This window comes from Petralouisia sp. (genome assembly GCF_056822245.1).
The window spans coordinates 1-57,671 of record NZ_JBQIOP010000018.1; the positions used below are offsets into that span (position 1 = coordinate 1).

53 protein-coding genes and 1 pseudogene (1 of these 54 running past the window's edge) are annotated in these 57,671 nt (G+C 46.7%); 40 read left to right on the plus strand and 14 right to left on the minus strand.

Going from position 1 to position 57,671, the window contains the following annotated elements:
• The first annotated feature begins 111 nt into the window (after nucleotides 1-111).
• The 13 genes from ACTO17_RS08730 to ACTO17_RS08790 all read left to right on the plus strand — a co-directional run bounded on the left by ACTO17_RS08730 (nucleotide 112) and on the right by ACTO17_RS08790 (nucleotide 13,950).
• On the plus strand, nucleotides 112-381 hold the full coding sequence (locus ACTO17_RS08730) for a carbon storage regulator (protein ID WP_172537782.1): 270 nt from the start codon (nucleotides 112-114) through the stop codon (nucleotides 379-381).
• Nucleotides 382-538: 157 nt separating this feature from the next.
• Nucleotides 539-1,645: a flagellin N-terminal helical domain-containing protein gene (locus tag ACTO17_RS08735; RefSeq protein ID WP_482557723.1), complete on the plus strand. Its 1,107-nt coding sequence runs from the start codon at nucleotides 539-541 to the stop codon at nucleotides 1,643-1,645.
• A gap of 115 nt (nucleotides 1,646-1,760) precedes the next feature.
• Nucleotides 1,761-3,656 carry a motility associated factor glycosyltransferase family protein gene (locus tag ACTO17_RS08740; RefSeq protein WP_482557653.1) on the plus strand — a complete coding sequence of 632 codons (1,896 nt, stop codon included), beginning with the start codon at nucleotides 1,761-1,763 and terminating at the stop codon, nucleotides 3,654-3,656.
• 15 nt (nucleotides 3,657-3,671) lie between these two features.
• Nucleotides 3,672-5,135: a D-alanyl-lipoteichoic acid biosynthesis protein DltD gene (locus ACTO17_RS08745; protein WP_482557654.1), complete on the plus strand. Its 1,464-nt coding sequence runs from the start codon at nucleotides 3,672-3,674 to the stop codon at nucleotides 5,133-5,135.
• A gap of 5 nt (nucleotides 5,136-5,140) precedes the next feature.
• On the plus strand, nucleotides 5,141-6,097 hold the full coding sequence (locus tag ACTO17_RS08750; protein WP_482557655.1) for a Gfo/Idh/MocA family protein: 957 nt from the start codon (nucleotides 5,141-5,143) through the stop codon (nucleotides 6,095-6,097).
• 11 nt (nucleotides 6,098-6,108) lie between these two features.
• On the plus strand, nucleotides 6,109-7,146 hold the full coding sequence (locus ACTO17_RS08755; protein ID WP_482557656.1) for a Gfo/Idh/MocA family oxidoreductase: 1,038 nt from the start codon (nucleotides 6,109-6,111) through the stop codon (nucleotides 7,144-7,146).
• Nucleotides 7,147-7,260: 114 nt separating this feature from the next.
• Complete coding sequence (locus ACTO17_RS08760; protein ID WP_482557657.1) at nucleotides 7,261-7,764, plus strand: GNAT family N-acetyltransferase; 504 nt, start codon at nucleotides 7,261-7,263, stop codon at nucleotides 7,762-7,764.
• Complete coding sequence (locus ACTO17_RS08765) at nucleotides 7,764-8,867, plus strand: PLP-dependent aminotransferase family protein (RefSeq protein WP_482557658.1); 1,104 nt, start codon at nucleotides 7,764-7,766, stop codon at nucleotides 8,865-8,867. Before ACTO17_RS08760 ends, ACTO17_RS08765 begins: the two co-directional genes overlap by 1 nt.
• Before the next feature lie 14 nt (nucleotides 8,868-8,881).
• Nucleotides 8,882-9,928: a lipid II:glycine glycyltransferase FemX gene (locus tag ACTO17_RS08770; RefSeq protein WP_482557659.1), complete on the plus strand. Its 1,047-nt coding sequence runs from the start codon at nucleotides 8,882-8,884 to the stop codon at nucleotides 9,926-9,928.
• A gap of 12 nt (nucleotides 9,929-9,940) precedes the next feature.
• On the plus strand, nucleotides 9,941-11,167 hold the full coding sequence (gene neuC / locus ACTO17_RS08775; RefSeq protein ID WP_482557660.1) for a UDP-N-acetylglucosamine 2-epimerase: 1,227 nt from the start codon (nucleotides 9,941-9,943) through the stop codon (nucleotides 11,165-11,167).
• Nucleotides 11,109-11,825, plus strand: coding sequence for an acylneuraminate cytidylyltransferase family protein (locus tag ACTO17_RS08780; RefSeq protein ID WP_482557661.1), 717 nt, complete (start codon nucleotides 11,109-11,111; stop codon nucleotides 11,823-11,825). The genes neuC and ACTO17_RS08780 overlap by 59 nt, the downstream gene beginning before the upstream one ends.
• A 30-nt stretch (nucleotides 11,826-11,855) precedes the next feature.
• Nucleotides 11,856-12,854, plus strand: coding sequence for an N-acetylneuraminate synthase (gene neuB / locus ACTO17_RS08785; protein ID WP_482557662.1), 999 nt, complete (start codon nucleotides 11,856-11,858; stop codon nucleotides 12,852-12,854).
• A 22-nt stretch (nucleotides 12,855-12,876) separates the two neighbouring features.
• Entirely contained in the window at nucleotides 12,877-13,950 is a 1,074-nt protein-coding gene (locus tag ACTO17_RS08790) for a nucleotidyltransferase family protein (protein ID WP_482557663.1), read from the plus strand.
• Between the two features lie 2 nt (nucleotides 13,951-13,952).
• On the opposite strand, the gene ACTO17_RS08795 is transcribed toward ACTO17_RS08790, so the two are convergent.
• From ACTO17_RS08795 to ACTO17_RS08805, 3 genes are read right to left on the minus strand one after another with little or no spacing between them, the layout of a single operon-like run.
• Nucleotides 13,953-14,615 (minus strand): hypothetical protein, encoded by a 663-nt coding sequence (locus ACTO17_RS08795; protein ID WP_482557664.1) that lies wholly within the window; start codon nucleotides 14,613-14,615, stop codon nucleotides 13,953-13,955.
• A 38-nt stretch (nucleotides 14,616-14,653) separates the two neighbouring features.
• Nucleotides 14,654-15,094: a hypothetical protein gene (locus tag ACTO17_RS08800; protein ID WP_482557665.1), complete on the minus strand. Its 441-nt coding sequence runs from the start codon at nucleotides 15,092-15,094 to the stop codon at nucleotides 14,654-14,656.
• A 1-nt stretch (nucleotide 15,095) separates the two neighbouring features.
• Complete coding sequence (locus ACTO17_RS08805) at nucleotides 15,096-15,683, minus strand: hypothetical protein (RefSeq protein ID WP_172538959.1); 588 nt, start codon at nucleotides 15,681-15,683, stop codon at nucleotides 15,096-15,098.
• 213 nt (nucleotides 15,684-15,896) lie between these two features.
• Between ACTO17_RS08805 and ACTO17_RS08810 the strand changes: the two genes are divergently transcribed.
• The 3 genes from ACTO17_RS08810 to cdd all read left to right on the plus strand — a co-directional run bounded on the left by ACTO17_RS08810 (nucleotide 15,897) and on the right by cdd (nucleotide 18,470).
• Nucleotides 15,897-17,093: a phosphopentomutase gene (locus ACTO17_RS08810; RefSeq protein ID WP_482557666.1), complete on the plus strand. Its 1,197-nt coding sequence runs from the start codon at nucleotides 15,897-15,899 to the stop codon at nucleotides 17,091-17,093.
• Between the two features lie 307 nt (nucleotides 17,094-17,400).
• Nucleotides 17,401-18,060 (plus strand): deoxyribose-phosphate aldolase, encoded by a 660-nt coding sequence (deoC, locus tag ACTO17_RS08815; RefSeq protein ID WP_482557667.1) that lies wholly within the window; start codon nucleotides 17,401-17,403, stop codon nucleotides 18,058-18,060.
• Entirely contained in the window at nucleotides 18,057-18,470 is a 414-nt protein-coding gene (gene cdd, locus ACTO17_RS08820; RefSeq protein WP_482557668.1) for a cytidine deaminase, read from the plus strand. Before deoC ends, cdd begins: the two co-directional genes overlap by 4 nt.
• A gap of 189 nt (nucleotides 18,471-18,659) precedes the next feature.
• Here cdd and ACTO17_RS08825 read toward each other — a convergent pair whose 3' ends face one another.
• The 3 genes from ACTO17_RS08825 to ACTO17_RS08835 are packed head-to-tail and all read right to left on the minus strand — an operon-like array spanning nucleotide 18,660 to nucleotide 20,988.
• The gene (locus ACTO17_RS08825) at nucleotides 18,660-19,445 is read right to left on the minus strand and encodes an ABC transporter permease subunit (RefSeq protein ID WP_482557669.1); all 786 of its coding nucleotides are present in this window, start codon (nucleotides 19,443-19,445) and stop codon (nucleotides 18,660-18,662) included.
• Nucleotides 19,442-20,323: an ABC transporter ATP-binding protein gene (locus ACTO17_RS08830; RefSeq protein ID WP_482557670.1), complete on the minus strand. Its 882-nt coding sequence runs from the start codon at nucleotides 20,321-20,323 to the stop codon at nucleotides 19,442-19,444. Before ACTO17_RS08830 ends, ACTO17_RS08825 begins: the two co-directional genes overlap by 4 nt.
• 53 nt (nucleotides 20,324-20,376) lie before the next feature.
• Nucleotides 20,377-20,988, minus strand: coding sequence for a TetR/AcrR family transcriptional regulator (locus ACTO17_RS08835; RefSeq protein WP_172538663.1), 612 nt, complete (start codon nucleotides 20,986-20,988; stop codon nucleotides 20,377-20,379).
• A gap of 231 nt (nucleotides 20,989-21,219) precedes the next feature.
• On the opposite strand from ACTO17_RS08835, the gene ACTO17_RS08840 reads away from it, so the two are divergent.
• The 3 genes from ACTO17_RS08840 to ACTO17_RS08850 all read left to right on the plus strand — a co-directional run bounded on the left by ACTO17_RS08840 (nucleotide 21,220) and on the right by ACTO17_RS08850 (nucleotide 26,704).
• Nucleotides 21,220-24,078, plus strand: coding sequence for a transglutaminase domain-containing protein (locus tag ACTO17_RS08840; protein WP_482557671.1), 2,859 nt, complete (start codon nucleotides 21,220-21,222; stop codon nucleotides 24,076-24,078).
• Nucleotides 24,079-24,215: 137 nt separating this feature from the next.
• Nucleotides 24,216-25,997, plus strand: a complete 1,782-nt coding sequence (locus ACTO17_RS08845) for a transglutaminase domain-containing protein (RefSeq protein WP_482557672.1) — start codon at nucleotides 24,216-24,218, stop codon at nucleotides 25,995-25,997.
• 32 nt (nucleotides 25,998-26,029) lie between these two features.
• Nucleotides 26,030-26,704 (plus strand): fibronectin type III domain-containing protein, encoded by a 675-nt coding sequence (locus ACTO17_RS08850; protein ID WP_482557673.1) that lies wholly within the window; start codon nucleotides 26,030-26,032, stop codon nucleotides 26,702-26,704.
• 134 nt (nucleotides 26,705-26,838) lie between these two features.
• Here the strand turns inward: ACTO17_RS08850 and ACTO17_RS08855 are convergent, their stop codons facing one another.
• From ACTO17_RS08855 to ACTO17_RS08865, 3 genes are read right to left on the minus strand one after another with little or no spacing between them, the layout of a single operon-like run.
• Nucleotides 26,839-28,761: an oxidoreductase gene (locus tag ACTO17_RS08855; RefSeq protein WP_482557674.1), complete on the minus strand. Its 1,923-nt coding sequence runs from the start codon at nucleotides 28,759-28,761 to the stop codon at nucleotides 26,839-26,841.
• A gap of 12 nt (nucleotides 28,762-28,773) precedes the next feature.
• Nucleotides 28,774-30,738, minus strand: a complete 1,965-nt coding sequence (baiCD, locus tag ACTO17_RS08860) for a bile acid Fe-S flavoenzyme BaiCD (protein ID WP_482557675.1) — start codon at nucleotides 30,736-30,738, stop codon at nucleotides 28,774-28,776.
• A gap of 23 nt (nucleotides 30,739-30,761) precedes the next feature.
• Complete coding sequence (locus ACTO17_RS08865; protein ID WP_482557676.1) at nucleotides 30,762-31,352, minus strand: TetR/AcrR family transcriptional regulator; 591 nt, start codon at nucleotides 31,350-31,352, stop codon at nucleotides 30,762-30,764.
• A 176-nt stretch (nucleotides 31,353-31,528) separates the two neighbouring features.
• Between ACTO17_RS08865 and trpS the strand changes: the two genes are divergently transcribed.
• The 16 genes from trpS to ACTO17_RS08945 all read left to right on the plus strand — a co-directional run bounded on the left by trpS (nucleotide 31,529) and on the right by ACTO17_RS08945 (nucleotide 47,181).
• Nucleotides 31,529-32,611, plus strand: a complete 1,083-nt coding sequence (trpS, locus tag ACTO17_RS08870) for a tryptophan--tRNA ligase (protein ID WP_482557677.1) — start codon at nucleotides 31,529-31,531, stop codon at nucleotides 32,609-32,611.
• A gap of 283 nt (nucleotides 32,612-32,894) precedes the next feature.
• Nucleotides 32,895-33,374, plus strand: a complete 480-nt coding sequence (locus tag ACTO17_RS08875; RefSeq protein WP_172537997.1) for a hypothetical protein — start codon at nucleotides 32,895-32,897, stop codon at nucleotides 33,372-33,374.
• Complete coding sequence (locus ACTO17_RS08880; protein WP_482557678.1) at nucleotides 33,371-34,090, plus strand: hypothetical protein; 720 nt, start codon at nucleotides 33,371-33,373, stop codon at nucleotides 34,088-34,090. Before ACTO17_RS08875 ends, ACTO17_RS08880 begins: the two co-directional genes overlap by 4 nt.
• 10 nt (nucleotides 34,091-34,100) lie before the next feature.
• Nucleotides 34,101-34,484, plus strand: coding sequence for a protein-export chaperone SecB (locus tag ACTO17_RS08885; RefSeq protein WP_482557679.1), 384 nt, complete (start codon nucleotides 34,101-34,103; stop codon nucleotides 34,482-34,484).
• A gap of 130 nt (nucleotides 34,485-34,614) precedes the next feature.
• On the plus strand, nucleotides 34,615-36,021 hold the full coding sequence (locus tag ACTO17_RS08890; protein ID WP_482557680.1) for a D-alanyl-D-alanine carboxypeptidase family protein: 1,407 nt from the start codon (nucleotides 34,615-34,617) through the stop codon (nucleotides 36,019-36,021).
• A 132-nt stretch (nucleotides 36,022-36,153) separates the two neighbouring features.
• Nucleotides 36,154-37,587, plus strand: a complete 1,434-nt coding sequence (locus ACTO17_RS08895; RefSeq protein ID WP_482557681.1) for an acyl-CoA carboxylase subunit beta — start codon at nucleotides 36,154-36,156, stop codon at nucleotides 37,585-37,587.
• Nucleotides 37,588-37,600: 13 nt separating this feature from the next.
• Complete coding sequence (locus ACTO17_RS08900; RefSeq protein ID WP_482557682.1) at nucleotides 37,601-38,317, plus strand: OadG family protein; 717 nt, start codon at nucleotides 37,601-37,603, stop codon at nucleotides 38,315-38,317.
• Between the two features lie 24 nt (nucleotides 38,318-38,341).
• Nucleotides 38,342-38,716: a biotin/lipoyl-containing protein gene (locus ACTO17_RS08905; RefSeq protein ID WP_482557683.1), complete on the plus strand. Its 375-nt coding sequence runs from the start codon at nucleotides 38,342-38,344 to the stop codon at nucleotides 38,714-38,716.
• Between the two features lie 16 nt (nucleotides 38,717-38,732).
• Entirely contained in the window at nucleotides 38,733-39,881 is a 1,149-nt protein-coding gene (locus tag ACTO17_RS08910; RefSeq protein WP_482557684.1) for a sodium ion-translocating decarboxylase subunit beta, read from the plus strand.
• Nucleotides 39,882-39,938: 57 nt separating this feature from the next.
• The gene (locus ACTO17_RS08915; RefSeq protein WP_482557685.1) at nucleotides 39,939-41,354 is read left to right on the plus strand and encodes an oxaloacetate decarboxylase subunit alpha; all 1,416 of its coding nucleotides are present in this window, start codon (nucleotides 39,939-39,941) and stop codon (nucleotides 41,352-41,354) included.
• Nucleotides 41,355-41,440: 86 nt separating this feature from the next.
• A complete protein-coding gene (locus tag ACTO17_RS08920; protein ID WP_482557686.1) occupies nucleotides 41,441-42,328 on the plus strand; it encodes a MurR/RpiR family transcriptional regulator in 888 nt (295 codons plus the stop codon).
• Nucleotides 42,325-43,563: a BaiN/RdsA family NAD(P)/FAD-dependent oxidoreductase gene (locus tag ACTO17_RS08925; protein WP_482557687.1), complete on the plus strand. Its 1,239-nt coding sequence runs from the start codon at nucleotides 42,325-42,327 to the stop codon at nucleotides 43,561-43,563. Before ACTO17_RS08920 ends, ACTO17_RS08925 begins: the two co-directional genes overlap by 4 nt.
• A 29-nt stretch (nucleotides 43,564-43,592) precedes the next feature.
• Entirely contained in the window at nucleotides 43,593-44,294 is a 702-nt protein-coding gene (gene cmk, locus ACTO17_RS08930; protein WP_482557688.1) for a (d)CMP kinase, read from the plus strand.
• Between the two features lie 45 nt (nucleotides 44,295-44,339).
• The gene (ispH, locus tag ACTO17_RS08935) at nucleotides 44,340-45,197 is read left to right on the plus strand and encodes a 4-hydroxy-3-methylbut-2-enyl diphosphate reductase (RefSeq protein ID WP_482557689.1); all 858 of its coding nucleotides are present in this window, start codon (nucleotides 44,340-44,342) and stop codon (nucleotides 45,195-45,197) included.
• Nucleotides 45,178-46,275, plus strand: a complete 1,098-nt coding sequence (gene rpsA / locus ACTO17_RS08940) for a 30S ribosomal protein S1 (protein ID WP_482557690.1) — start codon at nucleotides 45,178-45,180, stop codon at nucleotides 46,273-46,275. Before ispH ends, rpsA begins: the two co-directional genes overlap by 20 nt.
• A 132-nt stretch (nucleotides 46,276-46,407) precedes the next feature.
• Nucleotides 46,408-47,181 (plus strand): CheR family methyltransferase, encoded by a 774-nt coding sequence (locus ACTO17_RS08945; protein ID WP_482557691.1) that lies wholly within the window; start codon nucleotides 46,408-46,410, stop codon nucleotides 47,179-47,181.
• A 177-nt stretch (nucleotides 47,182-47,358) separates the two neighbouring features.
• Here the strand turns inward: ACTO17_RS08945 and treR are convergent, their stop codons facing one another.
• Nucleotides 47,359-48,084 carry a trehalose operon repressor gene (treR, locus tag ACTO17_RS08950; protein WP_482557692.1) on the minus strand — a complete coding sequence of 242 codons (726 nt, stop codon included), beginning with the start codon at nucleotides 48,082-48,084 and terminating at the stop codon, nucleotides 47,359-47,361.
• A 211-nt stretch (nucleotides 48,085-48,295) separates the two neighbouring features.
• Here treR and treP point away from each other — a divergent pair, with 211 nt between their 5' ends.
• Nucleotides 48,296-50,347 carry a PTS system trehalose-specific EIIBC component gene (treP, locus tag ACTO17_RS08955; protein ID WP_482557693.1) on the plus strand — a complete coding sequence of 684 codons (2,052 nt, stop codon included), beginning with the start codon at nucleotides 48,296-48,298 and terminating at the stop codon, nucleotides 50,345-50,347.
• A 77-nt stretch (nucleotides 50,348-50,424) separates the two neighbouring features.
• Entirely contained in the window at nucleotides 50,425-52,065 is a 1,641-nt protein-coding gene (treC, locus tag ACTO17_RS08960; protein ID WP_482557694.1) for an alpha,alpha-phosphotrehalase, read from the plus strand.
• 68 nt (nucleotides 52,066-52,133) lie between these two features.
• On the opposite strand, the gene ACTO17_RS08965 is transcribed toward treC, so the two are convergent.
• The 4 genes and pseudogenes from ACTO17_RS08965 to ACTO17_RS08980 form a co-directional block, all read right to left on the minus strand.
• Complete coding sequence (locus ACTO17_RS08965) at nucleotides 52,134-53,258, minus strand: ribonuclease H-like domain-containing protein (RefSeq protein ID WP_482557695.1); 1,125 nt, start codon at nucleotides 53,256-53,258, stop codon at nucleotides 52,134-52,136.
• A gap of 235 nt (nucleotides 53,259-53,493) precedes the next feature.
• Nucleotides 53,494-53,763, minus strand: a complete 270-nt coding sequence (locus ACTO17_RS08970) for an Ig-like domain-containing protein (RefSeq protein WP_172539492.1) — start codon at nucleotides 53,761-53,763, stop codon at nucleotides 53,494-53,496.
• A gap of 63 nt (nucleotides 53,764-53,826) precedes the next feature.
• A pseudogene (locus ACTO17_RS08975) lies at nucleotides 53,827-53,949 on the minus strand (Ig-like domain-containing protein); the annotation flags it as partial.
• Nucleotides 53,937-54,266, minus strand: coding sequence for a hypothetical protein (locus ACTO17_RS08980; protein WP_482557696.1), 330 nt, complete (start codon nucleotides 54,264-54,266; stop codon nucleotides 53,937-53,939). The pseudogene ACTO17_RS08975 and the gene ACTO17_RS08980, both read right to left, overlap by 13 nt.
• Before the next feature lie 465 nt (nucleotides 54,267-54,731).
• Between ACTO17_RS08980 and rsxC the strand changes: the two genes are divergently transcribed.
• The 3 genes from rsxC to ACTO17_RS08995 all read left to right on the plus strand — a co-directional run.
• Nucleotides 54,732-56,051: an electron transport complex subunit RsxC gene (gene rsxC, locus ACTO17_RS08985; RefSeq protein ID WP_482557697.1), complete on the plus strand. Its 1,320-nt coding sequence runs from the start codon at nucleotides 54,732-54,734 to the stop codon at nucleotides 56,049-56,051.
• A gap of 128 nt (nucleotides 56,052-56,179) precedes the next feature.
• Nucleotides 56,180-57,112, plus strand: coding sequence for an RnfABCDGE type electron transport complex subunit D (locus ACTO17_RS08990; RefSeq protein ID WP_482557698.1), 933 nt, complete (start codon nucleotides 56,180-56,182; stop codon nucleotides 57,110-57,112).
• Nucleotide 57,113: 1 nt separating this feature from the next.
• Nucleotides 57,114-57,671: the 5' portion of an RnfABCDGE type electron transport complex subunit G gene (locus ACTO17_RS08995; protein WP_482557699.1), read on the plus strand. 54 nt of this gene lie beyond the right edge of the window; 558 of the gene's 612 nt are visible here — the first part of the coding sequence; its start codon is at nucleotides 57,114-57,116; its stop codon lies beyond the right edge, outside the window.

A 57,671-nucleotide genomic window follows, 5' to 3' on the forward strand; every position in this document is an offset into this window, starting at 1 on the left:
TTATACCAAACTGTTGCATTTTCCAGATAATAGGAGATGCAGAACGAAACGCCCGCCTTGATACAGAAAGCTGCGGCGACAGAGAAATTGCAGGAAACATGGAGGTTTGAAATGTTAAAACTGACCATTAAAGCAGGAGAGTACCTGTTAATCGGAGATGAAGTCAAGGTAGTCTATACAGGAGGAAGCGGGGAAAATGCCCATATTCTGATAGACGCGCCCCGCTCCATGAACATTGCAAGGAGCAGCGCGCTGGAAAAGTATGGAAGAGCCCCGGAACCGGGAAATGAAGTGAAGCATTACCGGGACAGGAAATTGTCTCCGGAAGCCAAAGAGAAGATCAAAGCAATCCTTATGGAAGAGCGGAAGAAAGCCAGGTAATTTGCCTGTCTAACCTAGGGGGCAGGCTTATTATAGAGGGACAAAACTGTCCCGGATTTCCCGGTTATGAACGGGAAGGAAGCAAAACAATCAGGAATCCCCCCGGAAAAGGATTTTAGGGGGAAAGATTTATCACAAGGAGGTAACTATTATGGCAATGGTAGTACAGCACAATTTACAGGCAATGAACTCTAACAGAATGTTGGGAGTTACAACAAGTTCTCAGTCAAAATCAACAGAGAAACTCTCATCCGGCTACAGAATTAACCGTGCAGCAGACGATGCGGCAGGACTTACCATTTCAGAGAAAATGAGAAGCCAGGTTCGCGGCCTGAAACGTGCTTCCACAAACGCGCAGGACGGCGTTTCCTTAATTCAGACGGCTGAAGGCGCGTTAAATGAAGCTCATTCTATTTTACAGAGAATGAATGAACTGGCAGTACAGGGTGCAAATGACACCAATCAGGCAATCGACCGCGATGCCATTAATCAGGAGCTGGCTGCTTTGACAGAAGAGTTAGACAGAATTTCTGAGACAACTCAGTTCAACAAGCAGGAACTGTTAGACGGTTCTTTCCAGGGCAAGAAACTGCATGTTGGAGCAAACACCAATCAGTATATCGCTATTTCCATTAAAGCCATGAACGCACAGGCTATCGGTGTAAAAGACTCTACTTTTACAGCAAGTGGTTTGACAAAGGTTTCTAAGACGGCAGGAACAACCAGCGCTACTGTAACGAGTGGTCTGACCAGCAAATTAACATTTGCTACAGGCGGAGTTATTCTGTGTGCAGCTCCCTATTCTAAGCTGTTAAGTATGCCGGGATTATCAGGAGTAACAACATCAACATTTAATGGTACAATAAGTTTTACGATAAGCGGACTGAAGAGCACTTTCACTGCATCCGGCATCGGAGCTGTCTGCACAACTTTAAGCGGCCAGACATCTACTACCGGCGGCGCGCTGAAAGTAGACAGCTATGATATTGCAAACGCATCCCTCAGCAGAATCCAGAACGCAATCAACGAGGTTTCCAAACAGCGTTCCGCTCTTGGAGCAATCCAGAACAGATTAGAGCATACCATTGCAAACCTTGACAATGTACAGGAGAATACACAGGCTGCAGAATCCCGTATCCGTGATACAGATATGGCTTCTGAAATGGTTGAGTACAGCAAGAACAATATTCTTGCTCAGGCAGGTCAGTCTATGCTCGCTCAGGCAAATCAGTCTACACAGGGCGTATTGTCTCTCTTACAGTAGTTAAGTAACTGATGTATCAGAAGCATTTCGGGTGAAACCCGGTCCGGGAGGGGGCAGGTGAGTGAATCATCTGCCCCTTACTTAATTCACAATGGAAAAGGAAGTACACAAAAACATGGACAGAGCAATCTACGAAAAGAACATGAAAGCGTTTCATGCAAGGTATGACTATGTGGCAAAGCAGATAGAAGGAAAAGATTATGAGCTGACCGAAGATCTGACAATTTCAATGGAAGAGAAGGATCTGATCAAAGCAGAAAAAAATGGCGTGAGCGCTGTACTGGGCGTTCATTACAATGAGAAGGAGCGTGCAGAGCATTGGATCAGAGACATCAAATCCCTGCCGGAGTATTCGACCGTGCTGATTGTAGGGATTGGAAATGCTTTCTATCTTCAGGAACTTCTGCGGGCCACATCAGAAAATTTTAATATTCTGATTTATGAGCCGTGTATAGAGGTTCTGCTGAAGATTTTAGAGGAAATTGACATTACAGAAGTGTTTGAGAACAGACCGGTAGCTTTGCTTGTAAAAAGCGTCAATGAGGAAGAACTGATTCCTGTTATGTCCAAATGGCTGACCAATGAAACGCTGCCCTTTTTCCGGACGAAAATTTTGCCGGGATATGACAAGATCTTTTTTGATGAAATCAAAGAATTTCTGGGGATTGTTAAAAGGACTGTGGTGAAAATGAAGGTAGATCAGAATACGATTGCCTTCTTTGGAAACTATTATGCCCGCAATGTCATTGGCAACGGGAAACAGATTTTGAAAAGCCATACCATTAATCAGCTTTCAGGTTTGATTCCAAACGATCGTCCTGCCGTCATTATTGCGGCTGGGCCGTCATTGAAGAAAAATATCAATGATTTGAAAGAAGCAAAAGGCCGCGCATTTTTGATTGCAGTGGATACTGCCCTGAAACCCCTGATTGCAGCGGGGATTCTTCCGGATCTGTTTGTGACGGTAGACGGGAACAAGCCGGTAGAGCTTTTTGATCAGGAAGAAATATGGAAGATTCCGGTGCTGCTTTCCGCAGATGTCAACAGTGAAATGGTGCGCCGGCATACCGGGAAAAAGATTTTTTATTACAACGGAGAAGAGTTTATCCAGAATTTATATCTGGCCCACGGCATTCCCTGCAGCGGGCTTCCTTCCGGCGGCTCTGTTTCCAATTCTGCTTTTTCTTTGGCGGAAATGCTGGGATTTCAGACAATTATTCTGGTGGGTCAGGATTTGGCGTACACCGGAAACCGCTCTCATATGGAAGGCACGTTTTCAGAAGAGGATATTCAGAAAAAACGTGTGAACGCCACAGCCACAGTGGAGGATCTGAATGGAACTATGGTGCCTACACAGCCCAATATGCTGATGTTTCTCAAATGGTTTGAAGATCGGATGAAGGAACGGCCGGAACTTAAAGTGATCGACGCTACAGAAGGCGGAGCAAAGAAAAAAGGCGCGGTAATTATGACTCTGAAAGACGCAATTCAAACGGAATGTCCAAAGGAACCAGTGGATTATCAGGCGATAATTGACGGGCTTCCCTATGTGTTTGATGAAGAGATGGACAAAAAAAACAGGGAATACCTTTTCGGAACTATGGATGTGATGCAGGAGGGCTTGAAAAAAGCCAATCAGGGTCTGAAGCTGTACAGACAGCTGGAACGGCTGTTTCAAAAAGAATATGTGGATGCCAGGAAAGTAAAAAAACTCAGTAAAAAGCTGGATAAACTGACTCATTATTTTGAACAGAATCCGGTTATGACAGTGGTAATGCGTTCTATGGCTTCCATCAGTCTTGCCATCTCTCAGGGAATGTATGACTACGAGGAAGATATTCATGAGGAAGGAATTATGATCGCCCGACAGGGAATCGTGATGATGACCTGTATTAAAATTTCTTTGCGGAATGTGATTCCCATGCTGGAGGATATGCTGTCGGAGCTTCGGGAAGAAACGGAGCAGATTTTGCCCGGAGCGGAACTTTCTGCCGGAACGGAACAGGGATAAATAAAAGGAGAAAACATGGACTGGGAAGAAATAGAACAGATTGTGATGTCTGTGATGGAAGATTTGAATCTGCTGCTGCAGAGAAAAGAAACAGACCGTGCGTTTCTGATGCTTTTGCAGGATACGTACCGCAAATTTGCTGAAACAGGTCAGATTTTGCTGTCGTGGAACCATCCGGTTCTGACAGAGAATCTTTTGTCCGGGCAGGATGCATTTGAAAAAGTCATGGATGCTGTGGAACGCTGCAGGCCGGTTTCTGAGGTTTTGGATCGGCTTTATGAATTTGGCCAGACGCTTTTGACACTGAAACGCTGCCTGTCCATGGAAGAAAAATATTTTATTATAGTTTATGGAATCAACCCCAAAACTCCGGATTATATTTACTGCCTGGATTTAACAAAAACATTTGTTATGGCTTTTGCAGTGAAGAATAAGCCGCCGGAACTGACAGAGTATATGGGAATTCCCGTAATAGATATGGATGAGGCGGGGAATCTGGAATATAATTATCTGCTTTGTACGGAAGAACCGGAGGAAGCGGATCAATATCCTTATGAAAAAATATTAAATATCCATTCTCATATCAAAACCTTTGTAACCGGAGGATATGAGATTGCATATGAAAGAATGAATTTTTATCGGGACAGAGGCCCCTATGACGGCATTGTTACAGGGTTGTCCTATATCCGTCAGGGAATAGATTTAAATTCCATCCATGGCCGTTTTTTGAACTTTGCAATCGGCGGGCAGGATTTATTTTACAGTTATCAGATGTTCCGTTATGCCTATGAACATGCAAAGGAACCCCAGAGCATTCAGTATGCCCTGATAGGGCTGTCGCCTTATATTTTTCAGTATGATATGTCAGCTGCGCCCTATAATGCTGTTGTAGCAGAGCGTTATTATTCTTTTCTCAGGCGGATGAATCATTTTGCCGGGGCATGGATTTATAAAGGAGCGTATCATTATGCCAAAGACCGTTTAGACCAGATCATGAAAGAGGATTTCGAAGAAATTTATACCACCACAGAGGAGGAGTATTTCCTGAATTATGAAAGAGATCTGAAAAGCGTTGTTTATGACAGCGGCAAGTTAGATGAAAAGGGCATTCAGGCAGAAAAAGAAAGCATTGAGCGGGAATACCATAAGAATTATCCCAAGACAGAGGCATTTAATATCCGCATTCTGAGGGAATATCTGGAGTATCTGAAACAGCGTCAGGTGAAGGCAATTCTTGTAATGCCGCCTATGACCAAGCTGTATCAGAAATATATGTCATGGGATATGTATCAGGATACCATGGGAATTCTGGAGAAACTGCAGACAGAATATGCATTTACCTTTGTAAATCTTCTGACAGATTTAGAACTGGAAGATAAATATTTCCGCAATTCCTCCCACTTAAACGGCGCAGGAGCAGTGAAAGTGACAGAAGTCCTGAATCAATATCTTCTGTTGGATGAAACAGAAAGCAGGTGAAAAGAATGAATCGGAAAACGGCAGCCATTATCGGCGCAGGATATATGGCAAAAGAATATTATAAGGTTCTGCGGGCCATGGGGCATTCCGTCCTGGTGCTGGGACGGGGAGAAGAGAAAGCAAGAGCCTTCGAAGAAGAATTCGGACAAAAGGTGTTTACCGGAGATTACCGGGCTGTGCTGCAGGAACAGGAAACAATGCCGGAATATGCCGTAATTGCTGTCAATGTGGGCGGGCTCTGTACAGTGACGCAGGAATTGATACGGCTCGGCATCCCCAATATCCTGGTGGAAAAACCGGTAGCTTACCGTTCCTGGGAGCTTGCGCCCCTGATTCAGGAGCAGGAACAGGCAGGAGCAAACGTCTATGTCGCCTATAACCGCCGTTTTTTTGCTTCGGTGCAGGAGGCGGAAAGGAGAATCCGAGAGGACGGCGGCGTCACTTCTTTTCACTTTGAATTTACAGAATGGGCCCATACCATTGGCCCGGCCAAACGGCCGGAGGGTGAGAAAGAAGGATGGATTTTCGCTAATTCTACCCATGTAATGGATCTGGCATTTTTCCTGGGAGGGTTTCCGAAGGAAATGAAATCCTATGCGGCGGGAGGCCTGGACTGGCATCCTTCAGGCAGTAATTATGCCGGAGCCGGAATCTCGGAAAAAGGCGCGTTATTTTCTTATCAGGCCAACTGGGAGGCGCCGGGAAGATGGGCGGTGGAGGTTCTTACGGCAAAGCGCCGCTATTATCTGAAGCCTGTGGAAACCCTTCAGATACAGGAGCTTGGCTCTGTGAATCTGAAGCCGGCAGAGCTTGCAGCTCCCTGGGAGGAAGCGTATAAACCGGGATTGTATGAGATGGCAGACGCTTTTTTGAATCATCCCCAGGATAAAAGACTGCTGACGTTAAAGGAGCATGCAGAGCATTTTCCAGTGTATGAACAAATTGCCGGCCGGCGCGGTTAAGGAGCGGACAAATGAAAAAACGACAGATAGGGATCATAGGAACAGGAAATCTGGGCATCAGGCATCTGCAGGCTGTGGCCCTTTTGAAAGAATCCTGTCGGATTAATGTGATGGACATAAGCAAAGAAGCGTTGCAGAACGCAAAAGCAGTTTGTCAGGAAACAGAAGGGGCCAAAAACCATGAGATTTCTTTTGTGACAGAGATGACCTCCATGCCGGAGGAGCTGGACGCTGTAATTGTGGCCACCGTTTCCCATGTAAGAAAAAAAGTAATAGAAGAGCTGTTGTCTCATGCCCGGGTAAGGTATCTGATTCTGGAAAAAGTGCTGTTTCAGCGGCTTGAGGATTACGGCGCAGTCAGAGAATTGATGGAAAAAAATCAGGTGCAGGCTTTCGTCAACTGCCCCAGAAGGATGTATCCGGTTTATGAGAAAATCAAAAAGAAGCTGGAAGGAGCCCATACAATGGAAATTATGGTTTCCGGTTCAGACTGGCATTTGGGCTGCAACGGAATCCATATGCTGGATCTGATTGGATACCTGGCAGGGACAGAACAGATAACGGCGGGCGTTTCCGAATCAGGACAGATGACGGCGGACGTTTCCGAATCAGAACAGATGACGGTGGATATCTCAGGATTAGAACCGGAATGTCTGCCCGGCACTCGGAAAGGTTTTTCAGAGATTGCCGGAACGATTCGGGGAAGCCTGGGCCGGTGCCGGGCTTTTTCCCTGGCATCTTATCCCCAAAAGGGTATTCCGGCCTCTACGGTGATTTTAAGCGACGTCTGCTGGTGCCGTATCCTGGAAGGAAAAAGGGAACTGGACTTTGCGGACGCTTCTACGGGATGGGAGTGGAAGAAAGAAACATTTGAAATGCCGTATCAGAGCAGACTGACCAATCTTGCCCTGGAGGAGCTTTTTGCAGGCGGAAGCTGCCGTTTGACGGCTTTTGAAGAATCCTGCCGGCTGCATATGGCTTTGGAGGAGCAGTTAATTCCCTGGTTTGAAAAACGGGGAAAAGAGAAAGGGCTGTGCCCCATTACCTGATCCGCATGTCAGAAATGGCCAGACGGGGCATGTCAGGAATGGCCAAACGGGCTGAACCGGGCTTTGCCGGGAAATTTAGTTTCTGCACAGTAAGAGATGGGAGGCGTAAGAAGGATGTATTTGGAAAAAGCCAAATTGGAAGAATTTGAAATCTATTACCAGATGAAATGTGAAAAGTATATTGCTTATTGGAGTCAGGGAAATTATGAGATCCCGCCCAGGGAAAATCTTTACCGTTTTTATACAGGCTGCCTGCAGTCCGCAGAAGGAGAAAAATGCAAAGAAATTTATTTAATAAAAACAGATGAGGGAGAAACTGCGGGATACCTGTATATGGATTACCTGGAAAACAGTGTGGACATTCCCATTGCCCTCTGCGAGCGTTTTACGAAAAAAGGGCTTGCAAAACAGGCGATTTCAGAAGGGCTTCGGATGGCCAGGGAAAAGGGATACCGCCAATCGGAAGTTGAAATCAGGGCGGATAATGCGGCTTCTATCCGGTTATACACTTCCTGCGGTTATCACAGAGGAAAGAAAACACGGGAGATATATTCCTCCGCCCTCAAACAGTCCGTCGCCATGTATGCGTATCAGAAGAAAATCGAGGATGCGGGATAATGGAACTGGGAAGTGAATTCGCTCTGGATGTTTTGCAGCTTAGGGAAACTTCAGACACGGTGTTTGCATATCTGAAAGAATTCCATGCCCTTTATACGGACAGCGGCCGCAGCGCCCTGCGGCTTTTGTCGGACGCTTTGGCCGGGGCGAAGATTCTGGTTCCGGATTATATCTGCAGAAACGTTACGGATGTGCTGTCAGAAACATGTACGGTGATCGATTATCCAGTCAGCCGCAGGTTTTCAGCAGAGCTGGATCAATTAGAAGAACTGATTCAGAAACATTCAGCCCATGTTCTGTATTTCATGCATTATTTTGGGACGCTGCAGCCGGAGGAGACAAGGAGGCGCATTGCAGAATGGAAAGAAACATACGGACTGACGGTGATTGAGGACACCACCCATTCGCTGTTTACGGCAAAGAAAACGGTTGGGGATTACTGCATTGCCAGCCTGCGCAAATGGTTTCCGATTCCGGACGGAGGCGTGCTGTATATGGATATGGAGCAAAGGGCGGTTTTTATGGGCGGGAACGCAGGGCAAAAGCCAAAAGAGGGACTGAAACAAAAACCTGTTTCCAGGAAGGTTCAGGCAATGATGCTGAAACATCTGTTTTTGACGGAGGGCCTTGACTGCAATGCCAGATACCGGGAAATGTTTGCAAAAGAAGAGGAGGCCCTGAACGTCCAGAAAGGCGTCTATGGAATGTCCGTATTGTCCCGGCTTCTGCTTTCTCATTTTCCGGTGGCTTCCATGTGCGAAAGGCGCAGAGACAACGCCGCGCTGCTGAGGGCCGGGCTGAAGCGTCTGGGGTATCAGGAAGCTGTGGAAACAGAGTCCTCGGAGGTATTACTGGCTCTGCCGGTTTACGTTCCAAAGAGGAACGCTCTCCGGCAACGGCTGGCAGAGCAGAAGGTGTACTGCGCCGTGCACTGGCCCCTGGAGCGGCCGTCGGCTGCAGGAGAGGACGGGTGGATGGAAAATCATATCATTTCCCTTCCCATCGATCAGAGATACGGAGAAAAAGAAATGGGATATTTACTTAAATGTCTGGAGGAATCCCAAAAGTACGGGACAGGGATTGAGAGATTTGGAAGTCTGTAAAAAGGAGGACGGTTATGAAGCTTGTAAGGGACAGGGAGGAATGGAACCGGCTGGTAAAGAGTTTTCCAAACTGGGATATTTATTACCTGTATGAATATGTCCGGTCACTGGAACTGCACGGGGACGGCAGCCCGGCGCTTCTTTACTGGAAAGGAACGAAGATGGAAATCTGCTACGCTGTGATGCTGCAGGATATCGCTGCTTTTGAAGGGTTTTACGGAAGTCTGAAAAGAGGCAGATTTTTTGATATGACAACGCCCTACGGCTATGGCGGGCCCCTGATAAAAGGAGAGGCGGACAAAGAGGACGTGGGGCGGTTTGTCCGGGATTTGGAAGAGGAATGCAGAAGGCAGAACATTGTGTCCCAGTTTTTCCGTTTTGATCCTTTAGTGGCGGGGCAGAATGCTTTTTTCAAGCTGTTTGAAGCCAGAAGCTTCAAGGATACGGTTTATATGGATCTGGAAAGCGAAGCGGTCATTGTGAAAAATATGGACCCCAAAAACAGGAACATGGTGCGTAAGGCAAGGAAAAACAACGTACAGATTTTTTCCGATTCCGGGGAGCATCTGGAAGATTTTATCCGGATTTACAATGTGACCATGGAACGGAACCAGGCGGAGGAGTACTATTATTTCAAACAGGATTATTTTGAATATTTACAGCGGGAATTAAAGGATCATATGGTCTATTTCTATGCTGTCTGGGAAGGGAAGATTATCAGTGCGGCCATGTTTTTTTACAATGAGAATTTTATGCATTACCATCTTTCAGGGACGCTGTGGGAATACCGGAAGCTGGCTTCTGTGAACCTGCTGCTGTATGAAGCCGCTCTCTGGGGCAGCCGCAGGGGAATAAAGAAGCTGCATTTGGGCGGGGGAATGGAAAAGGACGACAGTCTGTACGGCTTTAAAAAGCAGTTTAACCGCAACGGCGCAGTGCCTTTTACCATCGGAAGATATATATTTGATCCGGAAGCCTTCCGGGAACTGGTGAAAAAACGGGCTGAGGCAGACCGCAGCTTCGACGCGTCAAGGCCGTTTTTGATCCAGTACCGGGGATAGGAGAGGGGTTTTATGAAAAAAATCTGTGTTGTAACAGCCACCCGTGCGGAATTCGGACTGCTTTTGAATGTGATGAAACGGATTGAGGAAGATCCGGAGCTGAAGCTGTGCCTTGTGGTGACGGGAACCCATCTTTTGGCTTCCCAGGGGAATACCGTCCGGGAAATTGAGGCAAGCGGCATTCCCATAGCCGAAAAAATCCCGATTCTGGAGGAGAATGACAGCCCGGAAGAAATCTGCCGGGCCATGGGCAGGATATGTGCCCGGTTCGGGGAACTGTATGCCAGACAAAAGCCGGATCTGCTTGTTGTGCTGGGCGACCGCTACGAATTGATTCCCATCTGCAGCTGCGCTTTACAGTTTCGGATTCCCATTGCCCATATTTCCGGAGGAGAAGTAACGGCGGGGGCTTTAGACGAGCTGTACCGTCATGCCGTTACCAAGATGAGCCATCTGCATTTTCCCGGCTGCGGGGCGTACAGAAAACGCATCATCCAGATGGGAGAAGCTCCCGGCCAGGTGTTTGATTACGGCGATGTCGGCGTGGAAAACATCCGAACTATGGATTTCATGGGAAAAAAAGAACTGGAAGAAAGTATAGAATTTTCCCTTGACCGCCCCTATGCCTGTGTGACGTTTCATCCGCCTACCATGGAAGGGACAGAAGCGGCTTCCCAGATCCGGGAAGTGCTGATGGCATTGGAGGCGTTTCCTGAAATGAAATTTATTCTGACAAAAGCCAACGCAGATTCCGGAGGACAGGAAATCAATGAAATCATGGACAGATATGCAGAGGAGCATGAAAACTGGAAGTGCTTTCCCTCTCTGGGCGTCCGCAGGTATTTAAGCGCATTGAAATACTGTGAGATGGTAATTGGAAATTCCTCCAGCGGAATTGTGGAAGCGCCCTGTTTTCACATTCCCACCGTGAATATCGGAAGCCGGCAGGAGGGAAGGCTGCAGGCAGAAAGCATTATCAACTGCCCGCCGGCAAAAAAAGAGATTATTTCTGCCATAAAGCGGGCAAAAAGCCGGGAATTTCAGGATATTGCGAAACAGGCGGTTAACCCTTACGGGAACGGAGACACCTCTTACCGCATTGCGGCGGAGCTGAAGAAGTATCTGAAATCCCCTGATGTGAGAAAAAACTTTTATGATGTGGAATGGAGGGAAACAGCGGATGAATCAGAAACCGGTTTTAAAGAATCTGGCCGTCATTCCCGCCCGCAGCGGTTCTAAGGGACTGAAGCATAAAAATATAAAAAAGCTGGGCGGCATTCCCCTGATGGGACACACCATTGCGGCAGCGAAGGAATCCGGGCAGTTTGCCTGCGTGCATCTTTCTACAGATTCCTCAGAATATGCCCAAATCGGAAAAGAACTGGGGGCGGATGTTTCTTTTCTCAGGGAACCGGAGCTTTCATCGGATCACGCCGGAAGCTGGGAGGTGGTGCGGTGGGTGGTGAAACAGTTTCAGGAACGGGGCATGTATTTTGACACTGCCGCGCTGCTGCAGCCCACGTCTCCGCTGCGCACTGCCGATGATATTACAGCGGCGTACCGCCTGTTTCGGGAGAAAAAAGCAAACATGGTAGTTTCAGTATGTGAGATGGAGCATTCGCCTCTGTGGAGCAATACCCTGCCGGCGGATCTGTCCATGGAGAACTTTGAAGATCCGGCGCTGTCTGATACGCCCAGGCAGGAGCTTCCGGTTTATTACCGGATGAACGGGGCGGTTTATATTGCGGATACGGAGTTCCTTTTTTCCGGGAAGCCCATTTATGGGAAACGTTCCTTTGCCTATCTTATGGATCAGAAACGTTCCATGGATATTGACAGTGAATGGGATTTTCTGATGGCGGAGACCGTTTTGAAAGCAGGCGCAGAACTCAAATGATGAAACAGGAAGCGGAAAGGAAGGGCAGCTATGGGACATATTTTTATTATTGCAGAGGCGGGAGACAATCATAACGGAAATTTGGAAAACGCTCTGAAGCTGGTGGACAAAGCGGCGGAAGCGGGAGCCGACTGTGTGAAATTCCAGACCTTTGTGACGGAGGAGGTAATTTCCCGCCATGCCGAAATGGCCGAGTATCAGAAGCAGAACACAGGAGTTGAGGAATCTCAGTTTGATATGGTGAAAAAGCTGGAGCTGTCTTTTGAAGATTTCAGGCAGATTCAGGCTTACTGCCGAACAAAGGGGATTCTGTTTCTTTCCACTCCCTTTGATCTGCCGAGCATTGCGTTTTTAAATGATATCGGAGTACCCTTTTTCAAAATTCCATCCGGCGAGATTACCAATTATCCTTACCTTGCGGCAATCGGCAGAACCCACAAAGATGTGGTTCTTTCCACCGGGATGTGCACTGTGGAGGAGATCCGGGAAGCCATAGCGGTTCTGGAAGAAAATGGTGCGGGGCGCATGACGCTTCTGCACTGCAATACGGAATATCCTACCCCCTATGAGGACGTGAATTTAAATGCCATGGAAACCATGCGGGCCGTGTTTGGCAAAGAAGTGGGCTACTCGGATCACACGCTGGGAATCGAAGTGCCTGTGGCCGCCGCTGCTCTGGGGGCTGTGATCATTGAAAAGCATTTTACGCTGGATAAGGATATGGAGGGGCCGGATCATAAGGCCAGTCTGGAGCCGGAGGAGCTTGCGGCAATGATAAAGGCAGTTCGGAACATTGAAACGGCATTGGGCAGCAGTGAAAAGAAACCCAGTCCTTCCGAACTGAAAAATCTTGCGGCTGCCCGAAAAAGTATCGTTGCCCGCAGGAATATCCGACAGGGAGAATTACTGACAGAGGAAAATCTGGCGGTAAAACGTCCCGGCGCAGGAATCAGCCCCATGCGTTATCCTGATGTCCTGGGAACACGGGCCGTCAGGGATTTTAAAGCGGATCAGTTCATTGAACTTTGATGGAAAGGAATAAGTGATTTTCATGAAAACCGAGAAATTGATGGAGTTTCTGATTTCACCGGACAGTACAGTGGCGGATGCGCTGCAGAGAATTGACGGCAACGGGAAAGGAATCCTTTTTGTGGTGAATTCATACCGGAAACTTCTTGGGGTGGTCACCGATGGGGATATCCGGCGCTGGCTGTTAAAGAACGGGGAACTGAAAGGAGCGGTCAAGCGGGTGATGAATCAGAAGCCCAAGGTGGCATACCGGAAAGAGCTTCCCCAGGGCATGGAGCTTATGTGCCGGTATAAGATTGCAGCTCTGCCGGTGGTGAATGCAAAGGGGGTAATTCTGGACATTGTATTCCGGGAAGAGCCCAAAAGCCCTGACGCGGAACAGAATTGTTCGTTGCAGGAAACTCCGGTGATTATTATGGCCGGCGGAAAAGGAACCCGGCTGTATCCTTATACAAAAATACTGCCGAAGCCTTTAATACCCATCGGCGATATTCCGATTATGGAACGTATTATCGCCCGGTTTCGGGACTTTGGAGCCAGAAATTTTTTTGTGACAGTCAATTACAGGAAAAGCATGATCAAAGCATACTTTACAGAAAATGTTTCGGATTATGAATTGTCATATGTGGAAGAGGAAAAACCATTGGGAACAGCCGGGAGCCTGGGGCTGCTTCCGGCAGAATTTACCCGGCCTCTGATTGTGACAAACTGCGACATACTGATTCATGCGGATTACGGCGATATCCTGCAATGCCACAAAGACTCGGGAAATGAGATGACGATTGTAACTGCCCTGAAAAATATCGTGGTGCCTTACGGCGTCATACACTCCAGTGAAAACGGAGCCATATGCGCTATGGAGGAAAAACCCAGATTATCTTACTTTGTGAATACCGGCATGTATATATTAAATCCGGAAATACTGAAAGAAATTCCCAAAGACACGTTTTTCCATATGACAGATTTAGCGGCGAAACTGATGGGGGAAAAACGGAAAGTGGGAATGTATCCCATCAGCGAGGATTCTTTTTTGGATATGGGAGAACTGGAAGAGATGCGCCGCATGGAACAGAAATTAAATTTAAAATCGGAATGAGATTAATCCCATTCCGAAGGCTTTTTCTTTTTACTTACCCAAAATGGCGGGAATATCCCGAATTTTGCCCCCAGGGCATGAAACAGCGGAAAGAAAATAAGGACGGTTATTACCCGCACAAGCATAATTGCAGGCAGGGCATAATCCTCCTGGCTGACTTTCTGCCCGTTGCCCATCATGTCAACGTAGAAGTCTTTCCGGCTCAACGGCTCACTGTATTCTATCTGGCTGATAAATTCTTGTTCCGCCGTCAAATCCTCCCGGATCATCTGTCCCACCGGCAGCGTGGCCTCCCCGGTATAGTAGTCTCCGTCTGTCTGGACATTTTCCATATTGATGGCGGCGGCTACCCGTTCGCCGGAGGGAAGCGTAAGGGCATAAAGATAGTAGTTCTTGTAGTATCCTGCGCCCAGGTTGCGGTACTCAATGCCCGGGGAGAGTACCGTGAATTTTTCATGGGTTTCTAAATCCTCCACAGACTGGGCCCGGAAAATATCCTCTCCTGCAATTCCGCCGATTTCTCCTTCTGCCGCAGTATGTTCTTCTGCGTAGTTTTTGTATTGTTCTTTCATGATGCGTTCTGCCAGGCCCGCAGGAAAAATACTGACAAACAATGCAAAAAGCAGGCACAGCCAGATGTCAAAACGCAGATGATGGCAGCGCATGAAAATCACCTCCAAAAGTTACAAAGCATAATTAGTTCTCATTCATAATCATAAAACCCGCCCAGCCTGCTTTCATAAGAATCCTGCCGGCGGCGGTTTCCCTGATTCAGATCAGCCCCGGCACAGTCCCGGGGGTAAATCAGATCATCCAGCTCTCCGTGATCAAAGAATAATATCTCTTCTGTTTTTTCCTCCTCCCGCACCGGAAGGAAAACTGTAAGCTGCACCCGTCGGTGGCCGCACTGGGGACACCGGTAGGCATGAAGCCCGCAGGCATAGATTCCGGCGGGAATTTCAGCTTTTTTCGTTACCGGAACCAGATGTTTTCGATAATATTCCGGGCTTTCATGGGAGCTGTAGTGCCCAACCGTCAAATCCGGCAGGGCATATAATTGCCTGTGCATGACGTCCATTTCACTCTGGCAGAGATTGCACCAGTTTTCATGAAAGACAGCGCGTATTTTCCGTAAAAATCCCATATCATACAGACCTTTCTTTTGCTTCTGTCAGCACTCCGGCCATCATGTCTGCCTTGGAGATTCCGGTCAGGATGTAGTCGCTGTCCATCCGCCAGCGTTTATTGGAGGTAAAGGTGTTGACCCGGATGCGGATGCCGTCTACCGTAAAGAGGAAGCTGACCCGGCTGCTTCCGGTTAAGGGGCCCATGCCGGTTTTCCCGTCGTCTGTCCAGATTTTGCTGATCCGGCTGGCAGGAAGCACGTAGTTCTGAAATGGGTTCCAGAAAAAAATCAGGGCAATTTTGCCATGCTCAACGTCCACAACCACCGTGCAGATATCACTGTCAAAGGTATGGTTTGGCAGAAACCCGCTGCGTTCCAGTTCGTTCATCAGTTTCTTCCGTTTTCCTTTAAAAATCATCTTGCCGCCCAACGCCCACCACAGAACAGACAAAGCAGGCGGAACCATAAACAAAATGGCAGCTCCCGCGCCGCCGTCATGGAAAAAGGTATAGCCCAGGAAGAAGCAGAGGGCAGTGACTGCAGCAGGAGCCAGTATGTAGGATAAAAGGTATGGGACATTCAATTTTTTTACAGTTTCAGAGTTCATAGCGTGTATCATCCTTTCTTTTTTATACATGATAGCACATTGGGGCGGATTGGTCTATAGAAGAAGTTTGACAGAAGGAGGAAACTTTGTTATGTTAATTTTATCAGAAATTCTCATTATGCTCAGCCTGTCGTTTGGCGGGCCGCATGGCCATCCATGCTATGGAAGCATAATGTTCAGCGAAATAACAGATTTTTCAGGAGGCATACGAATATGGCAGGAAAAAAATACCGGCGGATATTTACAATTGTGATAGATTCCCTGGGAGTGGGAGCATTAAGTGATGCGTCTGCATATGGGGATGAAGGGACGGACACTCTGGGCCATATTTCCCAGAGCGTCAGCGAGCTCCGTATCCCGAATCTGCAGAAGCTTGGCATTGCAAACCTGCATCCCTTAAAGCAGGTTTCGGCAGTGGAACGGCCCATGGGCTATTTTATGAAGATGCAGGAAGCCAGTGTGGGAAAAGATACCATGACCGGCCATTGGGAAATGATGGGGCTTCATATTACAAAGCCATTCCGGACGTTTACCGAAACAGGTTTCCCCCGGGAGCTGATAGAGGAATTGTCCCGGCGGACTGGCCGGGTGATTATCGGGAATAAAAGCGCCAGCGGCACGGAAATTCTGGAGGAGCTGGCAGAAGAGGAAATTGCCCGGGGCCATATGATCGTCTATACCTCTGCAGATTCCGTTCTGCAGATTTGCGGAAATGAGGAGACCTTTGGTTTGGAGGAATTGTACCGCTGCTGCGAAATTGCCAGAGAGCTGACCATGAACGATGAGTGGAAAGTGGGCCGGGTCATTGCAAGACCTTATGTGGGCAGGAAAAAGGGAGAATTCAAGCGAACCAGCAACCGCCACGACTATGCCTTGAAGCCCTATGGGCGGACTGTGTTAAATGCCCTGAAGGATGCGGGACTGGATGTGATCTCTGTTGGTAAAATCTTTGATATTTTTGACGGGGAGGGACTGACGGAATCCAATAAATCCAAAAGCTCCGTGCATGGCATGGAACAGACCATTGAGCTTGCAGGCAGAGCGTTTGAGGGGCTTTGCTTTGTGAACCTGGTGGATTTTGACGCTTTGTGGGGGCACCGCCGGAATGTGCAGGGATATGCGAGGGAACTGGAAAAATTTGACGTGAAGCTGGGAGAATTGCTGCCCCTTCTGAAAGAAGATGATTTGCTGATTCTGACGGCAGACCATGGAAACGACCCAACCCACACAGGCACAGATCACACAAGGGAGAAAGTTCCGTTTCTTGCCTATTCTCCCTCCATGCAGGGCAGCGGAAAACTGGAAGAGGTACAGACCTTTGCGGCAGTGGGGGCCACCATTGCAGAGAATTTCGGCGTAAAAATGCCGGAGGGGACAATTGGAAGTTCTATTTTGTCAGAATTGAGGTAAGGCCCAAAAAACATTTACCCAACGCGCTTTCGCGCTGCAGCGAACAATTTATATTTCGATACACAGGAACTGCAGGATTGCCCTTTGGCTAAGCAAACGGTTCATGGGCGCACTGTGTGGAGGCGAAATCCACTGCTTACGGAGACTTAGGAAGGAAGGCTTTCCTGACTTCCTTAGCCGCAGTTGGCAGTTAGTTCGCCAAAACGCTGCCCAGTTTGTGTGTCAAAGGGCAATCCTGCAGTTCTGTCCGTATCCAAATATAAAAAGTTCGCGGCAGCAATGGGCGGCAGCCCGGAAAGGAATATTTATGGAGTATACAGAGATTTTAAAAACAGTGGATCACACATTGCTCACCCAGACAGCCACCTGGGAGGAGATTCAGAAAATTTTGGACGAGGGGATAAAATACCAGACGGCTTCTGCCTGTATCCCGGCAGCCTATGTGAAACAGGCTGCGGAATATGTCAATGGGGAGCTTCCCATTTGCACCGTAATCGGATTTCCCAATGGATACAGCACCACAGCGGTAAAAGTATTTGAAACAGAGGACGCTGTTGCAAACGGCGCGGATGAAATTGATATGGTTATCAACATCGGATGGCTGAAGGACAGGAAATATCAGGAGTTGGAGGAGGAGATCCGCCGGGTTCACGATGCCTGCAAAGGGAGAATCTTAAAGGTAATTATTGAAACCTGCCTGCTCACCCGGGAAGAAATGATTAAGATGTGTGAAATCGTCACAACGGCAGGGGCGGAATACATCAAGACGTCCACAGGCTTCTCTGCAGCCGGCGCGGTATTTGAGGATGTGGAGCTGATGAAAAAGCATATTGGCGCAGAAGTGAAGGTGAAAGCTGCCGGGGGCATTACTTCTCTGGCGGACGCTGAAAAATTCCTCCGCCTGGGGGCTGACAGGCTTGGCACCAGCAGAATCGTAAAGCTGACAGAACAGGAAGAAAGAAAATGACAAACGAACAATTAATGATGGAAGCAAAAAAAGCCAGAGAACATGCCTACGCGCCGTACTCCCATTTTCTGGTGGGGGCTGCCCTTCTGACAAAAAGCGGGAAAATATACCATGGCTGCAATATCGAAAACGCAGCCTATTCTCCCGGAAACTGCGCGGAACGAACCGCATTTTTTCGGGCTGTTTATCAGGGAGAGCGGGAATTTGAAAAGATTGCAGTTGCAGGAGGCCCAAAGGGAAGGGAGGCAGACAAACTCTGCGCCCCCTGCGGAGTCTGCCGTCAGGTGATGATGGAATTCTGCGATCCGAAGACTTTTCAGATCATTCTGGCAGACGGAAAGGGCGGCTGTCTGCAGCATTCTCTGAAAGAGCTTCTGCCCCTTGGATTCGGGCCGGAAAATTTGAATTAAAATCTGAGGATTTTTTGTAAAGTTAAGGACTGCCGGATTGCCCTGTTCATGTGGGAAAGGGCAGTCCGGCAGCGGTTTTTGTGTTTTAATATATTACCCCGGCGGTTAAATATCACAGAATCTTACTTGCCCAAATCTCCATCTGCAGCGATATTTAACCGCTGGAGTAATACAATATTCACAGCAGTACTAATGGATATCTTTTTTCATGTATTTCAGATAGGCTGCAATGACTCCGGCAATGCCGAAAGCTGCGCCGATGGAGACCATAGTTTTATCCAGACTTCCGCTGGTGATTAGCTCGGCGCCGTCACAGTATCCGAACGGCGTAATGTATTTGAGGAATTCTGCCGTTTCTGTGATGTTTGCAATCAGATTCAGAAAATACATGACAGCAGCCAGTCCAAGGCCCATGCCGACGCTTCCTTTTCTCACAAAGGCGGAAATGCAAAAACAGATGGCTGCAAGTTCAATCTGAAGGATACAGTATGCCAGGTGGAGCAGGTTCAGCTCTTTCCAGGGAACGGTTTCACCGACGGCGGCTATGGCGCCAGCGGAAAGGCCGTAGAGAATCAGATTCATTGCAATAATCTGAATCAGGACAGCAGCCAGTTTTTCTGTGATAATGCGGGCCCGGCTGACAGGGTGCGTAAGCAGAAATTCCGCTGTTTTGTCCCGCTCTTCTTTACTGAGAATGTTTACTGCGCACAGGGCGGCGAAAAATGCCCCGCCAAGTCCCAGAACATTGCCGCATTCCACACTGTAAAATCCCATCAGCGTGCCGAAATTCAGTTTATCCATACCGAATGCGGCTGTAAAAGATCCCATGGAAGAAAACATATCATTAATGCCTTCCATTTCCCCCTTCATTTCCGGATACAGAAAAATGCAGACCATCAGCAGAAATCCAATGGCCGCTGTCCAGATGAAAAAAGAAGTTTTGCTCTGCCGGAGTTCGTGTTTTACTATGGTCATGCTCTGCCACCATCCTTTTCATAAAAATGCAGGAAAATCTCTTCCAGGTCGGGTTCGGAAACCGAAAGGTCGGTAAGATTCCCTGCTGCAAGTGTCTGAAGGAGAAGATTCATGTCTCCGTTGTAAAGGAAGCTTACAAATCCATCCCCTTCTGTTTGATTGCGGATTCCCTCAAGGCCCTTTAGCGCAACGCTGCCGTGGACGGTGACGCGTCTTGCATTGGTTTTTGAAAGCGCGGTTACCTTGTCGCAGGCAATGATTCTGCCTTCCCGGATAATTGCCGCCCGGCTGCAGTTTCTCTGGATTTCAGACAATACATGGCTGGACAGAAATATGGTTGTGCCTTTGCGGTTCTGTTCCCTGAGAATATCGAAAAACTCCCGCTGTATCAGTGGATCAAGCCCTCCGGTGGGCTCGTCCAGAATCAAAAGCCTGGGGTTGCTTTGGAGCGCGCAGACAATGGCGGCTTTCTTACGGTTGCCGAAAGAAAGCTCATCCACCCTGCGGGATACATCCAGCTGCAGGCGTTCACAGAGTTCTTCTGCCGTTTTGCGGCAGTTCTTTTTCCGCATGCGGGCGGACAGGGTCAGAATATCTTTCACCTTCATGCCGGGATAAAACACGGTTTCCGAGGGAAGGTAGCCGGTGTCTGCTAATATGGCTTCCCGGGCCTTTCGGATGTCATGTCCTAAAACCTGGGCGCTGCCTGAAGTGGGGGAAATAAGTCCCGTCAGTGTGCGGATGGTTGTGGATTTGCCTGCGCCGTTGGGGCCTATAAAGCCGAAAAATTCCCCTTCCTCCACAGACAGGTTCAGTTCTGTAATTCCTCTGGATTTCCCATAATTTTTTGTTAGGCTACTTGTTTTAATTGCTTCCATACGTTGTTTTCCTTTCAAAACGATCTGCTGTTTGGTCAATGCCGCTGTGATCGTTATTCTTTTCGAAGATATATGCTTTTCCAAAAAGTTATCAGTTTTGTAAAATCTTTTTCCATTTGAGCCATGTCCACGCTGCCCCGCTGCACCAGCTCCCAGAGATATCCTACTGACGCCCAATACATTTCCTGATACATCATGGGAATATCCAGTCCCGGAATAAATTGCGCCGGGTCAAAATTCAGCCTCGCTTTGTCTGCGTTCAGATTAAAATATTTGTGATAACTCTTTTGGACTGCAGCGCAAATCTCAGTGTCTTTTTCGTAAAATGCCTTGATGGTGAAGTTTGCCATATCCGGATACAGGCGGATGATCTCCATTTTTGCCCGCATTCCCCGTTCTATACTGTCAAAGAGCTTTTCCTGGTGATAGCATTCATACCTGGTGAGATATTCAATGGTGGTTGCCGCGCATTTTTCCCAAAGAAACAAATATAGTTCCTTTTTGTTGTGAAAATAGTGAAACAGCAAAGATTTACTGATTCCTGCTGCCTGGGCAATTTCACTCATGGGACTGTTCTTATAGGAATTCTGTGAAAATACCCGGTATCCGGCATTGATGATTGTCCTTTGTTTTTCCTCAGGCAGAGAAAAGAATTTTTCGTTCATATCGTTGCCTCCGTGAACCGCTTCGGTCAACTATAGTTTAAATCCATTGACCGGTTTTGGGAAGCCCCTGAATATGAATTTTTATTAAAATACAGATTTCTTTTGCCGTTAACTGGAAAAATCATTTGAAATTTTCCAGGTTAAGTTATAAAATGAAATTAACTATTGACCATGTAAATTGTAAAATAGAGACACTGTGCAAAAATATTTATCCTGCAGGGAGGAAAACGTATGAAAAAAAGATTTTTTTTGGTTTTCTGTTTGCTGTTGTTTTTATTTACCGGTACGGTATCGGCTGATTCCGGCGGGGGCACCGGTTCTTTAAGCATCACAGATGAGAACCGCTTTGAACCTGATTATTACCGGAAACCGGAGACGCGTTACATGTCTCAGGGGGCCGGGCTGGGACGGACTGCCAGAGCAGGCCTGGATTTTGAAACTTATATCGTAGAACAACTGCAGCAATTTTCCACGGTCATTGATGTGAGCGGCTATGGGATATCCAATGGGGGAGCGGGGGATGCTTTTTTCCAGGTGTTATACAACCATCCGGAACTGTTTTATGTGGAAGGGAATGTGGAATGGAGTTACAATTCCAGCGGCTTGGTAACCAAATATCATAGTATCAAATATTGTGATACAAAGGCCAATATCCAGCGTCAGCAGAAGGAACTGGAAGCGGCGGCAGAACAGGCCCTTACCTGGGTGGACGATTCCATGAATGATATGGAAAAAGCCCTTGCGATTCACGACTATCTGGTTCTGAACTGTGAGTATGACCAGGAACGGCTGCAAAGCGGCAGGCTTCCGGCTTATTCCCATTCTGCTTACGGTGCGCTGGTGAGCAAACTGGCAGTCTGCGACGGGTATTCCCATGCCTATTCCTATATTTTGGGAAAACTGGATATCCCTTGTGAACTGGTAACCAGCAACAGTATGAATCATGCCTGGAGCATGGTTTCCATAGACGGAAACTGGTATCATGTGGATGTTACCTGGGATGATCCGATTTGGGACTGCATCGGGCGCGTTTTGCATAATTATTTTCTTTTGAGTGATCAGGTGATTTCTGACAGCAGCCATAAACATTCAAATTGGAGCGCTGGCCATAGGGCTGTGTCCGATACTTATAAACAAACATTCTGGACGGGAATCCAGTCGGCTTTCTGCTATTGGAACGGGGCATGGCATTATGCCAGATATAACGGAATCAGCCGTACCGCCGATGTGATGAAAAAGCAGGAGCTTTTAGGCGGCATGGAGGAAACAGTCCACGCAGAGACCAGTCTGTGGGGGAATAACGGCGGAACTTATATGTATCTGGATTTAGATGCGGGAAAGAGGGGCATATATTTTAACAGCGGAACCGCCATCTGCCGGTTAACTGAGGCTGGAACGGTGGAAACAGTGTATGAACCGGCCCAGTCTGCCAGTCAGTATATTTTTGGATTCACCATCAAAGAAAATCAGTTGTGCTGCGGACTCCAGAGTACGCCCAATCTGTCCGGGAAACAGCGCATTTACACCTATCCTCTGCCAGAGCCGCCGCCGGCGCAGATTACGGGAATTACAGCGGAAAACGTAACTGCAGTTTATGACGGAGCCGCCAGGAAAATTCAGGTGAAGGGGATAAAAACCGGTGACACAGTTTCTTATGCCGGGGCAGACGGGGTGTTTGGCGCAGAACAGCCGGAGATGAAAAATGCCGGAACTTATCGGGTTTCCTACAAAGTAGAACGGAACGGGTGTGAACCCTTTACAGGAAACGCCCAGGTAGTGATTGAGAAGGCAGAACCGGAATACGCTGTTCCGAAGGGACTGAAGATTGGAAAAGGACAGTCATTGGAAGAAGTAAAGCTGCCGGAAGGATTTTCCTGGGAGACAGATACCGGGATGAAATGGCAGGAGACAGGGGAAGTTACCTGCTATGCGGTTTATGTTCCCAAAGATTCCCGGAATTATAAAGAAGTTTCCCGGATTCCGGTGAAACTAACGGTGACAGAGGAGGAACAGCCGGATACTCCGCCGGAAGAAGAGAAGCCGGGAGAGCCGGATACCCCGCCGGGAGGAGAAAAACCGGGAGAGCCGGATACTCCGCCGGGAGGAGAAAAACCGGGAGAGCCGGAGCTTCCGCCAGGGGAAGAGAATCCGGGCACTCTGCCGGGAACAGACGGGACAGAGGATGCGAATAAGGAAACACCCTCCTATACTGTGCCCCAGGGCCTCTCCGGGCACAGCGGCAAAATGTTAAACAGTGTAAAACTGCCTTCCGGATTTGTATGGCAGACTTCGGAAAGCACACGGCTGTGGCGGGAAGGCAGTTATACCTATTATGTGAAATATATTCCCGATGATACGGAGAAATATGTGACAGTTTCCAATATTCCGGTAAAAGTGAAAGTGACCTGTCCGGGGCATCAGTACCGTTCAAAAATAACCAGAACAGCCACCAGAACCAGAACAGGCCAGGAGACTTTTACCTGCAGCGTCTGCGGGGATACGTATACCGAAGAGACTGAGGTATATGCGCCAAAGAAGCCGAAGTCGGTCACAGATTTGAAGGTTACGGGAACCAGCACCAATTCCCTGCAGTTTTCCTGGAAAAAAACAGAAGGCGTGAAATACCGTGTGGTGCTTTATCAGAAAAATGCCGTAATTTCAACAGCGTATACCGGTAAAAATGTTTATACCTGCAGTAAATTAAAACCTGCCGTTAATTATCTGCTGAAAGTAACCGCATACAGGGAAATAGACGGAGGAAAATATTATGCAGAAAAGGAAGCCTCTGTCCGCGCTTTTACCGTTCTTGGAAAAGTGAAATTAGTCTCAGTAAAGAATCGGGGAAGCAATAAAGCAAAACTCACCTGGAAAAAAGTGTCAGGAGCCGATGGATATGAGATTTCCATGAAAACAGGAAAAAGCGGCTATAAAAAAATCAAGACGATTGCCAAAGGAACAACCGTCACTTTTACAAAAACCGGCCTGAAAAAAGGCAGGAATTACAGCTTCCGGATTCGGGCATTTAAAAAATCCCAGGGCAAGAAAGTGTACGGAAGCTACAGCAATGTGAAAACTTTAAAGAGAACATAAGGAAAGTGTCAGTGCTGCAGCGATTGATGAGGGTCTGCCCCGCTTTATCGGGCACAACGTGGCAGATGGAAATTTAAGCAAGTAAAAACGTCGATATTTAACCGCAGGAGTAATATGTCTGAGAAAAGGAGCAGATTATGAAACAGAAAATTTTATTTCCTGTTTTGCTGCTGTTGTGTTTATTTGGGGGCACTGCGTATGCAGCCCCCGTCCAACAGGAGCAGACAGAAACAATTACATTAACGGAAGAGAATCGTTATAATCCGGTATATTATCAGGAGCCGGAGGAAATCTATCCGGCGGCAAATGCCAAAATGGCCCGCGGGGCGCAGGTAACCTTAGAAGAATATGTGGTGAGTGCGTTAGAAGAGTTTCAGGATACCATTGATATTTCGGCATATCAGATTCCGAAGGAAGAAGCAGGGAATGTGTTTCTTCAGATATTGAACGATCATCCCTCTTTGTTTTTTGTGAATGGCAGTATCGGATGGAGCAGCAGTGGAACCACCGGAATGGCAGTGGCTTATAAGGTAGAATACACAGGTACAATAGAGAATATCAGAGTGCAGAAAGCAGATTTTGACCGTGCAATTAATCAGGCGTTAACCTGGACTGATCCTGCCATGACCGATTTAGAGAAGGCATTGGCGGTGCATGATTATCTTGTGTTAAATTGCGAATACGATTATGAAAGGCTGAAAAGTAACACAGTGCCGGACGTTTCCCATTCGGCTTACGGCGCATTGATTGAGAATATAGCTGTCTGCGACGGATATGCCAAGGCTTATGCCAGTATTCTGGAAAAGCTTGGAATTTCCAGTAAAATAGTGGCAAGTGACAGTATGAATCATGCCTGGAATCTGGTTTCTGTTGACGGAAACTGGTATCATGTGGATGCCACCTGGGATGATCCCACTCGGGACAGTATCGGGCGGGCAGGCCACAATTATTTTATGCTGAGCGATACGGCGATTTCAGATGAAAAGCATAAACATTCTGGATGGGTGAAAGACTATACTGCAGATTCCAGCGTTTATGACAATGCATTCTGGTCAGACATTACTTCCGCATTCTGTTATCAGCAGGGGAACTGGTATTATGCAAGCTATAAAGCCGGAAGTACAGCTCTGATGAAAAAGCCGGAACTTTTGGGAACAGAAGAACAAAAAATTTATACTGAAAACGGCACATGGAATAACTATGGGATGAGCGGCATGTATCTGGATCTGGAACCTGCAAAAGAAGAGATTTATTTTAATACCAGAACCGATATACAAAAAATAAATGCAGACGGAACAATTGCAGCCGTGTATCAGCCGGAACTTCCATCAGGGCAGTTGATTTTCGGCTTTACCGTGAGAGGCTCCAGGCTGTGTTATGCGCTTCAGGAAAGTCCGAATTTGGCAGGGAAGCAGGAAATCAAAACATTTATCATGGAGGAGCTCAGACTTCCGGAGATTACGGGAGTCACTGCATCAGACGTGATAGCAGTTTATGATAACACTGCCAAAACAATAACGGTAACAGGCACAATTTCCAGTGATAAAGTCACATATAAGTTAGAAGGCGGCAGTTACGGTTCCAGTCAGCCGGAGTTGATTAATGCCGGAACTTATCAGGTTTGGTATCGGGTGGAACGAGAGAATTGCGAGACTTTGGTACAAAAGGTTCAGGTGGTAATTAATCAGGCAGAACCGATATATACAGTTCCTACAGAATTAAAAGGAAACAGCGGCACAACGTTAGGCCAGATCAGACTGCCGCAAGGATTTTCCTGGGAGAATGCATCTGTAAAATTAAAGGAAGAAGGCAAAAAAGGCTTTTATGCTGTCTATACGCCGGGGGATACTCAAAATTACAAAACGGTTTCCCATATTGCAATAAACCCTGTCCAGGCCATAATTATGCTTCTAAAGTGACAGTACCGCCTACCGCAACTAAAAAAGGACAAATGACGTATACCTGCAGTTTATGCGGAAATACATATACCGAAGAGATTGAAATACTGAAACCGGACAGTCCAGGCGGAGATGAAAACACCCAGAACCCCGGAACCGCCGACACACTCCAAAAGCCAGAAAAAGTTTCCGGCCTGAAAGTGGCCAAAGCTGCCGCAAATTCCCTGAAATTTTCCTGGAAGGCTGTAAAAGGGGCGGACTACCGGCTGACTCTTTACAAAGGAAGCAAAACCGTTTTCACAAAGTATATAAAAACAAATTCTTATACCTGCAAAAGCCTGAAAGCGGCAACAGCTTACACTGTAAAAGTAACCTCTTATGTGGAAAGCAAGGGAACCAAGCTGTATGCTGCTTCTGAAACATCTTTAAAGGCGGCAACAGCCCCTGAGAAAGCAAAATTGAGCTCTGTTAAGAAAAAGAGCAGCAGTAAAGCAAAAATCACATGGAAAAAAACCGCCGGGGCCGATGGTTATGAAGTATTTATGCGCACCGGAAAAGGAAGCTTTAAGAAAATAAAAACCATTACCAAAGGAAAAACAACTTCATTTACCAGGTCAGGGCTGAAAAAAGGAAAAAGCTATAGTTTCCGCGTCCGGGCCTATAAGAAATCGGCAGCCGGGAAAGCATACGGAAGCTACAGCAATATAAAAACATTGAAGATGAAATAAAAAGGAAGGAAGCAGCCGGAAACTGGCAGTTTCACTGCTGTATATTGTGTGTAACTGCCATGTTCCGGCTGCCCCCTGTTAAAATTCAAATCAGAAGGATCGATGCATCAGGGAAAAACGGGATAATGCCTTCTTTACAGCGCCATGGCTGCGGCAGCGCCGTCTGCAACGGCCTGTAAGGCCTGCCCGGCTTCCTTTGCATCACCAATCAGATAGATTTCTTTTCCGCAGTCTTTGACTGCGTGATACAATTCCTGATCCGGCTTGGAACCCACCGCATACACGATATGGGTAAAACCGGACAGTTCTTTTTCTTCTCCGGCTGTTTCCAACCGGACGGTATCTCCGGCTGTGCTGACCAACCGGGTTTGCGTCAGCAGGTTTACACCGATATCCTTCAGCCGTATCATGGCCGGAACCAGATTGGCAGGCGCCATGCCTTCACCCATTGTATGCTTCATTTCTATGACGGTCAGCGTTAAATTTCCTGTTTTTGCAGAATCCAGATATTCCGCTGTTTCCAGTCCTACCATGCCGCCTCCTACGATCAGTACATTTCCCTGGGTGATTTTTTTCTCACCTTTTAAAATCTGATGTGCGGTACAGGCATTTTCGCTTTCTTTCGGCATGATCGGCTGAGAACCGTTTGCCAGAATCACAGCGTCAAAATTACTCTGAAGGATTTCCTCTGCGTCTACTAAATGTCCCCGTTTTATCTGCACATGCAGGCGCAGAAGTTCGTGCTCCAGGAATAGAATCCATTTTATCAGCGGCTCTTTATAAGGCGGGACTGCGGCAAGCAGGATTTGTCCGCCTAAATTTTCTTCTTTTTCATACAGGGTTACAGTTTCTCCCCGGAGGGCAGCCATTCTTGCTGCAGCCATGCCGCCGATTCCGCCTCCTATGACCGCCACTTTTTTTGAGATTTCTGCAGGTTCTATGGACAGCCTGGATTCTTTGCCGGCAAATGGATTAATCACGCAGGAAGCGGGTCTGCGTTTATTTTGTTCGCTCACACAGCCCACAAGGCAGCCTGCGCAGGGAGCAATTTCGTCTCTGCGTCCCTCCTGGATTTTATGGACGAATTCTGGCTCTGCAAGCAGCGCCCTGCCCAGTACCACTGCATCTGCTTTTCCTTCTCTGATCACTGTTTCTGCAAGCTCCGGAGTGTTGATTTTTCCCACTACGATGACGGGAACGGTGCTGACAGATTTGATTTTTGCAGCTTCTTCCACATTGATGCCGGCCTTTTCTCCGTGAGAAGGGATAATTTTATTAGGTAATTCATACTGTACCCCTCCGGAAATCTCAAAGGCGTCGACGCCGTGTTCAATAAGCGCCGGAATCAGCTGCATCATATCCTCTACGGTATTGCCGCCTGCCGCCCGTTCACTGCCTGATATTCTGAGAATGATTGGAAAGTCTGCGCCGCATTTTTCCTTGATGGCGTCCACTGTTTCCAGTAAAAGCCGGGCGCGGTTCATCAGGTTTCCGCCGTACGCGTCAGTACGGGTGTTTCTAAGGGGAGATAAAAAAGATCCCAGCAGCATATATCCATGGGCGCAGTGCAGTTCAATTCCGTCGAAGCCTGCCTGCTTTGCCTGCCAGGAAGCGTCAGCGTACTGGGCGATGATGGCAGGAAGCTCTTCTGGTTTTAGAGCCCGGGTGTCCTGTCCCATGGAATTTTTGTATCCGCTGGAGGACACAGGGGTCACTCCGGAGAAGGAGCAGATGCTCTCCGGCCCCGGATGGGTAATCTGCGGAATGATTTTTGCGCCGTAAGAATGAATTTTGTCAGTAAATTCTCTGTATCGTGCAATGCTGCTTTCATCCCGGAAACAAAGGGTATGGCCCAGATACGGCGTATTGGGGTCAACGGTGGTTGCATCTGTGATAATGCATCCGACTCCTCCTTTTGCCCGGGCAAGCCAGTATGCCTGCTGTTCTTCGCCGGGAACGCCGTCCGGATTGACATAGCCCAGGGACATGGGAGCCATAAAGGTTCTGTTTTTCAGCGTCATTGAGCCGATTTTTAATTCTGTGAATAAATTTGCCATAGGTATGCCTCTTTATTGGTTGATATCTAAAACAGCGTGGTAAGCGTCGTGGATTGCGTTTAAAGCCATGCCCGGCGCTTTTTTGGCGTCTCCGATGAGATACGCCGGAATCTCCAGTTTTTGGCAGATTTCCTGCAATGCTGTTGTGTCCGCAGACTTTGTTCCCACTGCCATAACAACCAGATCTGCCTGGAAAGAAACCTGCTCCTGATCTTTTTGCGCAATGACTTTGTCTGCTTCTATTGCTTTGCAGACAGTGTTTGTATGTACTGTAACCGGCAATTCTGCAAGGGAGAACTGAGACGTGATCTTGCGGAGCTGTCCCAGGTCAGCCAGTACCTCCGGCTTCATTTCCAGGATATCTGCTTTGACGCCCCGGGACGCCAGGTATTCTGCGCACTCAAAGCCAACCAGTCCGCCGCCGATGACTACTGCGGTTTTTCCTGAGAACTCTTTTCCTTCAAGAAGATCATGGGATTCTGTCACGATTTCACTGTCTCTTCCTGGAATATCCGGTACAATGGGAGTGGAGCCTGCGGCAAGGATCACGATGTCCGGGTGCATTTTTTCAATCAGTTCCGGCGTAACCTCCGTATTCAGATGCACTTCGATTCCCTGATCTTTTACATTTGCCACAGCCTTGTCCGCAGCGTATTGAAAATCACTTTTTCCAGGAGCAGCGCCGGCAAGCGTGAACTGACCGCCCAGGCGGCTGCTTTTTTCAAAGATCACAGGTTCATTTCCAGTTTTTTTCAGATTAAGGGCCGCTTCGATTCCTGCAATGCCTCCTCCCACAATCATTACTTTCCTGGATTTAACTCCCGGCGTTAAAGCCCATGCTTCTTCCTCTAACAGAGCAGGATTTCTCATACAGGTGATGTGCTTTACTTCCGGATCGGATAATGATGCGTAGAAGTAATCGTAACATCCCTGGTTACAGCCGATACAGTAGCGGATATCATTCAGACGTCCTTCCCGGGCCTTATTACAGAAGTCCGGATCTGCAAGCTGCGCCCGTGCCATAACGATCAGATCTGCTTTATCTTCTTCCAAAATCTGCTCAGCCAGCTCCGGGGTATTGATTCGGCCGCAGGGCATGGTCAGCATTCCGGTTTCCTGACGGATTCGGGCTGCATCTTCCACATTGAAGCCTTTTGGAATGTCCACAGGCGCCACTTCATAGACCGTTGCCGCTGTCACAATATTGCCTCTGGAAATATTAAGGACATCCACGCCGGCTTCTTTTGCGTCCTTGCAGAATTCAATGACCTCCTCTATGGTCAGTCCTCCTTCCAGCATATCGTCATGGCAGCCGATCCGCATCAGCAGAGGCATTCCTTCCGGCATATTTTCGCGGATTGCCCGGATACATGCCAGAGGGAATTTCTTTCGGTTTTCGAAACTGCCGCCCCAGCAGTCAGTTCTGTGATTCAGCCCGCCGGACAGCATAGAATGGGGAAGGTAATTGTGGGCGCAGTGAAACTCCAGGCAGTCAAAGCCTGCTGTTACCGCTCTTTTTGCAGCAGCCCCGAATGCTTCGATGACAGAATAGAGCCGTTCTTCTGTAATTCCCGGCACCGTATATTCAGCGGACATGGGCATATCATTTGGCAGAAGGATCTGGGCCGTTTGGTCGCTTGCCACCGCAAGTCCTCCCTGCCACAGCTGAACGCAGGTTTTTCCGCCTGCTGCATGGACGGCGTCGTTTAATTTCTGCAGTCCCGGAATATATTTATCCTCTGCAATGGACAAAAATCCATGGGGCGCGCTTGCGGCGTCTACTGAGGTCACTTCCACTGTGTTCAGCCCGCATCCCCCCTTTGCACGGGCCGCATGATAGGCAATCAGCTTGTCGGTTACTTCTCTGCCGTCGGCGCTTTCAGCGCTTTCATGGGTTCCCATGGCGCTCAGTACTACACGGTTTCTCAGTTCCAGGTTTTTGATTTTGATGGGTGAAAATAATTTTTCAAATAACATATGTCCTCCTCCTTTGAAAAAAATTATTGTTTAAAATCTTCTGTGTCCGCTTTTGCGAACATTCCCCGGATCATTTCCATACAGGCGTGTAACGTATCGTCATTCCATAACGACGGTTCTTCTTTTAATTTCAGATAAATCTGGCTTGCGAATCCATAATATGCCGTGGTCATGAGCCAGAGCGGGCTTTCTTTGAATTCTCCCGTTTCCCTGCCTTCTGTGATAATTTTCTCAATATCATCGTAGAATTCTTTTTTGCATTGCAGAAACATATCACAGTATACCGGAGACGCTGTGTACAGTCTTTCGATCATAGATTCTCTGGGATGGCTCATGGAATAGTGAATGATGTTTTGGAATCTTTTGCATAATTTGTCCATGGCCGTTTTCTCCTGATCCACGTCCTGATTGCAGGCTTTAACATCCATCTGATAACAATGCTGATATACTTCCTGGATCAGGGCGGCTTTGGAATCAAAGTAGAAATAAAGAGTTGCTTTTGAGATGCCTGTTGCAGCCGCAATGTCCTGCATGGATGTAAGATCCAGCCCTTTTTCACAAAAGAGTGTGATGGAAGCATCGATAATCTCAGCTTTTCTGTCTGTATGGTTCATAGATTCCCTCCTTTCAACCGACCGGTCGGTTGGTATGTAGATATTTTAACATACATTTTTTCCATTGTAAATATGTGAAGTGAAGCCTGTTGACAGAAGAGAAAAGTATGATTAGAATATAATTTGAATAAAAACACAGCGGTTTATTTTAATTACAGACAGTGAGGAATATTATTATGAGTAAAATAATTTTAACAGGCGACAGACCAACCGGAAAACTCCATGTGGGACATTATGTGGGTTCTCTGCGGCGCAGAGTGGAGCTGCAGAATTCCGGAGAATATGACAAAATATTTATTATGATAGCAGATGCGCAGGCATTGACAGACAATGCGGATAACCCTGAAAAAGTCCGTCAGAATGTGGTGGAGGTTGCCCTGGATTACATGGCCTGCGGGTTAGACCCAAAGAAGTCTACATTATTTATTCAGTCCCAGATTCCCCAGCTTTGCGAATTATCCTTTTACTATATGAATCTGGTTACCGTATCCAGATTGCAGAGGAATCCTACGGTAAAGGCTGAGATTCAGATGCGCAATTTTGAAGCCAGTATACCGGTTGGCTTTTTTACGTATCCCATCAGCCAGGCGGCGGATATCACAGCCTTTCGGGCGACTACGGTTCCGGTAGGAGAAGATCAGATGCCTATGATTGAGCAGACCAGGGAAATTGTGCACAAGTTCAACACGGTATACGGAGAAACTCTGGTGGAGCCCCAGGTGCTTCTGCCGGAAAATCAGGCGTGTATGCGGCTTCCCGGCACGGACGGAAAAGCAAAAATGAGCAAGTCCCTGGGAAACTGCATTTATCTGTCAGAAGAGCCGGAGGAGATTAAGAAAAAAGTTATGAGCATGTTTACAGACCCCAATCATCTCAGGGTAGAAGATCCGGGTTCTCTGGAAGGAAATACGGTATTCACTTATCTGGACGCTTTCTGCCGGGAGGAACATTTTGAACGGTATCTGCCGGACTATGCCAATCTGGATGAGCTGAAGGCTCATTACCAGCGGGGCGGCCTGGGAGATGTGAAGGTGAAGAAATTCTTAAATAATGTATTGCAGGAGGTATTAGAGCCAATCCGCAGCCGCAGGAAAGAACTGCAGAAGGACATTCCCTATATATATGAGGTTTTGAAAAAGGGAAGCCAGGAAGCAGAGAAAACGGCGGCGCAGACTTTGGATGCAGTGCGTTCTGCCATGAAAATCAATTATTTTGCAGATGCAGAATTAATCCGGGAGCAGTCGGAGAAATTTAAATAAGAGGTTAGGAACAGGCGGCTGCTTTACGGCGGGCCGGAGGAATTGCCGCAGGTGCAGAAGTGGCAGAGGCGTTAAGCGGGCGCAGTATTTCTTTTGCTTATCAGTTCGGAAAGAACTCTGCGGGATATTTTCATGTAAATTTATATTGAATTTGGTGTTCAAAAGCCATGATATGGTGTATAATAAAAATGAAAATTGGAATTAAAAGTGTAATTGATTAATAAGGGTAGATCTTGTGAAATAATATTTTTGTTCTATTGTATTCACAAAAAGAGGAATGGATTTGAATGATAAAAATACTGTGACACGAATTGAAAAAATATTTCCTGATTATTTTCAAAGATTCAAATTGCCGGATGGGGCAAGGGAAGAGTCGATAAAAGTATATAGAGCATGCAGAAGCGGAAGGTGCGATAAGAATTCTTTTTTACCTTCTTTTGAAGAAAATGGCTGTGTTTTGAATCCAATGGCTGATTCAACAGATCCCGGACAATATTCTTTATCGACATTTGAGAAACCTAAAGATGTAAAAAGGTTTGCAAGCATTATTTCTGATATGAAAGTTCCTTATCAAATTGCAGTGGGAGAGACCAATCCCAGGCATGGGGTGGTGCAAAGGACGAAAGAGAGGACAAAGAAAAGAACTTCGCATGTAGATTGGTGGCTTTATAAAGACGCGTCACCATATGATGAGTTTGAAATGATAAATAATTTTGAAGAGTATCTTCAAAATTACATTAAAGAAAGAGATGAAAAGAAATGAGAGAGTTTATTAAATTGGATAAATATGGACAGATTTATATTGACAAAGTTCTTTTTGAGTCGTATTTTCCGGTTGTTTTCACTTGTTTAAATGACAAAAAGGATGTTTTCATAGGTGTATGCTGCCAAAATAATGAAAAAGGATGTAAATGGCTTCTTGGAAAAACCAACGGTATAAGCCTTGTAAGAATGTTGCGGGACGAGATAACGATTCGGCAGTTGCTGTTAGAATATTCTTCAGGGAAGATATCTGTTGATTATGTAGAAAATAGATATACAATATCTTATAATAACTCAGATTGGGATGAGAGTAGTCCATATCTGCCAAAAGAAGATTCATATATCTACGCAGAAGATGGGGAATTTGACGATGAGATTAATTACTTTTCATTGATCGATAATGATGTGCATTATAATACGGAATACTATAAAAGTATTGCAAATGAACCAGGAATCATAGACGAAGGAATTGAGCTTTCTGCAGATGCGTTGGATGTATTTGCGTCAACTTTGGGGAATATTTCAATTCCAAGCGAAATAGTAGTCAGTACCTTGAAAGTGTCTTGGGAATTGTGTACTAACATTGTGATAGATACAGGTAAATATATAGATCAAAAAAAATATAAATTAGTGCATAATAGTGCTTTCAAAATATTATCGGAGGATCTGAGAATAAAAGTGGAATCAGATGATAATAATTTTGCAGATGCAGCATGAAGGAGACGGAATGGGTAATTATAATAGTATATTGAATTTGCAAAGATTGGTATTTGAAAGAATTGAATTTGATAGAAAAGGTTTTAAGAATACCCAAGAGCTGAAATTTGAATTACAGGCACAAATAGGATTGGATGAAAACGGCATATATAAGGTGACGCTTGTTTTGAATGGCACAAAACAAGATGAGTACGATATTGTTATTAGTTTATCTGGTTTTTTTAAGTTTGAAGGACAAGTGGAAGATAAGATGGGTCAGGATTTAATAAGTAAGAATGCTGTAGCAATTTTGATGCCTTATCTCAGAAGTGAAGTTACGTTGTTAACAGCACAACCGGATACTGACAGTGTGGTGCTTCCGCCGTTTAATATTAATAAAATGTTTGGAAATTAAAAAATATGCTTGGGATATCCGCTTGTATCAAAAAGCCGAACATACCTGAATCATTTTCAGGAGTCTATGTCCGGCTTTTTTTTCATATAATGAATGGAAAAATACAAACCCAACAGGGAAGAACATGAACATGGAAAAATTAAACAGATGCAGCCAATCAAAATTTTCCCAGACCAGACAGTTTCTGAAATTTCAAAAAAAGAAAAAATCCGCCGCCGTTTTTCTGGGCCTTATCTTATCCGCAGCGCTGGCCGTAACCTGTGTCACAGAGGCCTTTGCAGAAACTATAATTCTAAAAGCTCCGGGGCCGGAAATTCCAGAGGCCCTGGAAACGCCGCTGAAGCAGGAAAATCCGCAGACCCGGGAAATGCCGCAGGATCAGCCCAATTTCAGCCTGTATGCCAAATCTGCAGTTTTGATGGATGCAGAAAACGGCAGGGTGCTCTATGAGAAAAACGGTTATGAACACATGCCCAATGCCAGCACCACCAAAATCATGACCTGCATCCTGGCATTGGAACAGGGGGACTTAGAGAGCGAGGTAAAAGTCAGCAGCTATGCTGCATCCATGCCCCAGGTGCGCCTTGGCATGAGCAAAGAGGACAGTTTTCTTCTGAAGGATCTGCTGTATTCTCTGATGCTGGAATCCCACAATGATTCTGCAGCGGCCATTGCAGAGCATATCGGCGGTTCTGTCGAAGGATTTGCGGCAAAAATGAACCAGAAGGCCAGGGAATTGGGCTGTAAGGATACCTATTTTATCACGCCCAACGGGCTTGACGCCAGTGATGAAACCGGGGTGCATGGAACCACGGCGGCGGATCTGGCGGTGATTATGAGCTACTGCATCCAGAATGAGAAATTCCTGGAAATCACCCGTACGCCCAGTTATCAGTTTACCAATCTGGCCGGAACAAAGCATTATAACTGCAATAACCACAATGCGTTTCTGCAGATGATGGAAGGGGCGCTGTCAGGCAAAACAGGATTTACCGGCAATGCAGGCTACTGTTATGTGGGAGCGCTGCGCCGGGAGGACCGCACCTTTATTGTGGCCCTGCTTGCCTGCGGATGGCCCAATAACAAAACATACAAATGGTCAGATACCCGCACGCTGATGAATTACGGCCTGGAAAATTATTACTGTGAAGACGTCTATGAGTATGACCGGGAATTTGCGCCTGTGAAAGTGGAGGGAGCGGAGCCGGAAAATGGAAGGCTCTATCAGGAAGTGACCGTTCCCCTGAAAATCAAAGAAGAAAAGATTCGGGTGCTGAAACGCACAGATGAAGAAATCCGGACGATTTATGAGATTCCCCAGAGCGTTCAGGCGCCGGTGAAAGAGGGGCAGCAGCTTGGCAGGGCCATTTATTATCTGGGTGAGCGCCAGATTGCGGAGATTCCCGTCTATGCGGCCAAAGCCGCCAGAAAACTGAAACCCTCCTGGTACAAAGAATATATTCTGAAATTGTTTTTCATGGAAAAGGAACTGTATTTTGAGCCGGCTGAGACAAATTTTACGAAAACCTCCGAATAAAAATCAGGGTATAGTGAAATTTTTAACAAATTTGTGACAAATATCTATTGAAAAGTTTCGTCAAAAGAGATACAATTACAATCGGAAGAAAATTTTGAAAAATTTTAAAAATACATATGGAGGTTTAAGCAAATGAGTAATTCTACCAACTCAGCAAGACAGAGAATTTCCGGTCTGCTCGATCAGCAGAGTTTTATGGAACTCGGAGCTCTGGTAACTGCAAGAAACACAGACTTTGATTTAAGTCAGTCTGAAACCCCATCCGATGGCGTTATCACCGGATATGGCCTGATTGACGGGAATCTGGTGTATGTGTACAGCCAGGATGCTTCTGTGTTAAACGGAACCATCGGCGAGATGCACAGCAAGAAAATAGCTGCAATCTATCAGATGGCAGTGAAGATGGGGGCGCCGGTGATCGGGCTGATTGACTGTGCAGGAATGCGTCTGCAGGAATCCGTAGACGCGTTGCAGGGATTCGGCGAGATTTATGCAGCTCAGGCCAAGGCAAGCGGCGTAGTGCCTCAGATTTGCGCGGTATTCGGTTCCTGCGGCGGCGGTCTGGCAGTGGTTCCGGCTTTAAGCGATTTTGCATTTGTAGAGAAAGAGCATGGAAGAGTCTTTGTCAATTCTCCTAATGCCATTAAGGGCAACCATGTGTCCAAATGCGATACCGCAAGCGCAGAATATCAGGGAAGCAATAACGGATATATTGACGGTATGGGAACTGCGGAAGAGATTCTTTCTGCAATCCGTGAACTGGTATGCGTGCTGCCCGGCAACAATGCGGAATGCGGAAGAGAGGATGAATGCAGCGACGACTTGAACCGGGTATGCGAGAATCTTTCCGGATGCAGAGAAGATACCCGCCTGGCTCTGACGCACATTTCAGACAGCAATGTATTTATTGAAACCAAGAAAAACTATGCCAGAAATATGGTGACAGGTTTTATCAAATTAAATGGCAGAACCATCGGCGCAGTTGCCAATGCTTCAGCAGTTTATGATGAGAACGGGGAAAAGGCAGAGAGCTTTGACAAGGCCCTTACTGCAAGAGGATGCAATAAGGCAGCGGAATTTATCAACTTCTGCGATGCTTTTGACATTCCTGTGCTCTCCTTAACCAATGTGGAAGGCTTTGCGGCAACTGAGTGTTCCGAGAAGAACCTTGCCAAAGCCATGGCCCGGATGACGGCGGCCTTTGCCGGCGCAACTGTTCCGAAGGTGAACATCATTATCGGCAATGCTTACGGCAGCGCTTATGTGATGATGAACAGCAAGTCCATCGGCGCAGATCTGGTTTACGCATGGGAAGGAAGCAAGGTAGGCATGATGGACGCGGGACTGGCTGCAAAGATTATGTATGACGGCAAGTCTGCAGATGTGATTGCAGAGAAGAAGAAAGCATACGAAGAGCTTCAGTCCTCCGTGGAAACAGCGGCAAGACGGGGACAGGTTGATCTGATTATTGCGCCGGATGATACCAGAAAATATGCAGCAGCGGCATTTGAGATGCTCTATACCAAAGGAACAGGTGAACCGGTTAGAAAACATGTAGCAAAATAGAAAGGTGAAGTTTATGAAAAAGAAAATATTGCTGATTCTGAGTATGTGCCTTATCGTACTTGGATTAACAGCATGTGGCGAAGCGGATCCTACCACAGTTGATTACAATGGCCTTACTTATGATCAGTTAAAAGGCGCATGTGAGAATACCGTTAATATTCTGCAGAATATGTCGGAATCAGAGAAGGCAGCTTACCTGGCGTCGGGAGAAGAAACGTTAGAGCATCTGGTCAGCCGTTGGGAGGAAGCAGTGAAAGGTGTCGGAGAATTTGTGGAACTGGGCGAATTTACCATCACTAAATCCGGCAAGACCTTAACCTGTGAACAGAAGATTATATATGAGAACCGTCCGGTTATTCTGACTTATGTGTATAAATACCATAACATGGAACTGGAAGATATTACCGTAGACCAGGTACAGACCCTTGGGGAGAAGATGACCAATGCGGCGTTGAATACCCTGATGGGAATGGGCGTGGTGTTTACAGTTTTAATTTTAATCAGCCTGATTATCAGCTGCTTTAAGTTCCTTTCCTACTTTGAAAAAGGAAAAGAGGAAGCAAAGCCGGCGGCTAAAGCGCCTGCAGCTCCTGTTCCGCCGGCAGTGGAAGAGGCAATCGCAGCACAGGATGATTTGGAACTGGCAGCAGTAATTGCAGCGGCAATTGCAGCATCTACCGGAACTTCTACAGATGACTTTGTAGTGCGTTCCATCAAGAGAAGATTTTAATTGTAAATTCAGGAGGAAACAAAAATGAAAAATTATACAATTACCGTTAATGGAAACGTTTATGATGTTACTGTAGAAGAAAATGGCGCAGGAGCGGCTCCGGCAGCTCCCAGAAGGGCAGCGGCTCCCGCAGCGGCACCGGCAGCGCCCGCAGCTCCCGCTCCGGCAGCAGGCGGCGCAGGAAATGTTAAGATTGAAGCAGGCGCAGCAGGAAAAGTATTCAGCATCGACAGCAAAGCGGGAGATGCGGTAAAACGCGGCGATACCATTCTGGTACTGGAAGTTATGAAGATGGAGACGCCTGTCGTTGCGCCGGAAGACGGAACGGTGGCAAGCATTGACGTGACAGTCGGACAGGCGGTAGAAGCAGGTGCATTGCTGGCAACTTTAAATAATTAATTATTGGAGGTAAAATATGAGTTACGTAGGAGAAACTTTATCAAACCTCCTGCACCAGACAGCATTCTTCAATCTGACCTGGGGAAATTATGTTATGATCCTGGTGGCGTTTGTATTTCTCTTTCTTGCAATCAAGAAGGGATTTGAGCCGCTGTTACTGGTTCCGATTGCGTTTGGTATGTTACTGGTAAATATTTATCCGGATATTATTGCTTCACCGGAAGAGACCAGCAATGGCGTAGGTGGTTTACTTTATTATTTCTATTCCCTGGATGAATGGTCCATTCTCCCATCCCTGATTTTCATGGGCGTAGGGGCGATGACGGACTTTGGTCCCCTGATTGCCAATCCTATCAGCTTTTTGCTTGGAGCGGCAGCGCAGTTTGGTATTTTCGGCGCATATTTTATGGCGATTCTGTTAGGATTTAACGATAAGGCAGCGGCAGCCGTATCCATCATCGGCGGCGCAGACGGCCCGACTTCTATCTTCCTGGCAGGAAAATTAGGCCAGACGGGACTGATGGGTCCCATTGCGGTGGCAGCTTATTCCTATATGGCTTTGGTGCCGATTATTCAGCCGCCCATTATGAAACTGTTTACCACCAAACAGGAACGCGCCATTAAGATGCAGAACTTAAGGCCCGTGTCCAAATTAGAGAAGATTCTGTTCCCGATTGTGGTTACTGCAGTGGTATGTATTATTCTGCCTACCACAGCTCCTTTGGTTGGTATGCTGATGCTGGGAAATCTGTTCCGTGAATCCGGCGTGGTTCGTCAGCTTTCAGAGACAGCTTCCAATGCAATGATGTACATTGTAGTTATTTTGCTCGGAACCTCCGTAGGCGCAACCACCAGTGCAGAAGCATTCCTGAATATTACTACCTTAAAGATCGTAGCCCTTGGACTGATCGCGTTTATGTTCGGTACGGCAGCAGGCGTTCTTTTTGGAAAAATCCTGTGCAAAGTTACCGGAGGAAAGATCAATCCTCTGATTGGTTCTGCCGGAGTGTCCGCAGTGCCTATGGCTGCCCGTGTATCCCAGAAGGTAGGCGCAGAGGAAGATCCCACCAATTTCCTTTTGATGCATGCAATGGGACCCAACGTTGCCGGAGTAATCGGTACTGCAGTAGCAGCCGGAGTATTTATGGCAATCTTTGGTATTTAAGAGAAGTTTGAACATATTTTTAAGAAGCCGCCAGGCGGCAGAATGAGAGGATAAGTCATGGCTGAGAATAAAAGACCGGTTAAGATTACCGAAACCGTATTACGAGATGCACATCAGTCTCTGATTGCCACCCGTATGACAACAGAACAGATGCTGCCGATTATTGATAAAATGGACAAAGTAGGCTATCATGCCGTAGAGTGCTGGGGCGGAGCTACCTTTGACGCATCCCTGCGTTTCTTAAAGGAAGATCCCTGGGATCGTCTGCGGAAATTAAAAGCAGGATTTAAGAACACCAAGCTGCAGATGTTGTTCCGGGGACAGAATATTCTGGGTTACCGTCCTTATGCAGATGACGTGGTAGAGTATTTTGTACAGAAATCCATTGCAAACGGAATTGATATCATCCGTATTTTTGACTGCCTGAATGACCTGCGCAATCTGCAGACTGCAGTTACCGCAACCAACAAAGAAAAAGGTCATGCACAGGTTGCTCTTTCCTACACATTGGGAGACGCATATACGCTGGAATACTGGACAGAGATGGCGAAGAAGATTGAAGAGATGGGCGCAAATTCCATCTGTATCAAGGATATGGCAGGTCTTTTGACCCCTTATAAGGCAGAAGAACTGGTGAAATCCCTGAAAGCAGCCACCAGTCTCCCCATTGAGCTTCATACTCACTATACTTCCGGCGTTGCTTCCATGACCTACATGAAAGCAGTGGAAGCAGGCTGCGACATTATCGATACGGCAATGTCACCCTTTGCGCTGGGCACCAGCCAGCCGGCAACGGAAGTTATGGCGGAGGCCTTTAAGGGAACTGAGATGGACCCGGGCTTTGATCAGATGCTGTTAAAAGAAATCGCAGATTATTTCCGCCCCATGAGAGAGGAAGCGTTAAAGAGCGGTCTGATGAATCCCAAGGTGCTGGGCGTGGATATTCAGACTTTGCTGTACCAGGTGCCGGGCGGTATGCTCAGCAACATGGTATCCCAGTTGAAAGAGCAGAACGCAGAAGACAAGTATATGGAAGTGCTGGAGGAGATTCCGCGGGTAAGAAAAGACCTGGGCGAGCCGCCTCTGGTTACTCCATCCTCCCAGATCGTAGGTACGCAGGCTGTATTTAACGTATTGATGGGAGAACGCTACAAGGTTGCCACCAAAGAGACGAAGGACGTATTGCTGGGCAAATACGGCCAGACAGTAAAACCCTTCAATCCGGAGATCATTGACAAGGTACTGGGCGAGGATAAGAAAAATGCTATTACCTGCCGTTATGCAGACCTGTTAGAGCCGGAGCTTCATAAGATTGAAGAAGAGATGAAACAGTGGAAGCAGCAGGACGAGGATGTGCTTTCTTATGCATTGTTCCCGCAGGTTGCAACTGAATTTTTCAAATACAGAGAAGCGCAGCAGACGAAGGTAGACGCTACCGTTGCAGACACAAAGAACGGGGCATACCCAGTATAAAAATCGGCTGCATATCATAGAATTCCTCCTGTCGGCGTAAGCGCGCAGGAGGAATTTTCGAAATTTTAAGTGATGAGGGAAAGGAAATGGGCAGCGCAGGCGAGTTATTGAATCGGATCAATGAACGGTATGGAAGCCTGAGCAAAGGACAGAGGCTTCTTGCTGCTTACATTACAGATAATTATGACAAAGCGGTTTTTCTTACGGCTGCCAGGCTTGGACAGACGGTAGGCGTCAGTGAGTCTACGGTGGTTCGCTTTGCCGCACATTTGGGATACAGAGGATATCCGGAATTTCAGCGGGCGTTAGAGGAGCTGGTGCGCAGCAAGCTTCATGCGGTGCATCGGATGGAAGATGTTTATGGGAGAATTGCCCGGTCTGAGATATTGGAAACAGTGCTGCAGTCAGATATGGAACGGATTAAGCATACGTTGGAGCATATTGACGAGCAGGCGTTTGAGCTGGCAGTGGAGATGATATTAAACGCCAGGCATATCTATGTGCTGGGAGTGAGAAGCTGCAGTCCTTTGGCAGAATTTCTGGCTTTTTATTTGAATCTCATGTTTGACAATGTGCGGCTGATTCACACCAGCAGCTCCAGTGAATTGTTGGAGCAGATGGTGCGTATCGGTAAGGAGGACGTGATGATTGGAATCAGCTTTCCCAGGTATTCCCTGCGGACATTAAAGGCCATGGAGCTTGCCAACAGCAGGAATGCCGGCGTAATTACGCTGACAGACAGCGTACATTCTCCCATGAACCTCTATTCTTCCTGCAATCTGATTGCAAAAAGCGACATGTCCGCCATTGTGGATTCTTTAGTGGCGCCTTTGAGCCTGATCAATGCACTGATTATGGCAGTCTGCATGAAGCGGCAGAAGGATGTGGCAGAGAATCTGGAATTGTTAGAGCAGGTCTGGGAAGACTATCAGGTGTATGGGAACGATGAGATTAATTATATGGAGTGCATATGAGTAAAGTAATTGTAGTGGGCGGCGGGGCGGCAGGCATGATGGCTTCAATCTGGGCAGCCAGAAAAGGCCATAAAGTATTGTTGCTGGAAAAGAATGAAAAACTTGGGAAAAAAATTTATATTACTGGAAAAGGCAGATGCAACCTTACCAATGCCTGCGAAACAGAAGCGTTATTTAAACAGGTGATGCGGGGCGGCAAATTCCTTTACAGCGCATTTTACAGTTTTACCAATGAACAGGTCATTGCATTCTTTGAGTCTTACGGGCTCGCCACGAAAATCGAGCGGGGAGAGAGGGTATTTCCCAGTTCTGATCATTCTTCCGATGTGATACGGACGCTTCAGCAGATATTAAAAAAAGAAAAAGTGGAGGTGCGTCTGCACACCCAGGTAAAAGAGATTCTGACAGAACAACCGGAAAAAGGCAGAGTTTCCGGCGTCAGACTGGCGGATCATACGGTTCTTGGGGCAGATGCGGCAGTTATTGCCACCGGAGGCTGCTCCTATGTGTCTACAGGCTCTGACGGAGACGGTTACCGGTTTGCAGAAAGCCTGGGCCATACCGTGACACAACTGCGGCCCTCCCTGGTGCCGCTGGAGGCGGCAGAGCCATGGATCAAAGACCTGCAGGGACTTTCTCTTCGGAATGTAAAGGTGCGCATCCGAAAAGAGAAAAAGGTCTTATATGAGGAATTCGGAGAAATGCTGTTCACCCATTATGGCGTCAGCGGCCCTTTGATTTTAAGCGCCAGCGGCATTGTGAATGATTATATGGACAAGATGCCCCTGTTTATGGAAATTGATTTGAAGCCTGCCTTGACCAGGGAGCAGCTGGACAAGCGGATTCTGCGGGATTTTGAAGAAAATCAGAACCGGCAGTTTAAAAATGCGGTGGGAAAGCTGTTCCCGGCAAAATTAATACCGGTAATCCTTATGTTAAGCGGAATTTGTCCCGATAAAAAAGTAAATGAAATTACCAGAGAGGAGCGTCTGGGGCTTGTGGAATTAATCAAGGCATTTCCGGTGACGCTGACCCGGTTTCGGGATTTTAATGAAGCCATTATTACCAGAGGCGGCGTTTCTGTCCGGGAAGTAAATCCCTCTACCATGGAATCAAAACTGGTGCCGGGACTGTATTTTGCCGGAGAAGTGCTTGATCTGGACGCTCTGACCGGGGGATTTAATCTGCAGATTGCCTGGTCCACCGGATATCTGGCGGGGGACAGCATTCCATAAGGGGCATGTGAAAAAGAATGGAGGAAAATATGGCATTTAATATCGCAATTGACGGCCCTGCCGGGGCAGGCAAAAGCACGATTGCAAAGAAAGCGGCAGAGGCGTTATCTTATATTTATGTGGATACCGGGGCCATGTACCGTGCTATGGCTCTGTACATTCTGGAGAAAGGTATTGGGGCAGAGGATGAAGCGGCCATCAACGCAGCCTGTGAGGAAATCACAGTTTCCATTTCCATGGAAGAGGGAGAACAGCAGGTATTTTTAAACGGAGAAAATGTAAACGGACGGATTCGCACTGAAGAAGTGGGGAAAATGACTTCCGCCATCAGTATTTACCGAAACGTCCGGGAGAAACTGACGGAACTTCAGCGTTCAATGGCCCGGACTTCGGATTTGATTATGGACGGCAGGGATATCGGAACCAGCGTACTGCCTGAGGCTCAGGTGAAAATTTATCTGACAGCCAGTGTGGAAACCAGAGGAAAACGCCGTTTCCTGGAGCTACAGGAAAAAGGCATAGACTGCAGCCTGGAAACCATCTGCGCGGATATTGCAAAGCGGGACGAGCAGGATATGAACCGTGAGATTTCCCCGCTGCGCCAGGCAGAGGATGCGGTGCTGATCGACAGCTCCGATATGACGATCCAGGAAGTGACCGAGCGGATTCTGGAGCTGGTCTATGAAAGATTAGAACAGACAGGCTGCGGAGGCAGTTCTGTGAAAGATTAGAACAGACAGGCTGCAGGGGCAGTTCTGTGAAAGGATTTTTTAGGAATGGAAGTAATTCTTGCAAAAAGCGCCGGATTCTGCTTCGGCGTAAAACGTGCGGTAGATACGGTGTATGAGCAGGCCAGGCAAAGCAGCGGCAGAATCTACACCTACGGCCCCATCATACACAATGAAGAAGTGGTGAATGATCTGGAACAGAAGGGAGTTCGGGTGGTGGAGACGCCTGAGGAGCTGAAAAACTGCCGGGACGGAACCGTGATTATCCGTTCCCACGGCGTGGGAAAAGGGATTTATGAACTGTTGGAAAAAGAAGGAATTCCCTATGTGGACGCCACCTGTCCCTTTGTGCGGAAAATACACCGGATTGTGGAGCAGCACAGCCGGGAGGGATATCATATAGTAATTATTGGCAGCGGCAGCCATCCGGAAGTGGAAGGAATTAAGGGCTGGAGCAGCCGTCCGGAAGAGACTACGGTGATTTTTACCGGGGAGGAAGCGGAAAAATTTACCCTGAAAGGGAAAAAAAGGGTATGTATTGTGTCCCAAACGACATTTAACAACAAGAAATTTAAAGAACTAGTTGAAATTATTCAAAAAAAAGGTTATGATATAATTGTTTTAAATACGATTTGCAATGCCACACAGGAACGGCAGGCTGAGGCGAAAGAAATTTCCCGGCAGGTGGACGCCATGATTGTAGTGGGAGGAAAGAACAGTTCCAATACGCAAAAGCTATTTGAAATATGTAAAAAAGAATGTGAAAATACTTGCTATATACAGACACTGGAGGATTTGGATTTGTCTAAATTACGGTCCATTAATAGCGTAGGTATTACCGCAGGGGCTTCTACCCCAAACAAAATTATTGAGGAGGTTCAAAAAAATGTCAGAAATGAGTTTTGAACAAATGCTGGAAGAATCATTTAAAACAATAAGGAATGGAGAGGTAGTCGAAGGTACCGTTATTGATGTGAAACCAGACGAGATCATCTTAAATATTGGTTACAAATCCGATGGAATTATTACCCGTAATGAGTATACAAACGAACCGAATGTTGACCTGACTACCGTTGTATCCGTGGGTGATACCATGGAAGCCAAGGTTTTGAAAGTAAATGATGGTGAGGGTCAGGTGATGCTGACCTACAAACGGCTTGCTGCTGAAAAGGGAAGCAAGCGTCTGGAAGAGGCATTTAATGCGCAGGAAGTACTGACTGCCAAAGTAGCGCAGGTATTAGACGGCGGTCTCGGCGTTGTGGTTGATGAAGCAAGAATCTTTATTCCTGCAAGTCTGGTATCCGATACATACGAAAAGGATCTGGGCAAATACAAAGATCAGGATATCGAGTTTGTGATTACAGAATTCAATCCCCGCAGAAGAAGAATTATCGGAGACAGGAAGCAACTGCTTCTTGCAAGAAAAGCAGAACTGCAGAAGGCTCTCTTTGAGAGAATCAATGTAGGAGACGTTCTGGAAGGAACAGTTAAGAATGTAACAGATTTCGGCGCATTTATCGATCTGGGCGGAGCTGACGGTCTGCTTCATATTTCCGAAATGTCCTGGGGCAGAGTGGAGAATCCCAGAAAAGTATTTAAAGTAGGCGACGTGGCAAAAGTATTCATCAAAGACATCAACGAGAATAAGATTGCATTGAGCATGAAATTTGAAGATGAGAATCCCTGGAAAGACGCGGCGTCTAAATATGCAGTAGGCAATATTGTTACAGGCGTAGTTGCCAGAATGACAGATTTCGGCGCATTTGTGGAGTTGGCTCCCGGCGTGGACGCATTGCTGCACGTTTCCCAGATTTCCAGAGAGCATGTGGAGAAGCCCTCTGATGTACTGAACATTGGGCAGGAAATCGAAGCTAAGATTGTGGATTTCAATGAAGAAGATAAGAAAATCAGCCTGAGCATCAAAGCGCTGCTGTCTGCCACAGAAGAAGTACAGGAAGACGCAGAAGAATCTGTAGAAGAATAAGACCCTGTCTGCTCCGGCAGAGAGCCTGCGGGAGCGGACATGAGAAATCTGTAGATAAGTTCGTGTTTGTCCTGCAGAAAAAGCTGCAGGAGCAGATATGAAAGAATCTTTAGAAGAATAGGGGAAGCTGGCATGGTTGGATATGAGGATTTCAAGAAAGATATTTTTACATTAACCAAGATTGATCTGAATGCTTACAAAGAGAAACAGATGAAGCGCAGGATTGAGACGCTGATTTCTAAGAATAATATTACAAGTTACAAAGACTATGTGGCATTGATTAAGAAGGATGCAGAGAAATTTGAGCAGTTTGTAAATTTCCTGACAATTAATGTATCAGAATTTTACCGGAATCCGGAACAGTGGGGAATTTTAGACAAGGAAGTATTCCCATCACTGATTCAGCGGTTTGGAAAGAGTCTGAAAATCTGGAGTGCAGCCTGTTCCACAGGGGATGAGCCCTATTCCCTGGTTATGGCTTTATCAAAGCATATGCCGATCAATCAAATTAAGATTACGGCTACAGATATTGATAAGCAGGTGTTGGACAAGGCGAGAATGGGTCTGTATAATGAGAAGAGTATTGCCGCTGTTCCGCCGGAATTTAAGAAGAAATACTTTACCAAGGTGGGCAATTCTTACAAGATTGCAGACGAAATCAAGCGTCAGGTGGAATTTAAAGAGCATAATCTGCTGAAAGATCCTTATCCTACGGGATGCCATTTGATTGTATGCAGAAACGTGCTGATTTATTTTACAGAGGACGCGAAAGAAGAGATTTATAAGAAGTTTAATGCTGCGCTGACCAAGGACGGAATTCTGTTTATTGGCAGTACAGAGCAGATTATGAATTACAGAGAACTGAATTATCAGAGAAAGCAGTCTTTCTTTTTTCAGAAAGTGTAAGATTGCAACGTGAAACAGACGCATGGAGAATATCCGTGCGTCTGTTTGATTATGGTATGTTTTTCTGTGCCTTCCGGAACCCGAACATTTAGTCATAGGATACGCTGTGCTGCGTTATTTTGGAGCCGGAGTCATAGGATACGCCCTGCTGCATGATTCAGAAATCAGAACCTTCGGTTAAATAACACGCCGCGTTGCGTTATCCTGGAACCGGAAATAATCCGGGCGGTGGCGGGACTGGGTATATTCGAACATAATGCCGTCGCTGTTGTAGGTCTGGCTGCTGACCACAGCAAGGCAGTTATAGTCTCCCAGCTCCAGGTATTTTTCATCAATTTCCGTCATTTTTTCCACGGTCATAATCCGCTTACTGGTCACGATGGAGATATGCAGAGTCTGCTCCAAATATTCATAAATCGAATGTTCTGCAATTTCTCTGGTAAGGTTGACAGCTACGTGTTTCAGAAAATAATTATGGTTTAGAATCAGGGCTTTTCCGTCCAGATAATGGAGGCGCTGAAGATAATATAATTCACTTCCAATCGGAAAGCCTGTCCGGTTGGAAATTTTTGTGTCTGCGGTGATTTCAGTAAAGCACAGCACCTCTGTTTTGGGAACCTGGCAGTTTCGGAGGGCGGATTCCTGAAAAGATTCAATGCCGCCAATGGTAAATGAAGTCTGCAGAGTTGGCTGAAAAATGTTGCGCACGCCTTTTCCCTGCATGGTCTGTACATAACCGTCTGTGACCAGGGCGCTGACGGCCCTGCGTATGGTGTTGCGGGAACAGTCATAGCGTTGAATCAGCTGGTTTTCAGAGGGCAGCAATTCCTGAAATTCATATTCTCCGGCTTCTATTCTGCTTTTCAAATCCCGATAGATATCAGTGTATTTTGTTTTTGGCATAATATATCGCTCCTGCTTGTTTGAACATCTATGTTTATTATAGTATGGAACGGAAGATTGTCAAGATTTTATTCCGGCAAAAGGAAATTGGAAGAATCAACTTGTTTAAACAAATTTTCAATATAGTATTGACATGTTTAAACAAGTATGATATAAAAGATACAACAACTTGTATGAACAAGATAAAATTAAAAGTAGCAGGAGGTAAAAAATGGGTAAGTATGCAGAGGATGCAAGAGAGCTGCTGCAGTATGTGGGAGGTAAAGAGAACATTGCAGCGGTGTCCCATTGCATGACACGTATGAGGTTTGTGCTCCATGAGCCGAAAAAGGCAGATATTGAGCAAATTGAAGGGATGAAAATTGTTAAGGGAAGTTTTACCCAGACAGGCCAGTTTCAGGTGATTATCGGGAATACGGTGGCAGATTTTTACAATGATTTCATTGCTGTGTCAGGATTAGAGGGGGTGTCCAGGGATGCGGTGAAGAATGCCGCAAAGCAGAACCAGAATGTGATGCAGAGAATGGTTACCGCATTGGCTGAGATTTTTGCCCCGCTGATTCCGGCAATCATTACAGGCGGTTTGATTCTGGGATTCCGAAACTGTATTGACAGCCTGTATTTGTTTGAAAACGGAACGAAAACATTATGCGATATCAGCCAGTTCTGGGCGGGAATTGACAGCTTCCTGTGGCTGATTGGAGAAGCGGTGTTCCATATGCTTCCGGTGGGAATCTGCTGGTCTGTTACAAAGAAAATGGGAACCACCCAGATGCTTGGGATTGTCCTGGGTCTGACGCTGGTTTCCGGGCAGCTGCTCAATGCTTATTCGGTGGCCGGGGCAGAAGAAATTCCTGTCTGGGATTTCGGATTCTTTCAGGTTAATATGATTGGATATCAGGCTCAGGTGATTCCGGCGATTCTGGCAGCTTTTACCCTTGTATATCTGGAGAAATTTTTCCGGAAAATAACGCCCCAGGTGATTTCCATGATTGTGGTGCCTTTCTGCAGTTTGCTGTTGGCGGTTATCGCTTCGCATTTTGTTTTGGGGCCTGTTGGATGGAAGATAGGTTCTGCCATTTCTTCTGTGGTTTATGCAGGGATTACAGGTTCTTTTAAAGTGATTTTCGGCGCAGTTTTCGGATTTGTATATGCGCCGTTGGTGATTACAGGGCTTCACCATATGTCCAATGCCATAGACTTGCAGCTGATTGCAGATTATGAGGGAACGATGCTGTGGCCGATGATTGCCCTTTCTAATATAGCCCAGGGTTCCGCCGTTCTTGCCATGGCGGTATTGCAGCGGAAAAACGCAGAGGCCCAGGAAGTAAATGTGCCTTCCTGCATCTCCTGTTATCTGGGAGTGACGGAACCTGCCATCTTTGGCGTGAATTTGAAGCATGTATATCCCTTTGTCTGCGGAATGATTGGTTCTGCCTGTGCGGCAGTGGTATGTGTGGCAACGGGAACAACGGCAAATGCAATCGGCGTAGGCGGCCTGCCGGGAATTCTGTCTATTCAGACAGAATATATGGGGAGCTTTGCAATCTGCATGGTTATATCGGTGTCTGTGTCGTTTGCGCTGACAGTTCTTGTGGGCAGAAGGAAGCTTCCAAAGCCTGCGCCTGCTGAGAAAAAAGGAACAGAAGATTACACGGAACAAGCAGTGAAAAGATCTGATGGAAAAAAAGAGGAAAACGAAGCAAAACAGGGAAGCGGAGATGGAAACGAAGCAGAACAGGGAAGCGGAGAGGGAAAAAGAGAGGAAAGAGAAGCAAAATTGGGAGAAGAAAAAGCCGGAATTTCCCAAAAAGAATTAAAAGCTTTTCTCACTGGAAAAGTCATTGAATTAAAGGAAGTAAATGACGGCGTATTTTCCGAAGGAATTATGGGAGAGGGAATGGCAATCATACCGGAAAACAATCTGCTGTATGCCCCTGCAGACGCCCTTGTCAGCGTGTTGATGCAGGATTCCAGACATGCCTGCGGGCTGACCTTGGAGAACGGAATGGAACTGCTGCTTCATGTAGGGATTGACACTGTGGATATGAACGGAGACGGTTTCCGTTATCTGGTGTCAGAAGGGCAGAAAGTAGCGGCCGGAACGCCTCTGCTTGAGTTTGACCGGGATAAAATCAAAGCGGCCGGGCACAGAGACGTTACCGTTTGCATTGTTACAGAGCCGGCCGGCGCAGAGAATCTCCGGTTTATGACAGGAATAAAAGGAGAAGCGGGGATTACGTCAGTGGCAGTGTTTGAATAGGCAGGAATACGGTAATTTCATAAAATGGAAAGGACGCTTCCGTCTATGGCGGCGGGAGCGTTCAGAAAGAGGGAATTATGGAAAATTTTAAGAAAAGCGTGATTTATCAGATTTATCCCAAATCTTTTTGTGACAGCAACGGAGATGGGATTGGGGATATCCGGGGGATCATACAGAAACTGGATTATATCAAAAGCCTTGGGGTTGACTATATCTGGAGCACACCTTTTTTTGCCTCGCCCATGAATGACAATGGGTATGATGTAGAGGATTACCGGAAGATTCATCCGGCCTTCGGCACAATGGAGGATACAGAAGAGTTGATTGCAGAGGCAGGAAAACGGGGCATGAGAATTATGATGGATATGGTATTTAACCATACATCCACCCGGCATGAATGGTTTCAGAAGGCATTGTCCGGGAAAAAAGATTATATGGATTATTATATTTTTAAAGAAGGAACGCCCCGGGAGCCTCCCACCAACTGGCAGTCCAAATTCGGCGGTTCTGCCTGGGAATATATTCCCTCTTTGCAGAAATGGTATCTGCACCTGTTTGATGTGACACAGGCAGATTTGAACTGGGAGAATCCCAGGGTAAGGGAAGAACTGAAGGATATTATCCGGTTTTGGAAAGAAAAGGGCGTAAAAGGATTTCGGTTTGATGTGGTCAATCTGATTTCAAAACCGGAGATTTTTGAGGATGACGCCCAAGGGGACGGCAGAAGATTTTATTCCGACGGGCCCAGGGTTCATGAATATCTGAAGGAGCTGACGGCGGATACCGGGATCGGGCATATGGTTACCGTTGGAGAGATGTCGTCCACAAGCCTGGAGCACTGCATCCGGTATTCTAATCCCAAGGAAAAGGAATTGTCCATGTGTTTTAATTTTCATCATTTGAAAGTGGATTATAAAGATGGGGAGAAATGGGAGCTGTCAAAGCCGGATTACCGGAAATTAAAAGAATTGTTGGAAACCTGGCAGTGTGAAATGGAAGAAGGGAACGGATGGAATGCTTTGTTTTGGTGCAACCATGATCAGCCCAGAATTGTATCCAGACTGGGAGATGACAAAAAGTACTGGAAGGCCTCGGCAAAAATGCTGGCAGCCTGTATCCATATGCTGCGGGGAACTCCCTATATTTATCAGGGGGAAGAGCTAGGTATGACAAACCCGGGATATGGCAATATCCATTCGTACCGGGATGTAGAAAGCATTAATTATTATCACATTTTGCTGAAAAAGGGCAAATCTGAGGAGGAAGCATTGAAAATCCTGGGACAGCGCTCCAGGGACAACGGAAGAACGCCGATGCAGTGGGATTTTGGGGCATATGCAGGATTTTCCACTCATGAGCCTTGGATTACGATACCAGAAAACTACTCTTACCTCAATGCAAAAGCAGAAGAGGAGGATATGGATTCCATTCTGCATTATTACAGAAAACTTGTGGCTTTGCGGAAACAGTATGAAGTAATTCAAGAGGGTTCAGTTGAATTTCTGTATCGGGAACAGCCGGAGATATTTGCATACAGACGGCGGTTCAAAGGCCGGGAGCTTCTTGTGCTGAATAACTTTACAGAAAGTCAGGTTGATTTGCAGGAACCATTTGCCCTCACAGGATACCGCCATTTGCTCGGCAATTATCCCCGGCAGGAAAAAATGGAAATTAAGAGTCTCAGACCTTATGAGAGTTTGATATTCCTGAAGGGATAGTTATTACTCCGGCGGTTAAATATCAAAAAATAATTTTATGACCCAAAATAAGTAATACGGCAAAGAAATTATCCATAAAGGGAAAAGGAACAACTTATAAAATGCACGGCATATTTTTTCAGAGTATCCTTATTGCCGGTGAAATTTTCTGTCAGTTCAAACCAGGAAATTTTATCCTGATATTCCTGCTTGAACGAAGGAACAAACAATTCCTGGTACTGGGGCAGAAACCGGCCGGATTTTTTGCAGTAGCAGGTGGCGGCAGTGGCCTGGACGCGGTAATCTCTGTCCACATAGGCGGCAACGCTTTTGTGGAGGGCCGTATCTTCCATGGGAAGGTAATAATAGTTTTTGTAATCCGGATAAAAATATTTCAATTCCCCGGTAAAAAGCTCAATACGCAGCTTTATCAGGCTGCAGCAGGCTGAAATATAGAGATTTCCCAGGCTGCAGGCAAAGGCTTTCGGCAGAGGAAGCTCCGGCTCCAGGGACAGAATCAGTTCCAGGCCTTCTGCGCCCTCGTAGGTGTTCCAGCTGTGGGTTTCCCAGGAGGAGACCTGGAAATGCCCTTCAAAAAAGCGGGGATAGGCAAGTAACGAAAGAAGCTTCAGCATTCCTTCCATATCTTCATAATTATGCAGCTTTAACAGCGCGCAGGCTTCCTCAGAAGAAACGGAGGCCTGCGCGCCATCCTTGTTTGCATATTCTGAATAGATGGAAATCAAGTCTCCGCCGGAATATACATCTTCCCTTGCAATGCCCAGAAATTTTTCCAGGGTTTTCTGCTTCAGGTTGGGAAGGTTCAGAATGTTTTTGCAGCCGGAAATCTGCTTGTATATGTCAATATGCCGGAAAGAATCCAGATGTTCCGGCAGTTTGTAATGGGCGCAGCGGCTTTTCAGGAACGGCACGTCAAAGCCTGTGCCGTTAAAGGAAATCAGGGTGTCGTAACAGGATAAAATATCCAGAAAGGCGGAGAGTATCTCCGGTTCTTCCGAAAGGTTTTCCGCAAATAACTGGGTGATGCAAATCTGATCTCCTGCCAGATGGGCATATCCTATCATGTATACCTGGCAGCGGGCAGCGGAAAATCCGGTAGTTTCGATATCGAAAAAAACCGAGGATGGGGTGAAGTATTCAGCGATATAAGGATTATCAGTAAAGGATATCAGTTCTGTCTGCCAGGTTTTCATAGGGGGCCTCCGTTCCTTGGATTTGTCATATCATGTTATTATAGGATAGATTATCTGGATTTTCAATTTTTTCCTGCAAGATTTTCTGTAATTCCTGTTAAGAATCTTTTTAATTTTGGCAGGTCACTTTAAACTGGAACGAACAATCTATAGTTCCGTCCGTATCCAAATATAAAAACTTCGCTCTAAAGAAAATAGCAAATCACTTGACAAAATATGTACGCTTGTAAGGAAACTATTTCTTCTTCACAATAATCTTCATCTTCGCCTTTTTCCCATTATAAGTTTTAACGGTAATAATGGCAGTTCCCTTTTTCCTGGCCGTGATTTTCCCGGTGGAGGATACGGTGGCCACAGATTTTCGGTTGGAAGAATAAGTGAGTTTGTGGCTTGCAGTTCCTTTGGGGAACTTTGCTTTTATCTGGAATTTCCAACCGGCCCGGATCGTCTTGGTTTTGGCGTTCAGCTTGATCTTCCCGGGTTTTTTCTTAACGGTAATCTGCACGGCGGCGGTTTTTCCGTTGGAGGACTGAATGGTAATCCTGGAAGAACCGGTTTTCTTAGCGGTAATCTTACCGGCTGCGCTGACGGTAATCTTTTTATTGGAAGCGGTGTAACGCAGCTTTTTGTCGGAAGCGTTTGCAGGAAGGGCAGCTGCTTTCAGTGCGTAGGTTTCGCCTAACTGAACCAGGGGCTATCGTTGGACGAAAATAAAGACTGCTCCATCTCGCCTGTTCCGGTCAACTGCAGTTCATAGCAGACAGGAGAGTCGGAGGCTGCAGTGCGGCTTTCATCCTGGTAGATTGTTCCGTCCGGATCTATGATCAGTTCCCATTCGATATTGTCTCCCTTCGCTCCGCATGTGCCGGATGTGTCTCCGGTGGGCGTCGGCAGTTGGGCAGCCTGGATTTCTGCAGATTGTTCCCAACCCAAGGGAGCAGAGCAGAATAAGCCCAATGCAAGTGAAAGGGTTAGCAGAAAGCTGATGATTTTTCTCCTTTTTTTCATATCAATACTCCTTTTCGTATGATTTTTTCTGTATCGCATACCCCGAAATACTACTTAAAGTATACTGAGGTTTCCAATTTCTGGCAATAAAACAAAAGGAGCTTAGCAGGAAATTAGCAGGAAATCCGGCATAGTTTTTCTGCTCCTGCAGGTGCGTGGAAAATGGAAGAAATTTCCTGATATTCTCGGAATTCCCGGAATTGTGCATTTTTCCGGGAATCCCTGCGCCGGTCCGGCAGTTTGTGCTGAAAAAAGTACAAATTTATCGAAAAAAGACGTGCTACAGATAATAAAATGTGCTATAATCAAAATTATTGACTTATGATTTATCATAAGGCATAAAATATATTCAGTTAAGATGGACAGCAGTCTGCGCAAGCATGCAGAAGGCTGGACTTAGGAATGACATGAATATATTTTATTTCATTCCTTAAAAATATTTTTAAAGAAAGTGGGGCACGAAAAATGGGTCTTATGACATTTAAGGGCGGTGTCCATCCGCACGATGGAAAAGAATTTTCCAAAGATAAGCCAATACGTGAGCTATTACCCAAGGATGAGTTGGTATTTCCGGTTTCTCAGCATATTGGGGCGCCGGCAAGTCCGGTGGTAGCTGTTGGTGACACCGTGCTGCGGGGACAGAAGATTGCAGAGGCAGGCGGGTTTGTATCAGCGCCGATCTATTCTTCCGTATCCGGCAAGGTGAAGGCAATTCAGCCGCGCAGGGGTGCAGTAGGGGATATGGTTAATTCCATCATTATTGAAAATGACGGAGAGATGAAGGAAGTGGAGTACGTTCCCACCGAAAATGTAACTGCTCTTTCCAAAGAAGAGATTATTGGAAAAGTGAAAGAGGCAGGGGTTGTGGGAATGGGCGGAGCCGGGTTCCCGACCCATGTGAAGTTATCACCCAAAGAACCGGATAAAATTGAGTACATAATCGCAAACTGTGCGGAATGTGAGCCTTATCTGACAGCGGATTACCGGCGTATGCTGGAGAATCCCAAAGAGCTGATCGAAGGAATGCGCATTGTCCTTCAATTGTTTGATCATGCCAAAGGTTTATTCGGCATTGAGGACAACAAGCCGGACTGCATAGCCAAAATGCAGGAGTTAACGAAGGATGAACCCCGTATGGAAGTCTGTCCGTTAAAGACAAAATACCCCCAGGGCGGCGAACGTCAGCTGATTTACGCCACCACCCACCGGGAAATCAATTCCACCATGCTTCCCGCTGATGCAGGCTGTATTGTGGACAATGTGGAAACTTTGATTTCGATTTATAAGGCAGTAAAACTGGGCAAGCCTGTGATGAACCGTATTTTTACAGTAACAGGAGATGCAGTGGCAGAGCCGGGGAACTTCGATATCTGCCTTGGCATGAGTTACGGAGAAGTACTGGAAGCGGCAGGCGGATTTAAGGTGCAGCCTGAGAAGATTATTTCCGGCGGGCCTATGATGGGATTCTCCATGTTCGGACTGGACATTCCAACGACAAAGACGTCTTCCTCCCTGCTTTGCCTTGCCAAAGATGATGTGGCGGCAAGCGAGACTACGGCATGCATCAACTGCGGCCGCTGCGTATCCGCATGTCCGGAACAGATTATTCCCACAAGGCTTGCAAAAATGGCAGGTTACGGGGATATGGCAGGCTTTGAGAAGTGGAACGGCATGGAATGTATCGAATGCGGAAGCTGCAGTTATATCTGTCCGGCCAAAATTCCGCTGGCACAGTCCATCCGTACCATGAAGAAACAGATTCTTGCAGAGCGGAGAAAGAAATAGCTGATTTACGAAAAATAATTTGCAGCCAATTTAGAAGGTAAGTTGATTGCGAGCTCACGCGTCAGCACGAAGTGCACGAAAATGCGCGTGATACCTTTATAAAATTAGGAAGAAAGAGGTGTCTTATTGTGAGTGATATGTATAATGTATCATCGTCATCCCACATTCGTTCCAAAGATACATCTGCCAAAATAATGCTTTACGTGGCAATTGCATTGCTGCCGGCCAGCGTATTTGGTATCTGGAACTTTGGGTTACAGGCGTTGATATTGATTTTAGTATGTGTTGCAACCTGCGTGGCTTCAGAATGGATCTTTGAGAAGCTGATACAGAAAAAAAGTACCATCAATGATTTCAGCGCAGTAGTGACCGGATTGCTGCTGGCGCTGAACCTGCCCCATACCCTGCCCATCTGGCAGGCGGTTTTGGGAAGCGTATTTGCTATTGTCATTGTGAAAATGCTGTTCGGCGGTCTTGGACAGAACTTTATGAACCCGGCTTTGGGCGGCAGATGCTTTTTGCTTGTGTCTTTTGCAGGGACTATGACCAGCTTTACTTATGACGGCGTAACAGGCGCTACGCCGCTGGCTCTTTTAAAAAACGGCGAAAGCGTGGATACCATGAAAATGCTTCTGGGAACCACAGCGGGAACCATCGGTGAGACCAGTGTAATTGCGATTTTAATCGGGGCAATTTTCCTGATTCTGATGGGCGTGATTGATTTAACCATTCCTGCCAGCTATATTCTTTCCTTCGGCGTATTTGTGCTTCTGTTCGGCGGCCATGGCTTTGACGTGACCTATCTTACCGCTCATCTCTGCGGCGGCGGACTGATGCTGGGAGCATTTTTCATGGCGACCGATTATGTGACCTCCCCCATCACCCCCATGGGAAAAGTGGTATTCGGAATTGTTCTGGGAATTCTCACCGGATTGTTCCGTCTGTTCGGGGCCAATGCAGAAGGCGTTTCCTTTGCAATTATCTTAGGCAACCTTCTGGTTCCAATCATTGAGAAATTTACCATTCCAAGGGCGTTTGGCCAGAAAAAGGAGGTAAAATAGCATGAATAAGAAGATTGTACATGATGCGTTGGTGTTAACCGCTTTTACCTTAGTGCTGGGATTTCTGCTGGGCGTGGTATACGATATTACCAAGGAGCCCATTGCAGCGGCAGAAAAAGCCGCATTGGATGAGGCATATAAAGTAGTGTTCGCAGATGCAGCTTCTTTTGAAGAAGATGAGAATTTTGATGCAGCGAAAGCGGCAGAGATTATTGCGGCAAGCGAATTTTCCAAAGATGAGATTACGGCAGTTAACAAGGCATTGGACGGCTCCGGCAATGTGCTTGGATATGTGATCAATGTGACTTCCCATGAAGGAAGCCAGGCAGATATTTCCTTTTCCGTGGGCATCCAGAATGACGGGACGTTAAACGGTTATTCCATTACGGCCATCAGCGAGACGCCGGGCCTTGGCGTACTGGTGCAGGAGGAGCCGTTCTATTCCCAGTTTGAAGGGAAGTCCGAAGAGACTTATTCTGTTGTAAAGACAGCTCCGGCGGCTGAAAATGAGATTCAGGCGGTTACTGGAGCTACCATTTCTTCCAGAGCAGTCACCAAC

Coding starts and splice junctions, on each gene's coding strand:
- ACTO17_RS08735 (WP_482557723.1), top strand. CDS start 539: ATGGTAGTACAGCACAATTTACAGGCAATGAACTCTAACAGAATGTTG.
- ACTO17_RS08890 (WP_482557680.1), top strand. CDS start 34,615: ATGGAAAAATTAAACAGATGCAGCCAATCAAAATTTTCCCAGACCAGA.
- rsxC (WP_482557697.1), top strand. CDS start 54,732: ATGGGTCTTATGACATTTAAGGGCGGTGTCCATCCGCACGATGGAAAA.
- ACTO17_RS08850 (WP_482557673.1), top strand. CDS start 26,030: ATGACGTATACCTGCAGTTTATGCGGAAATACATATACCGAAGAGATT.
- ACTO17_RS08750 (WP_482557655.1), top strand. CDS start 5,141: ATGAATCGGAAAACGGCAGCCATTATCGGCGCAGGATATATGGCAAAA.
- ACTO17_RS08855 (WP_482557674.1), bottom strand. CDS start 28,761: ATGGCAAATTTATTCACAGAATTAAAAATCGGCTCAATGACGCTGAAA.
- ACTO17_RS08895 (WP_482557681.1), top strand. CDS start 36,154: ATGAGTAATTCTACCAACTCAGCAAGACAGAGAATTTCCGGTCTGCTC.
- ACTO17_RS08790 (WP_482557663.1), top strand. CDS start 12,877: ATGAAAACCGAGAAATTGATGGAGTTTCTGATTTCACCGGACAGTACA.
- ACTO17_RS08865 (WP_482557676.1), bottom strand. CDS start 31,352: ATGAACCATACAGACAGAAAAGCTGAGATTATCGATGCTTCCATCACA.
- ACTO17_RS08905 (WP_482557683.1), top strand. CDS start 38,342: ATGAAAAATTATACAATTACCGTTAATGGAAACGTTTATGATGTTACT.
- ACTO17_RS08780 (WP_482557661.1), top strand. CDS start 11,109: ATGAATCAGAAACCGGTTTTAAAGAATCTGGCCGTCATTCCCGCCCGC.
- ACTO17_RS08835 (WP_172538663.1), bottom strand. CDS start 20,988: ATGAACGAAAAATTCTTTTCTCTGCCTGAGGAAAAACAAAGGACAATC.
- ACTO17_RS08765 (WP_482557658.1), top strand. CDS start 7,764: ATGGAACTGGGAAGTGAATTCGCTCTGGATGTTTTGCAGCTTAGGGAA.
- deoC (WP_482557667.1), top strand. CDS start 17,401: ATGGAGTATACAGAGATTTTAAAAACAGTGGATCACACATTGCTCACC.
- ACTO17_RS08900 (WP_482557682.1), top strand. CDS start 37,601: ATGAAAAAGAAAATATTGCTGATTCTGAGTATGTGCCTTATCGTACTT.
- ACTO17_RS08755 (WP_482557656.1), top strand. CDS start 6,109: ATGAAAAAACGACAGATAGGGATCATAGGAACAGGAAATCTGGGCATC.
- treC (WP_482557694.1), top strand. CDS start 50,425: ATGGAAAATTTTAAGAAAAGCGTGATTTATCAGATTTATCCCAAATCT.
- ACTO17_RS08840 (WP_482557671.1), top strand. CDS start 21,220: ATGAAAAAAAGATTTTTTTTGGTTTTCTGTTTGCTGTTGTTTTTATTT.
- ispH (WP_482557689.1), top strand. CDS start 44,340: ATGGAAGTAATTCTTGCAAAAAGCGCCGGATTCTGCTTCGGCGTAAAA.
- ACTO17_RS08730 (WP_172537782.1), top strand. CDS start 112: ATGTTAAAACTGACCATTAAAGCAGGAGAGTACCTGTTAATCGGAGAT.
- neuB (WP_482557662.1), top strand. CDS start 11,856: ATGGGACATATTTTTATTATTGCAGAGGCGGGAGACAATCATAACGGA.
- ACTO17_RS08805 (WP_172538959.1), bottom strand. CDS start 15,683: ATGAACTCTGAAACTGTAAAAAAATTGAATGTCCCATACCTTTTATCC.
- ACTO17_RS08770 (WP_482557659.1), top strand. CDS start 8,882: ATGAAGCTTGTAAGGGACAGGGAGGAATGGAACCGGCTGGTAAAGAGT.
- ACTO17_RS08740 (WP_482557653.1), top strand. CDS start 1,761: ATGGACAGAGCAATCTACGAAAAGAACATGAAAGCGTTTCATGCAAGG.
- ACTO17_RS08910 (WP_482557684.1), top strand. CDS start 38,733: ATGAGTTACGTAGGAGAAACTTTATCAAACCTCCTGCACCAGACAGCA.
- ACTO17_RS08885 (WP_482557679.1), top strand. CDS start 34,101: ATGGGTAATTATAATAGTATATTGAATTTGCAAAGATTGGTATTTGAA.
- ACTO17_RS08800 (WP_482557665.1), bottom strand. CDS start 15,094: ATGGGATTTTTACGGAAAATACGCGCTGTCTTTCATGAAAACTGGTGC.
- ACTO17_RS08920 (WP_482557686.1), top strand. CDS start 41,441: ATGGGCAGCGCAGGCGAGTTATTGAATCGGATCAATGAACGGTATGGA.
- ACTO17_RS08845 (WP_482557672.1), top strand. CDS start 24,216: ATGAAACAGAAAATTTTATTTCCTGTTTTGCTGCTGTTGTGTTTATTT.
- ACTO17_RS08945 (WP_482557691.1), top strand. CDS start 46,408: ATGGTTGGATATGAGGATTTCAAGAAAGATATTTTTACATTAACCAAG.
- cdd (WP_482557668.1), top strand. CDS start 18,057: ATGACAAACGAACAATTAATGATGGAAGCAAAAAAAGCCAGAGAACAT.
- ACTO17_RS08825 (WP_482557669.1), bottom strand. CDS start 19,445: ATGACCATAGTAAAACACGAACTCCGGCAGAGCAAAACTTCTTTTTTC.
- treP (WP_482557693.1), top strand. CDS start 48,296: ATGGGTAAGTATGCAGAGGATGCAAGAGAGCTGCTGCAGTATGTGGGA.
- ACTO17_RS08915 (WP_482557685.1), top strand. CDS start 39,939: ATGGCTGAGAATAAAAGACCGGTTAAGATTACCGAAACCGTATTACGA.
- cmk (WP_482557688.1), top strand. CDS start 43,593: ATGGCATTTAATATCGCAATTGACGGCCCTGCCGGGGCAGGCAAAAGC.
- neuC (WP_482557660.1), top strand. CDS start 9,941: ATGAAAAAAATCTGTGTTGTAACAGCCACCCGTGCGGAATTCGGACTG.
- ACTO17_RS08760 (WP_482557657.1), top strand. CDS start 7,261: ATGTATTTGGAAAAAGCCAAATTGGAAGAATTTGAAATCTATTACCAG.
- ACTO17_RS08965 (WP_482557695.1), bottom strand. CDS start 53,258: ATGAAAACCTGGCAGACAGAACTGATATCCTTTACTGATAATCCTTAT.
- ACTO17_RS08880 (WP_482557678.1), top strand. CDS start 33,371: ATGAGAGAGTTTATTAAATTGGATAAATATGGACAGATTTATATTGAC.
- baiCD (WP_482557675.1), bottom strand. CDS start 30,738: ATGTTATTTGAAAAATTATTTTCACCCATCAAAATCAAAAACCTGGAA.
- ACTO17_RS08795 (WP_482557664.1), bottom strand. CDS start 14,615: ATGCGCTGCCATCATCTGCGTTTTGACATCTGGCTGTGCCTGCTTTTT.
- treR (WP_482557692.1), bottom strand. CDS start 48,084: ATGCCAAAAACAAAATACACTGATATCTATCGGGATTTGAAAAGCAGA.
- rpsA (WP_482557690.1), top strand. CDS start 45,178: ATGTCAGAAATGAGTTTTGAACAAATGCTGGAAGAATCATTTAAAACA.
- ACTO17_RS08925 (WP_482557687.1), top strand. CDS start 42,325: ATGAGTAAAGTAATTGTAGTGGGCGGCGGGGCGGCAGGCATGATGGCT.
- ACTO17_RS08745 (WP_482557654.1), top strand. CDS start 3,672: ATGGACTGGGAAGAAATAGAACAGATTGTGATGTCTGTGATGGAAGAT.
- ACTO17_RS08810 (WP_482557666.1), top strand. CDS start 15,897: ATGGCAGGAAAAAAATACCGGCGGATATTTACAATTGTGATAGATTCC.
- trpS (WP_482557677.1), top strand. CDS start 31,529: ATGAGTAAAATAATTTTAACAGGCGACAGACCAACCGGAAAACTCCAT.
- ACTO17_RS08980 (WP_482557696.1), bottom strand. CDS start 54,266: ATGAAAAAAAGGAGAAAAATCATCAGCTTTCTGCTAACCCTTTCACTT.
- ACTO17_RS08830 (WP_482557670.1), bottom strand. CDS start 20,323: ATGGAAGCAATTAAAACAAGTAGCCTAACAAAAAATTATGGGAAATCC.